The sequence below is a fragment of the Streptomyces sp. NPDC045956 genome (assembly GCF_056430705.1).
The window spans coordinates 173,583-229,563 of record NZ_JBWKKZ010000012.1 but is presented as its reverse complement, the minus strand read 5'-3'; the positions used below and the strand labels follow the sequence as shown (position 1 = coordinate 229,563).

Below are 55,981 nucleotides of genomic sequence, written 5' to 3'. Positions count from 1 at the left end.
CTGGAGGATACCGGCGATGATCTTCGACTTGTCCGAGTACGGACGGCCCTGCGGGTCGACACCGTAGGGAGCGGCGGCGTTCGGGGGGACGGTCATGGTGGTGCTCCTGGAAGACGTGGGACGGACCGGGGCGGGAGGCCCCGGCGGCCCAGGAGGGAACACCGCTGATCGCACGCTCGACGCACGGCGGCTCACGTCAGTGACGTGGCCGTCCCCCCCTGTGCGTGACGAAGCGTAGGAGACGGGCGGGGCGGTTGGGAAATATTATGATCCAACGTTCCCATTTCGTGATCCTCGCTCATGTGATGCCTGCCCGCGTGACCCCGGCTCACCCGGACTCCGCTCACACGACGTTGCGGACGACCGTCCAGGCCACCGCCGTGAGCAGGATCAGCGCCTGCGCCCACGGGGCGATCCGCGGCCGGTAGCGGCGGCCGCGCAGCCCCTCGACCGTCCAGCGGCCCCACAGCGCCAGCGCGAGGGGCGCGGCCAGCAGCAGGGCCCGGTTGTCCAGCCAGGCGGCGGCGAAGTGACCGTGCATCAGGTCGTACGTCATGCGGGTGCCGCCGCAGGCCGGGCAGAGCAGCCCGGTGACGAGGCGGAAGGGGCACTGGGGCAACAGGTGCCCGGACTCGTGCGGGTCGGTGCCCCACAGGTACGCGGCGCCCGCGACGCCCGCGGCGAGCACCGCAAGGGGTGCCGCCGCGGGGTGCCGGATCAGGCGCCGCGCCCCGGGTGGTGCGGGACGCGTCGCGTCAGCCACGCAGGATCCGCCCCTGGGCGTCCGTACGGTCGTTGCTGACCAGGTAGATGATGCCGTCGACCAGCGCCCAGAAGCCGAGTCCGCCGCAGGTGAGCAACTGGGCTATGCCCATGCCGACGTTGCCGACGTAGAAGCGGCCTATGCCGAAGGAACCGAGGAAGAGCTGGAGGATGCCGGCGACGATCTTCGACTTGTCCGAGTACGGGCGGCCGTAGGGGTCGTAGCCGAAGGGCACGTTGGGGTCGGGGGCGTAGTAGCCGGGCGGCGGCTGGTAGCCCGGTGCCTGGTAACCGCCGGGCGGCGGCTGCTGGCCGGGCTGCTGGTAGGCGCCCTGCGGGTAGCCGTAGGGGCCTGCCTGACCGGCCTGGCCGGCCTGGTCGGAGCCCTGGTTCGGGTAGCCGTAACCGGGCGGCTGGGACGGCTGCTGCGGCTGCTCGCTCACAGTGGTGTCACTCCTGGACGTCGCGGGAAACTGCCGGTCATATTGCAGGACCGGAACGGCAAAGAGAAGTCGGGACCCCCCGGGGCCGTCCGCCCGGGCGAGTGACCGCGCCGCCGCCCCGCCGCCGGTTGCGACCGGTTCGCGCCCCGCACACCTAATGTGACGTCATGTCAGATCATGAGTCGTACGAACTGCTCGGGTTCGACAACGTCCTGCTGCCCGTCGGGGACCTCGGTGCGGCCGTCGACTTCTACGAGCGGGCCGGCTTCCCGGTCGCCTTCCGGCTCGACGAGGCCGGGATCGCCCTACTGAAGGCCGGCGGCGAGACCCCGGGCATCCTGCTGCGGGCCGAGGAGGAGTTCGGGCGGCGGCCCCCGCTGTGGCCCGCCGCGCGGGTGTGGCTGGAGGTGTCGGACGCCCGCACCGCCGCCCAGGCGCTGCGGGACGCAGGGCTGGAGCCGCTCGACGAGCCCTTCTCCGTCGCCACCGGCTGGACCGTCGAGTTCGCCGACCCCTGGGGCAACGTCATCGGCCTCACGGACTACTCCAAACGGCCCGAGCTGGCCCGCCGCCCCTGAAGCCGCCCCACCCCCGAGGTCACCCCCGCCCCTCCCACGCCACCCCTCTCCGACCCCCGCTTGAACGTGTTCAAAAACAGGTCTAGAGTCATCCCCGTCAGCGTTTTGAACGCGTTCAAGAAGGGGTGGGGCATGGACCGCACCGTCATCGCCTACGTCATCTACCTGCTGGTCAGCATCGGTCTGACCATCTGGGTGGCCCGCACGCTCAGCCGCAACGGCCGGGTCTTTCTCGCCGACGTGCTGCACGGCAACGAGAAGCTCGCCGACGCCGTCAACCACCTCCTGGTGGTCGGCTTCTACCTCGTCAACCTCGGTTTCGTCGCCCTCTACCTGAGCGGCGACGAGACCATCGCCGACACCCGGGGCGTCTTCGAGGCCCTGTCGACGAAGCTCGGCGTGGTGCTGCTGGTGCTCGGCGTGATGCACCTCGGCAACGTGTACGTGCTCAACCGCATCCGGCGGCGCGGGGTGATGGAGCGGGAGCAGGTGCCGCCGGTCCCGCCGCAGGGCTGGGTGGCCCCGACGGCCGGGGCCTGAGCCGATGGCTCCCGCTCCCGGAACGGCCGGCGCCCCCGTGCGCCGGCTCACCGTCCTCTACGACGCCGAGTGCGCCCTGTGCACCCACGTGCGGGACTGGTTGCTGCGGCAGCCGCGGCTGGTGCCGCTGGAGCTGGTGCCGGCCGGGTCGGACCAGGCGCGTCGGCGCTTCCCCGGACTCGACCACGGCACCTCCCTGGAGGAGGTCACCGTGGTCGGCGACGCCGGGCAGGTGTACCGGGGCGCCGCCGCCTGGATCGTCGTCCTGTGGGCGCTGCGCGAGCACCGGCCGCTCGCCCACCGGCTGGGCACGCCCGCCGGGGCGAAGCTGGCCAGGGGTGCTGTGCTGGCCGCCGCCAAGTGGCGCCAGGCGGGCCGGTGGGGCGGCAACGGCTACCGCCGCGCCGACGGCTGGGTCTACGAGCCGGGCCACGGGTGGAGGTACGCGGGACCCGGCTGTGACGACGGCACCTGCGCCACTCGTTAGGCTCTGGTCCCGTGCCTGCGAAGAACGACGGCCCCGACGACGGTGCCCCCCTCAGCAAGTCCGAGCAGACCCGCGCGCTGATCCTGGAGACGGCCATGCGGCTGTTCCAGGAACGCGGCTACGACCGGACCACCATGCGGGCCATCGCCCAGGAGGCCGGGGTCTCCGTCGGCAACGCGTACTACTACTTCGCCGGCAAGGAGCACCTGATCCAGGGCTTCTACGACCGGATCGCCGCCGAGCACCAGGCGGCGGTCCGGGAGGTGCTGGCCAGGGAGAGCGACCTGGAGTCGCGGCTGGCGGGCGTGCTGAAGGTCTGGCTGGACATCGCCACGCCGTACCACGAGTTCGCGGTGCAGTTCTTCAAGAACGCGGCCGACCCGGACAGCCCGCTCAGCCCCTTCTCCCCGGAGTCGGAGCACGCGCGCGTGGAGGCCATCAGCGTGCACCGCTCGGTGCTGGCCGGGACGAGGACCAAGGTGCCCGCGGAACTGCGGGACATCCTCCCCGAGCTGATGTGGCTCTCCCAGATGGGCCTGGTCCTGTACTGGATCTTCGACCGGACCGAGGGGCGCGAGCGCAGCTACCGCCTCGCCGAGCGCGGCGCCCGGCTCACCGCGCGGGGTGTGGCCCTGGCCCGCTTCCGGGTGCTGCGCCCGCTGGTGCGCGAGGTGCACGAGCTGTTCACGGACTTCCTGCCCGGGATGACCAAGGCACTGCCGGACCCGGCGCGGAGGGCGGCGCCCCCGGAGGACGCCGCCGGGCCGGGACCCTCAGGCCCGCAGTGAGGCCAGCTCGATCACCGTGACGTCCGAGGGCGCCCCCACGCGCGTGGGCGGGCCCCAGGCGCCGGCGCCGCGGCTGACGTAGAGCTGGGTGTCGCCGTAGCGCTCCAGGCCCTCCAGGGTCGGGTTTGCGGCGCCCGCGATGAGGTTGCCGGGCCAGAGCTGGCCGCCGTGGGTGTGCCCGGAGAGCTGGAGGTCGACGCCGTGCTCGACGGCGTCGTGGATCTGCACCGGCTGGTGGGCGAGGAGCACGCACGCGCGGGCCCGGTCCCGGTCGCCGAGGGCCCGGGCGTAGTCGGGGCCCTGGCCCTCCTCCTCGCCCGCCACGTCGTTGACGCCGGCCAGGTCGAAGTGGGGCAGCTCGGTGCGGGCGTTCTCCAGCGGGAGCAGGCCGAGCCGCCGCACCTCGGCGACCCACTGCTCGGCGCCGGAGAAGTACTCGTGGTTGCCGGTGACGAAGTACGCGCCGTCCCTGGCCCGCAGCCGGGCCAGCGGGGCCGCCGCCGGACCGAGGTCCTTCACGCTGCCGTCGACCAGGTCGCCGACGACGGCGATCAGGTCGGGCTGCGTGCCGTTGATCGTGTCGACGACCTTCTGCGCGAAGCCCCGGCCGAGCACCGGGCCGAGGTGGATGTCGCTGACCACGGCGATGCGGTAGCCGTGCGCCGCGCGCGGGAGCTTGGCCAGCGGCACGGTGACCCGCTTCACCGTCGGGCCGTTCAGCACGCCGTACGTGCCGGCGCCGACCGTCCCCACGGCCGCCGCGGCGGCGGCGCCGGCGACGACGCGGGAGACGAAGAGACGGCGGGAGGGGAGGGCGAGCGGGCTCTCGGGCCGGCCGCCGGAGCCGGCGTCGGGCGCGGGCGTGGTGCCGGCCGGGCCGGCGTCCGGGGCGGCGCCCCGCCCGGAGGCGGGCGCGACCCCCTCGGTCACGGCCCCCTCGGTCGCGGCCCCCTCGCGCGGGGCCGTCCCCGCCGGTATCCGCTCGGCGTCCGCGTCCGGCGCCGCCTCCCCCGCGGCCGTCCGCCGGGCCGCCCGCCGCTCCAGGAACCGGCGCAGCAGCGGCCGGACGACCTCGCCCACCAGCAGCGCCAGCAGCAGGTACATCGACAGGGCCAGCCACAGGAAGCCCGGCCAGGCCAGGACGCGTTGCAGCCAGAAGGGGGCGCCCGCGCGCTCGGCGACCAGCGCGGCCACCGCCAGCACCCAGCCGCCGGCGATCACCACCGCGCCGACACGGCGCACCACGCCCGGGGCGCGGGTCGTGTCGCGGAACAGGCGCCGCCACATGTACCAGTTGGCCGTGACGAGGACGCTCACCACGGCCAGCGCGACGAGCGCGAAGACGACCACCATGCCGTCGATTCCCCTCAGTTGTGACGTCCTCGACGCCTATGACGTTCGGCGCAGTGCGCGCAGACCGCGCAACCCGATGACCCCGACGACCGTCCCCAATACGAAGGACACGACCGCGAGCAGCAGGTGCACCCAGAAGTACGCCGTCGGGTCGCCGTCCTCGAAGGCGAGCCCGCTGCCGTCCTTGACCAGGTTTTTGACGAAAGTGATCCAGATGATCCAGCTCCACACCCCGAAAGCGAGCAGGAACCAGGAGACGGGGCGGCTGAGCTTCATGGCTTCAGTATCGCCGCCCCGTGTCCGGAACCGTGCACGGGGTGGGGAGGGGACTAGGTCCGGGCCGGTCGCGGGCGGTACGTTCTCGCTCGTGCCCGCACCCAAGAAGACCGTCCGGCGCGCCCTGACGGTTGCCTCCGCCGCCCTGACCTCTCTCGCCGCCCTCACCCCCGGCGCACTGGCCGCCCCGGATCCCTCGGCGAGCCCGTCGGCCACCCCGCCCGCGTCGATGTCGACCGTGGGCGGCGCGCGGCTCGGGAAGCCCGGCACGCAGGTCGCACTGGCGGGCGGGGTGCCGGTGCTGCCGAAGGACCTCACCGCCCGCTCCTGGATCGTGGCCGACGCCGAGTCCGGCGACGTGCTCGCCGCACACAACGCGCACTGGCGGCTGGCCCCGGCGAGCACCCTGAAGATGCTGTTCGCGGACACGCTGCTGCCGAAGTGGCCCAAGTCGACCCGGCACAAGGTCGTCCCTTCCGACCTGGTGGACGTCGGTGCCGGGTCGAGCATGGTCGGCATCAAGGAGGAGGAGACCTACACCGTCCACGACCTGTGGCTCGGCGTCTTCCTGCGCTCGGGCAACGACGCCGTGCACGTGCTGTCCGCGATGAACGGCGGCGTCGAGAGCACCGTGGCGGAGATGAACGCCCACGCCGAGGAACTCCAGGCCCTCGACACGAACGTCGTCACCCCCGACGGCTACGACGCCCCGGAGCAGGTCTCCTCCGCGTACGACCTGACCCTGTTCGCCCGCTCCGGGCTGCAGAAGAAGGACTTCCGCGAGTACGCGTCGACGGTCAGCGCCAAGTTCCCGGGCGAGACGAAGAAGGACAAGAAGGGCAAGACGTCCCGCGAGCCCTTCGAGATCCAGAACACCAACAGGCTGCTGTCCGGCGACTCGGACCTGGACGTCTACCCGGGCATCGCGGGCGTGAAGAACGGCAACACCACCAACGCGGGCTCCACCTTCACCGGCGTGGCCGAGCAGGGCGGCAAGGTGCTGCTGGTCACGGTCATGAACCCGGCGAAGGACGAGCACAACGAGGTCTACAAGGAGACCGCCCGCCTGTTCGACTGGGGCTTCAAGGCGGCCGGCAAGGTGGAACCGGTCGGTGAGCTGGTGCCGCCGAGGAGCGCCGCGCAGCCGAGCCCCGAGCCGGGCGACGCAGCCGTCGGGGAGGCCGGCGGCACCGGGAAGGGCGCGGCGGGCACCAAGCCGGTGGCGGGTGCGCCGACCGCCGACGGCTCCAGCGGGGTCGGCGTCGCGGCCGGCATCGCCGGCGGGCTGCTGGTGCTGCTCGCGGGCGGCGTGTTCCTGATCAACCGGAAATGGCCGCTGCCGGACCTGGTCCGTCGCCGGACCCGCCCGTGACGTCCTGGTCCCCGTCCTCCTGGCCGAGTTCCTGCTCCTTGCTGCCCGTCGCCGTCCAGGAGGCGCAGAACAGCACGAGCTTGCAGGTGAAGTTGATCCACAGCAGCAGGGCGACGGGGACGCCGAAGGCGCCGTACATGCTCTTCCCGGCGACGCCCTGCATGTAGCCGCTCAGCAGCAGCTTCAGCAGTTCGAAGCCGATCGCGCCGATCAGCGCGGCCACCACCAGGCGGCGGCGCTCCGGCTTGGCGCCGGGGAGCAGGGTCAGGACGTACAGCAGCAGGAGGAAGTCGGCGAGTACGGCGACGGCGAACGCGGCGATGTAGAGCAGCACCCCGCCGAAGCCGCCCTCGGGGATGCCGAGCCGGCTGATGATCCAGCCGACGAGGGCCGAGGCGACGGTGGAGATGCCCACGGTGACCAGGAGGGCACCGCCGAGACCGACGAGGACGCCCCCGTCCTTGACCCGGTGCATGACCGGGTTCTCCTCCTCGTCGGGCAGCTCCCAGACGGCGCGCAGGCAGCCCCGGGTGGCGTCGACCCAGCCGATGCCGGTGAACAGCAGCAGGGCGCCGGAGATGAGACCGACGGTGCCGGCGTTGTCGATCAGGCCCTGGATGTCCAGCTGCTCGGAGATGCCGGGGATCTGCTCGGCGATCTTGTCCTGGAGCTTGTCCTGCTGCTCCTTGCCGAGCGTGGCGGCGGCGACGGCCGCGGCGAGGCTGAGCAGCGGGAAGAGCGCGAGGAAGCTGGTGAAGGTCATGGCGGCGGCCAGCCGCGTCCACTTCACGCGGTCCAGCCGCTCGTAGGAGCGCCAGGCGTGCGTGGTCATCAGCCGTGCCACCCACGGGCCCACGACGGGGAGCTTCTTCAGCCAGTCCATGATCCGACCCTGCCCCCGGTTCCCTCGTTCCATGATCCCGCTGCGCCGCCGGTCGCGGGACCGGTGCGGAACACCAGGGTCCTTGTGCCCCAGAAACGCAGAAGCGTGGCAAGGAACATGCCGACGACCGCCCCGGAGACGGTGTCGGCCCGCTGCGAGGTGAGGCCGAGGCCGTAGTGGCTGATCGCCAGGCAGAGCAGCTGGACGGCCGCGCCGGCGGCGTTCACGGCGAAGAACACGGCGTACGGGCGCAGTCCGCGCGGGCGGCGGTGGCGGTAGGGGCCGAGCGCGTTGCCCGCGTACGCGACCGAGCAGCCGGCGAGGAAGGACAGGGTCTTGGCGGTGAGCGGATCGAGGCCGGCCGGGCCGCGCAGCAGCGTGAAGAGGCCGAGGTCGACGGCGTAGGCGAGGAGACCGGCGGCGGCGAAGCCGGCCAGTTCGCGTCGGGTGCCCGGGGTGCGGGCGGTCACCAGTCGGCCACCGCCAGGCCGTACATCGCGATCCAGGCCGCCCCGATCAGCGCGAGCGCGCGGTCGCGCAGGACGACGTCCTCGGGCTCGCCGGCGGTGCCGCGGTCAGCGAAGACGGCGTAGCGCAGGACGGCGAGGATGAAGGCGACCATGGACAGCTGGCGCCAGGGCAGGACGCTGGTGTGCGGGACGCCGCCCTCCTCCATGGCCCACAGGCAGTAGCCGAGGACGGCGACGCCGGCCGCGAGCTGCCAGACGAAGCGGAGGTAGCCGGTGGTGTACTCGGTGAGCAGCGCCCGTGTGGCGCCCGCCTTCCCGGCCATCTGGACGGCTTCGGAGTAGCGCTTGGCGGAGACCATGAAGAGCGCGCCGAAGCCGGTGGTGATGAGGAACCACCGCGACAGGGGGATGCCGAGCGCCAGGCCGCCGATCATGGCCCGCATCAGGAAGCCGGTGGTGACGACGGCGAGGTCGACGACGAGGACGTGCTTGAGGGCGACGCAGTACGCCAGCTGCATCGCGAGGTAGGCGGTCAGCAGGGCGGCGACGGCCGGCGGGCACAGCCAGGCCGCGGCGAGGGGCGCGAGGACGCCGAGGGCGCCCCCGACGGCGTAGGCGACCGGTACCGGGACCTGTCCGGCGGCGACCGGGCGGTGCCGCTTGACGGGGTGGGCGCGGTCGGCCTCGGCGTCCCGGGCGTCGTTGACGAGGTAGACGGCGGCGGCGCAGGCGGTGAAGAGGACGAAGACCAGGGCGAGCCGGCCCAGCGTGTGCCGGGAGAACAGCTCGCCGGCGGCGGCGGGGGCGGCGACGACCAGGACGTTCTTGATCCACTGGCGGGGGCGCGCCGTCCTGAGCAGGCCGGGCAGCAGCCCCTTGCGGCCGGGTGGGGCGGGGTCGGGCCGCTGTTCGGGGGCGCGTTGCCGCAGGACCGCCGTCTCAGTCACGGGTGCCTCCGCGCATCCAGTCGGCGCCGAGCCGGGCGGTGAGCGCGCCGAGGGCCGCGCCCGCCGCCACGTCGGAGGGGTAGTGGACGCCGGCGACCAGCCGGGAGACGCAGACGGCGGCGGCGACGGGCCGGACGGCGCCGATGCCCAGCGCGCCGAAGGCGACGGCGGCCGCCGCGGCCGAGGCGGCGTGGGAGCTGGGGAAGGAGTGCCGGCCGGCGGTGCGCACCAGCGGCACCACGTGGGTGGGGCGCGGGCGGCGCACGACCCGCTTGACCCCCATGCTGACGAGGTGAGCGCCCGCGGTGAGCGCCGCTGCGCGCAGCCAGGCGCCGCGTCGCGCGCCGTCCACGGCGGCTCCGGCGAGGCCCGCCGCGAGCCACAGCGCTCCGTGCTCCCCGGCCCAGGACAGGGCACGCGCGGCACCGGCCACGCGCGGGTCCGTGCCGCAGGCTCTGAGCGCCGTCACGATCCGGTGGTCCATGTCGTCGAGGTCGTCCATGTGTCCTCACTGTTCACGCCGACGCCGTGGGAAGTCCGGCATGATGGAGCGACATACCATTAATCACCCGTTTCGGGTATGAACAGGATGTTCTAGAACTGATCGCCCTCATGGGGGCGATACGGTCACCGGCATGTCTGCCGACACCGTTCCCGCCGCCGAAGAGGGCCCCGACACCATGTGGGGACCGGTCACCGGCTGGGGCCGCACCGCGCCCACCGCCGCCCGGCTGATCCGCCCCCGGACGTACCAGGAGGCCGCCGACGCCGTACGGGACTGCGGGGCCCGCGGCGGCATCGCGCGGGGCCTGGGACGGGCGTACGGGGACGCCGCGCAGAACGCGGGCGGCGCCGTGCTGGACATGACGGGCCTGGACCGCATCCACGCCGTCGACGTCGCCGGCGGCACCGTGCTGTGCGACGCGGGCGTCTCCCTGCACCGGCTGATGGAGGTCCTGCTGCCGCTCGGCTGGTTCGTACCGGTGACGCCCGGCACCCGCTACGTGACGGTCGGCGGGGCGATCGGCGCGGACATCCACGGCAAGAACCACCACGTGTCGGGGTCCTTCGCCCGGCACGTGCCGGCGTTCGAGCTGCTCACCGCCGACGGCCGGGTCCGCACCGTGGAGCAGGGCACGCCCCTGTTCGACGCCACCGCCGGCGGGATGGGCCTGACCGGCGTGATCCTCACCGCCACCGTGCGGCTCCAGCCGGTCGGGACCTCCCTGATGTCGGTCGACACCGAGCGCGCCGGCGACCTCGACGACCTGATGGCCCGCCTCACGGCCACCGACCACCGCTACCGCTACTCGGTCGCCTGGATCGACCTCCTCGCCCGCGGCGCGGCGACCGGCCGGGCGGTGCTCACCCGCGGCGACCACGCCCCGCTGGACGCGCTGCCCGAGCACGGGCGGGCCCGGCGGGCGCCGCTGGCCTTCCGCACCTCCCGCCTGCCGGCCGCTCCCGACCTCGTCCCCGACGGCCTGCTGAGCCGGACGACGGTGGGCCTGTTCAACGAGCTGTGGTACCGCCGGGCCCCCCGCCGGCGCACCGGCCAGCTCCAGCGGATCTCCACGTTCTTCCACCCCCTGGACGGCGTCCCGCACTGGAACCGGGTCTACGGCCGCGGCGGTTTCGTGCAGTACCAGTTCGTCGTCGGCCACGGGCGGGAGGACGCCCTGCGCCGGATCGTGCGGCGTATCTCGGAGCACCGCTGCCCGTCGTTCCTCGCCGTCCTCAAACGGTTCGGGGACGCCGATCCGGGGTGGCTGTCCTTCCCCGTGCCCGGCTGGACCCTCGCCCTGGACGTCCCGGCGGGGCTGCCGGGACTCGGTGCCTTCCTCGACGAACTCGACGAGGAGGTCGCCCAGGCCGGCGGCCGGGTCTACCTCGCCAAGGACTCCCGGCTGCGGCCCGAACTGCTCGACGCGATGTACCCGCGGCTGGACGACTTCCGCGCCCTGCGGGCCGAGCTGGACCCGCGCGGCGTTTTCGTCTCCGACCTGGCCCGCCGCCTCCACCTCTAGGCAATCAGGAGCTGTGATGAAGGACGCCTTCGGCATCCCCCAGTCCCTTCTCGTCCTCGGCGGTACGTCCGAGATCGCGCTCGCCACCGCGCGCCGTCTCGTGGCCCGCCGCACCCGCACGGTCTGGCTGGCCGGCCGCCCCTCCCCCGCCCTGGACGGGGCGGCCGAGCAGCTGCGCGGCCTGGGCGCCGAGGTGCGCACCGTCGCCTTCGACGCGCTCGATCCCGAGTCCCACGAGGCGGCGCTCGGCAAGGTCTTCGCCGAGGGCGACGTCGACCTGGTGCTGCTCGCCTTCGGCATCCTGGGCGACCAGGCGCACGACGAGCGCGAGCCGCTGAACGCCGTGCGGGTGGCGCAGACCAACTACACCGGGGCGGTCTCGGCCGGGCTGGTCAGCGCCCGTGCCCTCCAGGCCCAGGGCCACGGCTCCCTGGTGGTGCTCTCCTCCGTGGCCGGTGAGCGGGCCCGCCGCGCCAACTTCATCTACGGCTCCAGCAAGGCCGGCCTGGACGCCTTCGCCCAGGGCCTCGGCGACGCGCTGCACGGCACCGGTGTGCACGTCATGGTCGTGCGCCCCGGGTTCGTGCGGTCGCGGATGACCGCGGGGCTGGAGGAGGCGCCGCTGGCCACGACGCCCGAGGCGGTCGCCACGGCGATCGAGCTGGGGCTGCGGCGGCGCTCGGAGACGGTGTGGGTGCCCGGCGCGCTGCGGGTGGTGATGTCGGCGCTGCGGCACCTGCCGCGGGCGGTGTTCCGGCGGCTGCCGGTCTGAGCGGGGCTAGCGGGCGGGCAGGGAGCCGCTCTCCACGCGCCCCGTCTGCGGGGGGACCGTGGCGCTGCCGAAGGGGAACTCCCGCAGCTTGCGCCACACCCCGTCGGCGCCCTGCTCGTAGAGCGCGAAGCCGGTGCAGGGCCACTGGGCCTCGTAGTCGGCCAGCTCCTCGTAGGCGCGGTCCATCGCCGCCTCCTCGATGCCGTGCGCCACGGTGACGTGCGGGTGGTACGGGAACTGGAGTTCGCGGGGGATCGGTCCGGAGGTGTCCCGGACGCGCTTCTGGAGCCAGGAGCAGGCCGCGGCGCCCTCGACCACCTGGACGTAGACCACCGGCGACAGCGGGCGGAAGGTCCCGGTGCCGGACAGCCGCATCGGGAAGGGTCGGCCGCGCGCCGCGACCTCCGCGAGATGGACCTCGATCGCGGGCAGCGCGGCGCCGTCGACCTCGGTCGGCGGCAGCAGGGTGACGTGCGTGGGGATACCGTGAGCAGCGGCGTCGCCGAAGCCCGCGCGCAGCTGCTGGAGCTGGCTGCCGTGAGGCTCCGGGACCGCGATCGACACGCCGATCGTTACGGTCCCCACGTCGTCTCCTGTCGTTCCGTGTCACTGGTGGTGTGTCGCGGTGTCGGACACCCGGCTATCGACTGTACGGCCACGGCCGTGCCCTGGGCAGGCGCAACCGGAGTGATGTGCAGCGCTGTGACGGCGTACCGGGGCGCACGGGTGTACTGGGACCCGTACTGGGGTGCGAGGCCGTGCTCAGTGCTTGCTCGGTGCTCGATCAGTGCTTGGCGGGCAGGAAGCCCACCATGTCGTAGGTCCGGGCGAGGGTCTCCGCGGCGACGGCGCGCGCCTTCTCCGCGCCCTTGGCCAGGATCGAGTCCAGCGTCTCCGGGTCGTCCAGGTACTGCTGGGTGCGCTCCCGGAAGGGGGTCACGAACTCGACCATGACCTCGGCGAGGTCCGTCTTGAGCGCGCCGTAGCCCTTGCCCGCGTACTTCTCCTCCAGCTCGGCGACGCCCGCGCCGGTGAGCACCGAGTAGATGGAGAGCAGGTTGCTGACGCCCGGCTTCTCCACCGGGTCGAAGCGGATCACGGTGTCCGTGTCGGTGACCGCGCTCCTGACCTTCTTCGCGGTGGCCTTGGGCTCGTCCAGGAGGTTGATCAGGCCCTTCGGCGTCGACGCCGACTTGCTCATCTTGATCGACGGGTCCTGGAGGTCGTAGATCTTCGCCGTCTCCTTGAGGATGTACGGGGAGGGGACGGTGAAGGCCTCGCCGAAGCGGCCGTTGAAGCGCTCGGCCAGGTCGCGGGTCAGCTCGATGTGCTGGCGCTGGTCCTCGCCGACCGGGACCTCGTTCGCCTGGTAGAGCAGGATGTCCGCGACCTGGAGGACGGGGTACGTGAACAGGCCGACGGAGGCGCGCTCGGCGCCCTGCTTGGCGGACTTGTCCTTGAACTGGGTCATGCGGCTCGCCTCGCCGAAGCCGGTGAGGCAGTTCATGACCCAGGCGAGCTGGGCGTGCTCGGGGACGTGGCTCTGGACGAAGAGCGTGCAGCGGTCCGGGTCCAGACCGGCGGCCAGCAACTGGGCGACGGCGAGCCGGGTGTTGGCGCGCAGCTCCTTCGGGTCCTGCGGCACCGTGATCGCGTGCAGGTCGACGACCATGTAGAACGCGTCGTGGGTCTCCTGGAGCGCCACCCACTGGCGGACGGCGCCGAGGTAGTTGCCGAGGTGGAACGAGCCTGCGGTGGGCTGGATTCCGGAGAGCACGCGGGGTCGGTCAGTCGCCATGCACACCATTCTCTCAGGTTCCACCCGCGGCTCGTTCCCCTGGTCGGAGCCGTCAGCCGAGGTCGATCTCCGGGTACAGCGGGAAGCCCGCCACCAGGTCGGTCGCCCGGCGGGAGATCTCGTCGGCGGTCTTCGCGTCGAGGACGTGGGAGGCCTTGGAGGGGGCGCCGGACTTGGTGGTGCCGGCCTCGGCGGCGGTCAGGACACGGTCGATCAGGCCCGCGACCTCGTCCATCTCCGCCGTGCCGAGGCCCCGCGTGGTGAGCGCCGGGGTGCCGATGCGGATGCCGGAGGTGTACCAGGCGCCGTTCGGGTCGGCCGGGATCGCGTTGCGGTTGGTGACGATGCCGGAGTCGAGGAGGGCGGCCTCGGCCTGGCGGCCGGTGAGGCCGTAGGAGGAGGCCACGTCGATCAGGTTCAGGTGGTTGTCGGTGCCGCCGGTGACCAGGGTGGCGCCGCGCTTCATCAGGCCCTCGGCGAGGGCGCGGGCGTTGTCGACGATGCGCTGGGCGTAGTCCTGGAACGCGGGCCGGCGGGCCTCGGCGAGGGCGACGGCCTTGGCGGCCATGACGTGCGGGAGCGGGCCGCCGAGGACCATCGGGCAGCCGCGGTCGACCTGGTCCTTGAGGGAGTCGTCGCACAGGACCATGCCGCCGCGCGGGCCGCGCAGCGACTTGTGGGTGGTCGTCGTCACGATCTGGGCGTGCGGGACCGGGTCGAAGTCACCGGTGAGGACCTTGCCCGCGACGAGACCGGCGAAGTGCGCCATGTCGACCATGAGGGTCGCGCCGACCTCGTCGGCGATCTCGCGCATGATCCGGAAGTTCACCAGCCGGGGGTAGGCGGAGTACCCGGCGACGATGATCAGCGGCTTGAACTCGCGGGCCGAGGCGCGCAGGGCCTCGTAGTCGATGAGGCCGGTCGCCGGGTCGGTGCCGTAGGAGCGCTGGTCGAACATCTTGCCGGAGATGTTGGGGCGGAAGCCGTGGGTGAGGTGGCCGCCGGCGTCCAGGGACATGCCGAGCATGCGCTGGTTGCCGAAGGCGCGGCGCAGCTCGGCCCAGTCGGCGTCGGTCAGGTCGTTGACCTGTCGGGCACCGGTCTTCTCCAGGAAGGGCACCTCGACGCGGGCACCGAGGACGGCCCAGAAGGCGACGAGGTTGGCGTCGATGCCGGAGTGCGGCTGGACGTAGGCGTGCCGGGCGCCGAAGAGCTCGCGAGCGTGCTCGGCGGCCAGCGACTCGACGGTGTCGACATTGCGGCAGCCGGCGTAGAAGCGGCGGCCGACGGTGCCCTCGGCGTACTTGTCGCTGAACCAGTTGCCCATGGTCAGCAGGGTGGCCGGGGAGGCGTAGTTCTCCGAGGCGATCAGCTTGAGCATCTCGCGCTGGTCGGCGACCTCCTGGCCGATCGCGTCGGCCACGCGCGGCTCGACGGCGCGGATGACGTCGAGGGCGGCTCGGTAGGCGGTGGACTCGGGGGTGCGCTCTGCGGACACGGGGGCCTCCGGACGTTGTGTTCAGCGTTCACGGTACGGACGGCCCAGGCGCACGGCACTCGTTGCTCGGGCCGCTCCCCGATGGTTGGTCCATCCCAGCGCGCCAGTCACGGCCCGGGGGCAAGACTACCGGAAGGCGTCCGCCGGGGTGCCGTGCGCATCCGCACCGGGCCGGTGACCCGGCGGCAGGCTGCCCGGCGGCCACCTGCCCCGGACTCCTACGGCAGCGCCCGGCACAGCGCGTCCAGCGCCCCCGCCCAGGCGTGGTCGGGCGGGGTGCCGTAGCCGACCACGAGGGCGTCCAGCGGGGGGACGGCCGCCTCGGGATGCCGGAAGGTGGACATGCCGTGCACCGCCAGCCCGTGCCAGGCGGCGGCCCGGACGACCTGCTGCTCGGTGCCCGGCGGCAGCCGGAGGACGGCGTGCAGTCCCGCGGCGATGCCGGTGACCCGCACCTCGGGGGCGCGCTCGGCGAGGGCGGCGACCAGGGCGTCGCGGCGGCGCCGGTAGCGCAGCCGGGCGGCCCGCACGTGCCGGTCGTAGTCCCCGGAGCCGATGAACTCCGCGAGGGTCAGCTGGTCGAGGACGCCCGGGGTGCGCCCGGCCATGGCGTCCATGGTCTCCTCGACGAGCGACGCGGGCAGCACCAGCCAGCCCAGGCGCAGGGCGGGGGCGAGGGACTTGCTGGCGGTGCCCAGGTAGACGACGCGGTCGGGGTCCAGTCCCTGGAGGGCGCCGACGGGCTGGCGGTCGTAGCGGAGTTCGCCGTCGTAGTCGTCCTCCAGGACCAGGCCGCCGGTGGCGCGGGCCCAGTCGGTCAGTGCCGTGCGGCGCTCCGGGAGCAGCGGCATGCCCAGCGGGAACTGGTGGGAGGGCGTCAGCAGCACGGCCCGGGCGGTGAGCCGTTCGTCCGGCAGGCGGGTGCCGCGGTCGTCGAAGGGCAGCGGCGGCACGGCGAAGCCCGCGCGCCCGAGCAGCCGGCGGTGGTGGGGCAGGCCGTAGGACTCCACCGCGAGGGAGCGTGCTCCCCGGCGGTGCAGCACGTCGGCGAGGACACCGAGTCCGCCGAGGAAGCCGGAGCAGACGACGATCCGGTCGGGGTCGGCGCGCACGCCCCGGGCGCGGGAGAGGTAGCCGGCGAGCGCGGTGCGCAGCTCGACACGGCCGCGGGGGTCGCCGTAGCCGAGGGCCCGGTCGGGTGCGGCGGTCAGGGCGCGGCGGGCCGCCCGCAGCCACTGGGTGCGGGGGAACGAGGCGAGTTCGGGGGTGCCGGGGACGAGGTCGTAGGCGGGCGGGGCGGGCTCCCGGCGGTGCGGGGCGGGGCGGGCCGGGCGGTGGCGGGGTGCGGCCGGTGTCCGTTCGGCGACCCGGGTGCCGGAACCCTGGCGGGCGGTGAGCCAGCCCTCGGCGACCAGGTCGGCGTAGACCTCGGCCACGGTGTTGCGGGCCACGCCCAGGTCGGCGGCGAGGGAGCGGGAGGAGGGCAGCCGGGTGCCGGGGGCCAGCCTGCCCCCGCGGACGGCCTCGCGCAGGGCGTCGGTGAGGCCGCGGCGCAGCCCGGGCCCGGAGCGGTCGAGGTGCAGGTCGACGCCGAAAGTGGCCCACGGTTTCCCCATGGGAATGGACCATACTCCTGGGCTGCCCCGCTTCTAGTCTCGAAGCATGACGACGAACGCGATGAACACGACGGACACGACGCAGACGACGAACCCGGCGGGCACGGCCGCCGCTGCCGACTCCTTCGCTCCCGAGCAGGCGCCCCGGCTGGAGTGGGCCAAGCACGCCCCCGAGGTCTGGAAGGCGATGCTGCGGCTGGACAAGGCCGCGGGCCAGGGTCTCGACCCCAAGGTGAAGGAACTGGTGAAGATCCGCGCCTCCCAGCTCAACCACTGCGCGTTCTGCCTCGACATGCACACCAAGGACGCGCTGGCGGCCGGCGAGAGCGTGGAGCGGATCGTGCAGCTCGCCGCCTGGGAGGAGTCGCGGCACTTCTACACGGAGCGGGAGCTGGCCGCGATCGAGCTGACCGAGGCGGTCACCGTGCTCACGGACGGGTTCGTGCCGGACGACGTGTACGAGCGGGCCGCGAAGTTCTTCGACGAGACGGAGATGGCCCACCTGATCGCCGCGATCACGGTGATCAACGCCTGGAACCGGTTCGGCGTGAGCTGCCGGCTGACGCCGGGGCACTACACGCCGGGCCAGTACGCGTGACGGCCCGCACCACCTTCCTGGCCGACGGCGTCCGTTCCGCACTGCGGGAACTGGGCGCCGCCGCCAAGCGGGGCCTGGGCGACCCGGCCCTCGCCGAGCTGGTGCAGATCCGCGCCTCGCAGCTCAACCGCTGCGCGTTCTGTCTGGACCTGCACCTCGGCATCGCCCGGAAGCAGGGGGTGGATGAACGGCAGCTCGGTCTGCTGGACGCCTGGGAGGAGGCCGGGGAGGTCTTCGACGCCCGGGAGCGGGCCGCGCTGGCGCTCACCGAGGCGGTGACCGTGCTGACGGACGGCTTCGTGCCGGACGAGGTGTACGAGGAGGCCTCCCGGCACTTCGACACCACCGCGCTGGCCCACCTGCTGGGGCTGATCGCCGCGATCAACAGCTGGAACCGGCTGATGGTCGGCCGGCGCATCCCGCCCGGCAGCGACGACTGGTGAGCGGCCCCGGCCCCGGGTCCGCCGCGGGGGCGGGCCCGGGGCCGGGTCGTCCGGGTGCCGGCCGGGGCCGGGCGTGGGCGGCCGTCAGGGGAGCCAGCGCTTCCAGACGGACTCGTGGCCGTCCACCCACTTCCTCGCCGCCTCGTCGGGCCGCATCTTCTGCTCGGCGATCATCAGGGAGACCTGGTTCTGGTCCTCGGTGGTCCACCTGAACCTCTTCAGGAACTCCGCCGCCTTGCCGCCGTCCTTCGCGAAGTCGGCGTTGAGGTACTTCTGCAACGGGGTCACCGGGTAGGCGCAGTCGACCTTCGCCGGGTCGGCGTCGCAGCCCTCCTCGTACGGGGGCAGCTTCACCTCCGTCATCGGCACCTTCTCGAACAGCCACTGGGGGGTGTACCAGTAGGTCAGGAAGGGCTTCTTCTCCTTGGCGAACTGCTGGATCTGGGTGATCTGGGCGGCCTCGGAGCCGGCGAAGACGACCTGGTAGTCCAGGTCCAGGTTGTCCACCAGGGCCTTGTCGTTGGTGACGTAGGACGGGGAGCCGTCCAGCAGCTGGCCCTTGCCGCCGCTCTCCGCGGTGCGCATGAGGTCGGCGTACTTGTCGAGGTTCTTCCAGTCCGTGACGTCCGGGTGCTCCTTCGCGAAGTACGTCGGGACGAACCAGCCGATGTGCCCGGTGACGCCGAGGTCGCCGCCGGGGGCGATGGTCCGCTTGTCCCGGACGTAGCGCTGTTCCTGCTCGGGGTGGCCCCAGTCCTCCAGGATGGCGTCGACGCGGCCCTGGCTGAGCGCGTCCCAGGCGGGGACCTCGTCGACCTGGACGGTGTCGACGCGGTAGCCGAGTTCGTGCTCCAGCAGGTACTGGGCGACGGCCACGTTGGCTTGGGCGCCGACCCAGGACTGCACGGACAGGGTGACCGTCCTCGCGCCCTGCGCGTTCGCGAACGGGGACGCCTGCTGCGTCATGTCGGCGGCGCCGCAGCCGGTGGCCAGTACCAGCACGGCGGCGGCGGCCGTGATCCGCTTGCGGGACATCTCAGGCCCCCTTCTTCGTACGTCGTTCGGACGGCTGGGTGACCCGGTCGAGCATCAGGCCGAGGCAGACGATCGCCGCGCCGGCCACCAGTCCGGTCGCCAGGTCGCCCTGGGCCAGACCGAAGACGACCTGGTAGCCGAGGGCCCCGCCGCCGACCAGGCCGCCGATGATGACGACGGCGAGGACCAGGACGACGCCCTGGTTGACGGCGAGCAGCAGCGACCGGCGGGCCAGCGGGAGCTGCACCTGCCGCAGCTGCTGTCCGCTGGTGGCGCCGAGCGAGCGGGCCGACTCCATGGCGGCCGGGTCGACCTGGCGCAGCCCCTGGGCGGTGATGCGGACGACGGCCGGGAGGGCGTAGACGACCGCGGCGGCCACGGCGGGCGCGCGCCCGACGCCGAAGAGGGCCACGACCGGGATCAGGTAGACGAACTGCGGCATGGTCTGGAAGACGTCCAGTACGGGTCGCAGCAGGCGTTCGAAGCGGTCGCTGCGGGCGGCGGCGATGCCCGCGGCGAAACCGACGACCAGCGTCACGGCGACGGCCGCGAGGACCTGGGAGAGCGTGTCCAGGGACGGTTCCCACACGCCGAGCACGCCGATCGCGGCCATGGCGAGGACCGCGGTGAGCGCCGTGCGCCAGGTGCCGATCAGCCAGGCCAGGGCGGCGACGGCCAGCAGGACGGACCACCAGGGCAGCCACTGGAGGCCGTCCCGGAGCGGGTTGAGGACCCAGCTGGTGAAGTGCGCGGCCCAGTCGGCGGTGCCGCCGACGACGGGCACCCCTGAGTACAGGTGGGCGGTCATCCAGTCGACGGCCCGGTTGACGGGCTCGGCGATGTCCACCTCCCAGGCCTCGGGCCAGTCCAGGAACCCGGCGATCCGTCCGGCGACCGCCACGGCCGCGGCGGCGACGAGGACGTACAGCCAGGTCAGCGGGGACGTGCCGGTCCCGCCGAGCCGCTCTCCCGCCGCGCCGGTCACGCGGTCCAGGACGACGGCGAGCAGCACGATCGGGATGCCCGCCGCGAGGGCGGCGCCGACGTCGACCGAGGCCAGCGCCTGGTAGACGCGGTCGCCGAGGCCGCCGGCGCCGATGACGGACGCGATGACCGCCATGGAGAGCGCCATCATGATCGTCTGGTTGACGCCGAGGAGGAGGTCCTTGCGGGCCAGCGGGATGCGGGCGGTCAGCAGCCGCTGGCGGGCGGTGGTGCCGAGGGACTCGACGGCCTCCAGGACCTCCTTGTCGGCGCCGCGCAGGCCGAGCGAGGTGAGCCGGGCCATGGGCGGCGCGGCGTAGACGACGGTGGCGAGGACCGCGGCGGGCACGCCGATGCCGAAGACCAGGACGACGGGGAGGAGGTAGGCGAAGGCGGGCAGCACCTGCATGGTGTCGAGCACCGGGCGCAGCAGGCGGTCCATCCGGTCGGACAGGCCGGCGGCGAGCCCGAGCAGGGCGCCGACGGCGACCGACGCGAGGACGGCGACGACCATCAGGGCCAGGGTCTGCATGGTCGGCACCCACATGCCGAGCAGGCCGCAGGCCAGGAACGCGGCGGCGGTGCCCAGCGCGAGGCGCAGGCCGGCCGCGCGCCAGGCGACCAGGGCGCCGATCGCGGTGACCCCGGCCCAGCCGACGGCGAGGAGGGCGAGGTACACGGCGCGTACGGCGATGACGACGACGTTGCTGACGTGGCCGAGGAAGTGGAGGAACAGCGGGTGGCTGTCGCGGTGGTCGATGATCCAGTCGCTGGCCTCGCCGAGCGGTCCGGAGACGTCGACGGTGAGGGCGTCCGGCCAGGTGGCGCCGCCCCACCGGGCGACGGCGAGGGGGACGAGGACGGCGGCGGCGACCGCGAGGACCATCAGCTTGCGGACGGCCGGGCGACCGAGGACGCCGGGGAGCGCGGGGCGGGCGGCGGGGGCGGTGGCCGTTGCCATCAGACCGCCTCCTTGCGCTGATCCGCCTCCCCGACGGGGTCCGGGCCGGGGGCATCAGCCTCCCCGGGGCGTTCCGTGCCGGCCACGACGCCGAGCAGCGCGTCCGCGTCGACCACGCCGAGGCAGCGTCCGGCGTCCATGACGCGGGCCGGGGTGCCGGCCCGGGCGACGGCCTCGATGGCCTCCGACACGGTGGCGTCGGGCCGGAGCGCCGGTCCGTTGCCGGCCTCGTCGGCGGAGGCGGCGGGGCGCACGGCCGTCCGGACGGTGAGCACCTGCTCGCGCGGGACGTCGCGGACGAACGCGCGGACGTAGTCGTCGGCGGGTGAGCCGACGATCTCCTCGGGGGTGCCGAGCTGCACCACGCGGCCGTCGCGCATCAGGGCGATGCGGTCGCCCAGCTTGAGCGCTTCCTGGAGGTCGTGGGTGATGAAGACCATCGTGCGGCCCTCCTCGCGGTGCAGCCGGACGACCTCCTCCTGCATGTCCCGCCGGATCAGCGGGTCGAGCGCGCTGAACGGCTCGTCGAAGAGCAGCACCTCGGGGTCGACGGCGAGGGCGCGGGCCAGTCCGACGCGCTGCCGCTGACCGCCGGAGAGCTGGCCGGGGCGGCGGTGCTCCAGGCCCTCCAGGCCGACCTTGGCGACGACGGCGGCGGCGCGCTCGCGGCGTTCGGCGCGCCCCACGCCCTGGACCTCCAGGCCGTAGGCCACGTTGTCGAGGACCGTGCGGTGCGGGAGCAGGCCGAAGTGCTGGAAGACCATCGCGGCGCGGTGGCGGCGCAGGGCGCGCAGCCGGGACCGGTCCATGGCGCGGACGTCCTCGCCGTCGATGGCGATGGAGCCCGCGGTCGGCTCGATCAGCCGGGTCAGACAGCGCACCAGGGTGGACTTGCCGGAGCCGGACAGGCCCATGACGACGAAGACCTCGCCCTTGCGCACGTCGAAGGAGACGTCCGCCACGGCGGCCGTGCAGCCGGTGCGGGTACGCAGCTCGGCCGGGCTCAGGGCGGCCAGTTCCGGGTCGGCGGGGACGCGGGCGGCCTTGGGGCCGAAGACCTTCCACAGGCCCTCGACGGCGAAGACCGGGGGACGCTCGGCGGCGGTGTCGTTGACGGTCGTGGTCATCGGTGGTCACCACCGATCAGCTCGACGGCGCGCTCCCCGACCATGAGCACGCCGATCATCGGGTTCACGGCGGGCATGGTCGGGAACACGGAGGCGTCGGCGATCCGCAGGCCGGTCAGTCCGCGCACGCGCAGCTCGGGGTCGACGACGGCCTGCTCGTCGGTGGCGGCGCCCATCCGGCAGGTGCCCGCCGGGTGGTAGACGGTGTGGGCGACCTTGCGGGCGTACTCGCTCAGCTCCTTGTCGCCGGTGACGTCCGGGCCGGGGCAGACCTCGCGCCTCAGCCAGCCGGCCAGCGGTTCGGACGCGGCGACCTCGCGGGCGATGCGGATGCCGTCGACGAGGGTGCGGCCGTCGTGGTCGTCCTCGTCGGTGAAGTAGCGGAAGTCCAGGGCCGGTTTGGCCTCGGGGTCGGCGCTGGTGAGGTAGAGGCGGCCGCGGCTCTTCGGCTTGGGGATGTTCGGTGTCATCGAGACGCCGTGCGCCGGGCGTTCGTAGCCGAGGCGCTCCGGGTGGTCCGTGAACGGGATCTGGTAGAAGTGGAACATCAGGTCGGGGCCCGCGTGTTCGGGATCGCGGCGCACGAACAGGCCGGCGTCGGAGTCCATCGCGGAGTTGTCCGGGAGGGGGCCGTGGGTCTCCCACACGATCACCGACTCGGGGTGGTCGAGCAGGTTCTCGCCGACGCCGGGCAGGTCGAGCGCCACGGGTATGCCGAGCGCCTCCAGGTCGGCCCGCGGGCCGATGCCGGAGTGCAGCAGCAGGCGCGGCGAGTCGACCGCGCCGGCGCAGAGCACGACCTCGTTGCGGGCCCGGACGAGGATCTCCTCGCCGTCCTTGGTGCGCACGTGGACGCCTTCGGCGCGGGTGCCGTCCAGCTCCAGCCGGTACGCCCAGGTCTCCAGCATGAGGGTGAGGTTGGGGCGCTCGTCCATCACCGGGTGCAGGTACGCCACCGAGGCCGAGGACCGCTTGTTGTCCTCGGGGTGGTAGGCGAGGTCGAAGAAGCCGACGCCCTCGGTGAACGGCTTCTTGTTGAAGCCCTCGATCCTCGGGACCTCCAGCGCCTTCTGCGCGGCGTCGACGAAGTCGCGGGCGATGGCGTTGCGGTCCTTCTCGTCGACCGGGACGATGTTGTTCTTCAGCCGCGCGTAGTACGCCTCCATCGGCACCGCGCCCCAGCCCTCGGCGCCGGCGGCCTCCCACTCGTCCCAGTCGGACGGCAGCGGCTTGAAGGCGATGAGGGTGTTGTGCGAGGAGCAGCCGCCGAGCACCCGGGCGCGGCTGTGCCGGATGTGCGAGTTGCCGCGTGGCTGCTCGGTGGTCGGGTAGTCGTAGTCCAGCTCGCCGCCGAGCAGGCCCATCCAGCGGCGCAGGGTCAGCACGTCGTCGCGGCCGACGTCGCTGGGGCCGCCCTCGATGACGGCGACGGTGGTGTCCGGGTTCTCGGTGAGGCGGGAGGCGATCACCGAGCCCGCCGTGCCGCCGCCGATGACGACGTAGTCGTAGACGTGGGTGGTCTCTGGCATGGAGGTACTCCAGTGGGGGCGAGCGGATGGTGCGGGGACGCGGAGAGGGGTACGGGGACGGGGACGCTGCGCGGGGAGCGGGTGCGGTCAGCCGGCGAACCAGCGGACGGGCTCGGGGGCGAGGTTCTGGTAGACGTGCTTGCTCTCGCGGTACTCGGCGAGGCCCGCGGGGCCCAGTTCGCGGCCGACTCCGCTCTTGCCGAAGCCGCCCCACTCGGCCTGCGGCAGGTAGGGGTGGAAGTCGTTGATCCAGACGGTGCCGTGCCGCAGCCGGCCGGCGACCCGGCGGGCCCGTCCCGCGTCGGCGGTCCAGACGGCACCGGCCAGACCGTACTCGGTGTCGTTGGCGAGGGCTACCGCCTCGTCCTCCGTGCGGAAGGTCTCGACGGTGAGGACCGGCCCGAAGACCTCCTCCCGTACGACCCGCATCCCGCGGTGGCAGTGGTCGAGGACGGTCGGCTCGTAGAAGTAGCCGCTCTCCGGCCGCTGGGGTGAGGGCGCGGGACGCTTGCCGCCGCAGCGCAGTTCGGCGCCCTCGGCGAGGGCGGAGGCGACGAACTCCTCGGTCCTGGCGCGCTGCTGCTCGGAGACGAGCGGTCCGCACTCGACGCCTTCCTCGGTGCCGCGGCCGAGGCGGATGCGTTCGGCGCGGCGGGCGAGTTCGGTGACGAAGCGTTCGCGGACCGACTCCTCGACGATCAGGCGGCCGCCCGCCGAGCAGACCTGCCCGCTGTGGATGAAGGCGGCGTTGAGGGCCTGGTCGACGGCGGTGTCGAAGCCCTCCTCGGTCGCGCAGGCGTCGGCGAAGACGACGTTGGGGTTCTTGCCGCCCAGTTCGAGGGCGACCTTCTTGACGGTGACGGCGGCGGCCCGGGCGACCTTGGTGCCGCTGACCAGGCCGCCGGTGAAGGAGACCAGGTCGACGCCGGGGTGCTCGGCGAGTCGGGCGCCGACCGTGTGGCCGGGGCCGGTGACGATGTTCGCCACGCCCGCGGGGAGGCCGGCCTCGACCAGCAGGTCGATCAGGGCGACGGTGGTGAGCGGGGTGATCTCGCTGGGCTTGATCACGAACGTGTTGCCGGCGGCGAGCGCCGGGGCGATCTTCCAGCTGGCCTGGAGCAGGGGGTAGTTCCAGGGCGTGATCATCGCGCAGACGCCGACCGGTTCGTGCACGACGACGCTGTGGATGTCGGGTGAGCCGGCGTCGACGACCCGGCCGGGGGCCTCGCCGGCGACCAGGTCCGCGAAGTAGCGGAAGGCGTCGGCGACGCAGTCGATGTCGACCCGCCCCTCCTCCACCGTCTTGCCCGCGTCGCGGCTCTCCAGCAGGCCGAGCCGCTCGCGGTCGCGGACCAGGAGGTCGGCCGCGCGGCGCAGCAGGGCGGCGCGGGCGGCGACCGGGGTGTGCGGCCACTCCCCCTCGTCGAAGGCGCGCCGGGCGGCGGCCACCGCGAGGTCGGCGTCCTGCTCGTCGCCCTCCGCGACCACGGCGAAGGGCAGGCCGTCCGCGGGGTCGAGGATCTCGCGGGTGCCGCCCGAGACGGCCGCCCGCCACCGGCCGTCGGCGTGGATCGTCTCGCGTGCCTGAAGTTCCGTACTGTCCGCCATGATCGATGAATGCCTTCCGTTCCTGTTCAGCGCCCGTGAGTCACACGCGTGTCGTCCACGGGACCGGGGGCTCATGCCCTTTGGCCCCCGATGCATGCGGATCGGGGGCCGGAAGTGCGCCGGGTCACTGAACAATCGGGCAGAACGGAATACATCACCCGCGCGACGGGCGGTCGGGGTCCGGTGGCCCGCTACTGCTCACCGGTGGCCGGCGCGCAGGCGGCGGACGGCGGGCAGAAGTGGCCGAGCGCCGTCCGCAGGAGCTCGCGCTCGTCCTCCCGGCCGTCCGCGTCGGCTCCGTAGGCGGCGATGGCGTACACCTCGCCGTCGGCGGCCACGAAACGCTCGTCCACGACGTGCCAGGGTCCGATGTCGGGCTCCCTCCTGATGGAGTCGACGAGGTACTCCAGCCGCGAGCCGGTGAAGTCGCCGTCGTCCAGTGTCTCCAGGGAGAGCCTGCGGAAACCGTCCCCCTTGGGTGTGGCGTCGGAGAGGAACAGCTCGAACGACGCGGCGGGCGAGGACTCCGCCACCTGGTAGACCTGAAGCCGCCGCTCGCCGTCGGAGCTGCGGTAGTTGACCACGCCCATGCCGTACTCCGAGGGCAGCTCCTCGCGCACCCAGCCCGCGGGCCGGGCGAGGGTGAACCCCTCCTCGTCGACGTGCACCTCGTAGCCGTCGGGCGGCTCGGTGACCGCTCCCGAGGGCTCCCCGGGCGATGCTGTCTCGCCGGGCTCCCCGGTCCCTGCGGTCTCGCCGGTCTCTCCGGTCCGCAGGGCGGTGGGCTCGGGGGCCGGGGAATCCACGCCCCCGGAGGCGCTCGCCGACTCCGCCGGCCGGCCGCCGCGGTCGTCCGTGCCGTCGTCCCCCGGGACCACCAGCGTCAGCACGAGGGCCACCACCGCTCCCGCCGCGGCGGCTCCGCCCAGCACGGACCACACAAGGCGGCGGCTGGGCCCGCCGGTGCCGGCCGGGGCCCGGGGCGACGGGTAGCCGGGCGGTGGCGTACCCGGGTGCGGCAGCTCCGGCGCGGACCAGGGGCCGGGGACGGGCGGCGGTACCGGCGGCGGTACCGGCATCGAGCCGCCGGGCCCGCCGGTGGGGCCCGGCGGCTGGGGCGCTCGGGGTGGCCGAGGCTCCTGGGGTGAACGGGGTGCCTGGGGTGCGGGCGTCCGGGGCGCCTCGGGCGCGGGCACCGGCCGGGGTGGTGGCGGCGGGGTGGCGGGTGTCGCGCTCCCCGCCGCGTCCTCCCAGCGCTGGGCGGCCTCGTTCCAGTACCGCTGCTGTCCCCCGCTCATCGGTTCACATCCCCAGCAGCCCGGCCACCGTCCCGAAGGACGCGAACAGCGACAGGGCGGTCTGCGTGTCCTCGAGCGCGGTCCGCAGCCGCTGGAGGCGGCCCTCGGGGGTCGCGCCGGTCCGGGTGATCTCCTCCTCGGTGTCCGCGAGGGCGGTGTCCAGCTCGGCGGTCCGCTCGGTCCGCTGGACGCGGGCCAGGTCGGCGCGCAGCTCCCGTACCGCCTTCAGCAGCTCCTCGGCCGCCTCGTCGCGCGCCGCCGCGGTGCCGTAGTTGCCCGTCACGTTCGCGTTGTCGCCGACGGCGAACGTGGCCCCCTGCGCGTTGCCGATGTGGACGTTCGGCTCATGTGCCGCCATGGTTTCCGGATCCCTTCTGCGGCGCGGGGCCGCCCGACGTGGACGAGACGTGTGCCTTGTCGCCGACGGCGAAGGTCGCCCCCTCCGCGTTGCCGATGTAGGTGCTGCCGTTGCTGAGGTTCACGATCTTCTGGACGAACTCGCCGGTCTCGTAACCGGCGTCGGCCAGGGCCAGCCGCACCCCGTGCCCGACCCGGTCCTGGATGCTCCGGAGGTAGCGGCTGACGTCCATCTCCTGGAAGGTCGACCCGGTGGGCGTCGAGGCCAGCTCCCGTACGGAGACCGCGGGCCCGGCGGGAAGCGCGCCGGTGTGGCCGCCGGTCAGCAGCCGCCAGCCGTACACCGCGCCGCGGCCGAGGGTGACCAGGGAGCGGCCCACCGACCCGGGCACGAGGACGACGGCGCCGGCCGCCTTGCCCAGCACGTTGTTGTTGCGGAACCGGTGGGTGGCGCGGTCGGCGTCCTTGAAGTCCGCGCGCACCGGCGTCAGCACGTGCGGGGCGATCTCCAGCATCAGCATCCGGCCCTGCGTGTGCAGGCGCACGAAGACCGTGACGACCAGCTCCTCCTCCCAGCCGCCGACCCGGATGCGCAGGAAGTGCCGCCGCTTCTCGGCGCCCTCCTCCACGGCGCTCGTCCGGTGCTGCTCGAACAGCTCCCAGCCGTACGGGGCCTGCTCGCGGTCGAGCAGTCCCTCCACCGGGAGGAAGACGCACTCGTCGATCTCCAGCCGGCGCAACCGGTCGCGCACCTGGGCGCCCGCGAACTCGGAGGGCAGACGCAGCTGTTCGATCATGGGCCGGACGCGGTCCAGGATCGCGCGGTTGCTGAGCGGCTGCTGCTTCTTCTCGTCGTCCGGCTTCAGCTCGACGGCCAGGACCCAGGTGTCGTACGCCGCTCCCGCCCCGCAGAAGGGGTGCTTCTCGTTGTACATGACCAGCGGCGCGTGCTGTTCCAGCCGGATGCGCCGCATCACCCGTTGGAAGCGGGCGCCGTCGCCCTTCTCCGCCGGGTCACCGGCCGCGTCCGGGAAGCGTCCCGGGGACAGCTCGGCAGCGAGCGCGCGGGCGAACTGGTTGCGCTGCGCGGCCACGCAGAGCCCGATGAGCACCAGGACGGCGATCCCGAACCAGGCCTGCCACACCTCGATCAGGTCGCCCCCGACGGACGGGGTCAGCAGGTCCGTGGCCTCCTGCCAGTCGCCGCCGCCCGAGTCGTAGGGGCCGTACGACGACGATCCGTAGGAGGAGTCGTCCTCGCCGCCGCCGAACGCGAAGGCGACGAGCACGAACAGGAAGAAGGCGAATTGCAGCCGGCCCCACCAGCGGGCCACGAAGGCCGCGAGCCGCCGGTACAGGGGCGGCTGCTCGGCGCGGCCGCGGAGCCAGGGGGCCAGGGCGAGCAGCACGCTGGGCCACACGAAGAAGGCGAGCAGCCAGCCGCTGAGGGGCAGACCCACCACCCACAGCCCGATGACGGCCGCCGACCACAGCAGCTCGTGCCGGCGGGCCCGCAGGGCGTGGGCGAGGACCCGGGCCGCGTCGAAGCCGAGGGACGGCGCGACGATCCGCTGCTCGTCGAGGTACAGCTCCTCGATGACGCGGTCCCGGTAGGCGGGGTCGAGGTAGGCACCCGCGCACAGCAGCCGGGTGGCCTCGCTGGCGTACGGCGGGACGGGTGCGGGTTCAGGCGGTGTGGCCGCGTCGCCCGGCTGTGGTTGCTGCGGCACGTAGGCGGTGCTCACGCCGATCCCCCGATGCGCGTGAAGTCCGTCGTCGTCGACGGACGAATTGACGAGGCATCAGCATAGGGGAGCTGCCGGGCCCGCACGTCCCGAACGGGGACAGGGGACCCGGGAAACACGTCGGCCCCCGGACCGCCGCGAGGCGGTGCCGGGGGCCGGTGCGGCGGATCAGATGAGGCCGAGACCGCGGACCGCGTCGCGCTCCTCCGACAGCTCCTGGACGGAGGCGTCGATGCGGGCGCGGGAGAAGTCGTTGATCTCCAGGCCCTGGACGATCTCGTACTTGCCGTCCTTGCAGGTGACCGGGAAGGAGGAGATGAGGCCCTCGGGGACGCCGTAGGAGCCGTCGGACGGGATGCCCATGGACGCCCAGTCGCCGTCGGCGGTGCCGTTGACCCAGGTGTGGACGTGGTCGATGGCGGCGTTGGCGGCGGACGCGGCCGACGAGGCGCCGCGGGCCTCGATGATGGCGGCGCCGCGCTTGGCGACGGTCGGGATGAAGTCCTCGGCCAGCCACTTCTCGTCGCTCACGACCTCGGCGGCGTTCTTGCCGGCGATGGTGGCGTTGAAGATGTCCGGGTACTGGGTGGCGGAGTGGTTGCCCCAGATGGTCAGGCGCTTGATGTCGGTGACCGACGAGCCCGTCTTCTTCGCGAGCTGGGTCAGCGCGCGGTTGTGGTCCAGGCGGGTCATCGCGGTGAAGCGCTCGGCCGGTACGTCCGGGGCGGCGGCCTGGGCGATCAGGGCGTTGGTGTTGGCCGGGTTGCCGACGACGAGGACCTTGATGTCGTCCGCGGCGTGGTCGTTGATGGCCTTGCCCTGCGGCTTGAAGATGCCGCCGTTGGCCTCCAGGAGGTCACCGCGCTCCATGCCCTTGCTGCGCGGGCGGGCGCCCACGAGGAGGGCGACGTTGGCGCCGTCGAAGGCGACGTTCGGGTCGTCGGTGATCTCGATGCCCTGGAGCAGCGGGAACGCGCAGTCGTCCAGCTCCATCGCGGTGCCCGCGGCGGCGTTGAGCGCCGGGGTGATCTCCAGGAGGCGGAGCTTGACCGGCACGTCCGCGCCGAGCAGCTGGCCGGAGGCGATGCGGAAGAGCAGGGCGTAACCGATCTGGCCGGCCGCGCCGGTGACGGTGACGTTCACGGGAGTGCGGGTCATGGCGTTCTCCGTATGACAGCTGGCGGTGGGGCGTCCCTGCCCCGGGCGTTTGATCGATCTCTTGGTATCAAGAGATCCATGCAGCCGTCAGGCTATCGCGCCCGCGGTGCGCGGGACGTCCGGGCCGGTGTGGCCCGGCCCACAGGCGCCACCGGGTCACCCGGGCGCCCGCGGACCGGGATGCCGGGGGCCCGGGGGGGGCGGGGGCGGCGGAGAAGTGCCGAGGGTCCGGGGTGCGAGGGCCCGGGGGGCGGAGGTGCCGAGGGCCCGGGTGCCGCGGCGCGGTGCGGGCGGGGACATGAGTGAGGCGGCCGCCTGTCCGGGAGAGGAGGGACGAAGGCGACCGCCGTTCGGGGGTGCCGTTGCCGGACTCCCGTGGGGGTACTTTTCGCGTGCCCGACTCGGCGCGAGCCATGCGTGTCCGGAGCGGATTTTCTTTTCGGGCCCGTCGGAAGCCGCCGGCCGGGCCGGCCGTGAGACACCGTTCCGGCCCGTCGGAAGCCACCGTCCGGGCCAGCCGTGAGCCGCCGTCCAGGCCCGTCGGGAGGCACCGTTCCGGCCCGCCGTGAGCCGCCGTCCGGGCCCGTCGGAAGCCGGCGTCCGCCTACTCCGTGCACCCCTTCTGGCCCGAGGCCAGCGTCACGCACGCCTCGGCGTCGGCCGGGGACTTCACCGCCACCATCGGCGTGTAGGCGACGCTGTCGCCGGCCTCGGTGACGGCGCCCGTCTGGGCGTTCCTGCCGTCCGCGCTCACCTGGACCTCGTCGCCCTGTGCGGCCTGGGTGACGCGGGCCCACGCGGTGCCGCAGGTCTTGCTGTAGCGGACCTCCACGGCGGCCGTGCCGACGGTGGCGGTCGCGGCGGTGGTCACCAGGTCGCCGCCGCAGCCCATGACCTCCGGGTCCTTGCCGGTGCAGGCGTCGCCGCCGCACTTCACGCCCGGCGGCAGCGCGGGGTCGCTGCTGACGGTCGGCGACGGGGAGGGCGCGGCGCCCTCGTCCTTCTTGCCACCGCCGTCGTTCAGCAGGAAGAAGGCGCCCGCGATCACGACGAGCACGCCGACGACACCGGCGACGAACGTCCCCGTCCGCTTGCTGCCGCCACCGGCGGACCCGTTCCGCGAGCGGGAGCCGCCGCGCGAGGGCTCGCCGTGCGCGCGGGGGGTCCCCCGGTGGCCCGGGGCGGGGGTGGCCGGCGGGGTCGCGGGTCCCGTCTCGCCACGGGTGCCCGCCGGGTGCGCGGGCCGCGCCGTGCGGTCACCGGTCGGGGCCGGTCCCCGGTACCCCGCCATGTTCCAGGAGTTGCCGTCGGTCGCGCCGCCGGAGGACGGGGCGGAGGGGAAGCCCGGCGCACCGCCGCCCCGCGCCGTGCCGACGGCGGAGTCGGGGCTGTCGGCGGCCGTCGGCTGCACGGGGACCGCCGGCGGCAGGGTGGGCGCGACACCGGCCGGCCCGGCGATCCCGGGCGTGGCCGTCGCTCCCCCGCCGTGGCGGCCGGAGCGGCTTCCCCTGCCGCTCCTGCCGCCGTTGCCCGACGCGGCCGCGGGCGTACCCAGCTCGCCGAGCGCGGCGCGCGCCTGCGAGATCCGGATGGCCTCCATGGTCATGTCGTGGCGCATCTCCGAGCGGCTCCAGGCACGCTCCGCCAGCTCCCACATGGTGGTCAGGTGGACGGGGTTGGTCCCCGTCACCTCGGCCAGGGCCACGATGGCGCCCTTCGGCGCCAGCAGCCGGCCGTTCAGATAACGCTCCCAGGACGTCTTGCTGTAGCCCGTGGCGTCGGCCACCGACGCGATGCCCAGCTCGCTGCGGTCCACGAGTCGACGCAGCTGGCTGGTGAACTCCTTGATCTGCGGATCGAGTTCATCAGGCAAGGCCTTCCAACGAGGCATTGCTTCCCCCTCTTCCCCCCGGTGACGTGCTGTTCGTTCCCCGTTGTCCTCGCGCGCGGCGTCCCGCGCGGAGTCCTCGTTCTGGCTACCCACAGGGATGCGCCCGGTCAGGAAGTCAGTTCCCGGGGTGGGGGCGCACAGGAGCACAGGGGCCGTGGGCATGCACCGTCGCACGCCCACCGGCCCGCGGTCCAGTGTCCCACCGGCGTCACCGTGCCCCGCACCGAACCCTCTTTTTCACGGCTCGCGTGACGGAGTAGCGGAACGGTCACTTCCGTGCCACAGCGGCCTGCCAGGCGTTGAACAGGGCGTTCCGCGTACAGGAGGGTTGGTCGCGGCGACGGCCCGTCCTTCCACGGGGGTGGAGGACGGGCCGTCGCGCCCCGTTCCTAGCTCACCGTGAAGTGCAGGGTGTCCTTCAGGAACGGGATCTCCAGCAGCGGGTTCGGCTGGGCCATCAGCGCCAGCAGGGCGATGGAGAGGCCGAGGACGCCGTAGGTGGCGATGTCGGTGAAGCGCGAGCGCACGGCGAGCATGCCGACGTCGGGCAGCAGCCAGCGGAGCACGGCGCCGCCGAGCAGCGCGACGCCGATCAGGACCAGACCCCAGCGGAACACGTCCAGCGCGCTGAGCAGCAGGCCGATCCCGACCAGGCCGACCACGAGCAGGATCGGCCACTGCCGGGCGGGCGCGGGCGCGTCGGCGGTGGCGGCCCGGCCGCCGCCCTCGGGGCGCGCGGTGTCCCGGGTGAAGAGGGGGAACCGGCGGGTGGACCGACGCGGCCTGCCGTCGGCGCCGGGCGCGCTGACGGGGTCCCGGACGGTCAGTTCCTCCTGCTGCTCGGGGGCCTCCGGCGCCTCCGCGCGCGTACGGTCCTCGGCACGTTCCTCGGCTTCGGCACGTTCCTCGGCTCCGGCGCGCTTCCGGCTCTCGGCGCGCTCCTGGTCCTCCGCGCGTGTGTCGTCAGCCGGCACTGCGCTCCGCCGCCTCGACCACGTTGACGAGCAGCTGGGCGCGGGTCATGGGGCCGACGCCGCCCGGGTTCGGGGAGATCCAGGCCGCGACCTCGGCCACGCCGGGGTGGACGTCGCCCATGATCTTGCCCTCGGCGTTGCGGGAGACGCCGACGTCGAGGACGGCGGCGCCCGGCTTCACGTCCTCGGGGCGGACCAGGTGCGGGGAGCCGGCGGCGGCGATGACGATGTCCGCGCGCTTGAGGTGGGCGGCCAGGTCGCGGGTGCCGGTGTGGCACTGGGTCACGGTGGCGTTCTCGCTGCGCCGGGTGAGCAGCAGCGGCATCGGGCGGCCGATGGTGACACCGCGGCCGACCACCACGACCTCGGCGCCCTTGATCTCCACGCCGTAGCGGCGCAGCAGGGTGAGGATGCCGTTCGGGGTGCAGGGCAGGGGGGCCGGCTCGTTCAGCACGAGACGGCCGAGGTTCATCGGGTGCAGGCCGTCCGCGTCCTTGTCCGGGTCCATCAGCTCCAGGATGCGGTTCTCGTCGATGCCCCGGGGCAGCGGGAGCTGGACGATGTAGCCGGTGCAGGCCGGGTCCTCGTTCAGCTCGCGGACGACCGCCTCGATCTCCTCCTGCGTCGCCGTGGCGGGCAGCTCGCGCTGGATGGAGGCGATGCCGACCTGGGCGCAGTCGCGGTGCTTGCCGGCTACGTACTTCTGGCTGCCGGGGTCCTCCCCGACGAGGATCGTGCCGAGGCCGGGCGTGACGCCCTTCTCCTTCAGCGCCGCCACGCGGGCGGTCAGTTCGGACTTGATCGCGGCTGCGGTGGCCTTGCCATCGAGAATCTGGGCGGTCATGCCCCCATCCTCGCGGATGACCGGCCCCCGGTTCCAATCCGGTCATGATCCGGACGGTCAGCGGAGGCCGCCCGGACACCGGCCGGGCAGCGGATCGACGACAAAGCTCCGTCAAATTGCCAGCAAAGCGACATCATCGAACACTTCGCGCGCGTCCGCCCGTGATCGACGTGGTTGCACTTGCACAACACCTCGTTGCCGGGCTGGACAAGCGCGAGACCGGTCACGAACGATTGGGGTGCACAGTGCCGCGGGGCCGTACCGGGGGGACGAACCGCAACGACGTACCTCCTCCGAGCCGGGCCGCGCGCCGTCCCCGCACGTGACAGCGACGGAGGAAGTCCCGCCATGAGTTTCGGCGACCCGAACAACCCCTACGGTGCGCCGCAGGGCCAGCAGCAGCCCCAGGGCCAGCCGGGCTACGGCCACCCCCAGCAGCCGCCCCAGGGCCAGCCCGGCTACGGCTATCCCCAGCAGCAGGGCCAGCCCGGCTACGGCTACCCGTCGGCGCCGCCCGTGCAGCAGCCCTACGGCGGCGGCGCCCCCACCACGATGCCCGGCACCGTCGGTGCCGCCCGGGTCATGCTCTGGGTGATCGTCGGCTTCCAGGTGATCGGCACGGCCCTCTTCGCCTTCTCGGCCGTCGCCGTCGACCAGGCCAAGGACGACCCGGCCTTCGAGGGGCTGGCCGACTACCCGACCGGCGCGCTGTGGGGCATCGCGGTGCTCGCGCTGGTCTGGGGCGTCTGGGCGGCCGTCCTGGCGGTGAAGTTCGCCTCCGGCGGCAGCGGCCTGCGCGTGACCGCGCTGGTCTTCGGCATCCTGACCGCGATCCTCGCCGTCTACCCGTTCACCATTTTCGGCATCATCCATCTGGTGCTCGGCATCCTGATCGCGGTCTTCGTCGGCAATGCGAACGGCGCCGCCTGGTTCAAGCGCCCGCGCTACTGACGCGCCGCGGAACGCTTTCTCGCCAAACACGTCACAGGGCCGTGTCTCACCCGTACGAGGGGGGCACGGCCCTGGTGCGTCGCAATAGTCTGGCCCGGGTAGCCGTCAGGCACGGGGAGACGCACCTTGTACAGCATCATCGTGGTACCTCCGCCGACCACGGAGGACGAACGCACCCGCACCCAGCTCCGGCTCGCCCCCGGCGAACGGCTCGTCTTCGGGCGGGCCGTGCCCGAGGGCGGCCTGCTGATCGGGCACGACGGGGTGTCCCGCAGAGCGGGTGAGATCACCGCGCACGGCACCTTCTGGACCGTGAGCAACCTCTCGGCCCACCAGACGTACGTGGTGGAGAACCCGGAGGGTGCCGGAGAGCACATCAAGGTCGCGCCGGGCCGGCTGGACGCCCCGGTGCCCTTCGAGTTCTCCCGGATCGTGCTGCCCGCCGCGGGCGACCTGCTGCCGGTCGAGGTGTGGGCGCCGCGCCACGACTACCTGCGCGCCGAGGACGGCACCGACGGCGAGCCGACCGCCCCGGCCTTCTCCGTCGACCGCACCAAGCGGTACTTCGCCGTGCTGGCCGCCCTGTGCGAGCCACGGCTGCGCGGGGCGCCGCACGCGCCGCTGCCGACCGTCGAGCAGGTCGTCGAGCGGCTGCGGCCCGGCTGGCCGGCCGCCTCGCGCACGACCGTCCAGTGGAACATCGACTACCTGGCGGTGAAGCTGCGCCTGAAGCCGGGGCCGGAGACGGCGGAGGCGGGCGCGCGGCTCAACGGCAAGAAGGAGTCGCTGGTCTCCATGGCGCTCCGCTTCGACCTCGTACGGGAGGACGACCTCGTGGTCCTCGCCCCACCGCCCCGCCGGGTGCCGCGGTGACCGAGCCGTACGCCGTCGCCGTCCCGAAGGGGTACCGGGTCGGCGGCTGGGAGGTGCGGGCGCCGATCGCGACCGGCGCCTTCGGCAGCGTGTACGAGGCCCGCCGCGTCGACGGCGAGGGCGGCGCCGTCGGAGGGCTGCCGCGCACGGCCGCCCTGAAGTTCCTGCCCACCGGGACGGGCACCCCGCGCCAGCTCACGCACCTGCGCGAACTCGTCGAGCGCGAGGTCGAGTTGCACCGCAGGCTGCGCAGGCCACGGCTGGTGCGGATGTACGAGACGCTGGTCGTCGACGACCCGGCCCGCCCCGCCCTCGACGGTGCCACCGTCCTGGTGCTGGAGAAGGCGGAGGGGTCCCTGGCCGCCCTGCTGTCCGCGCGGCCGCGTCCGTCCGGGGGCGCCGCGCTGGTCGCCCAGGTCTGCGAGGGCCTCGCCCAGCTGCACGGCGCCGGGTGGGTGCACGGCGACCTGAAACCGGCCAACGTGCTGCTCATGGCGGACGGTTCGGTCCGGCTCGCCGACTTCAACATGGCCGCCGAGCTGGAGGGCACCCACGCCTACACGCCCGCCTTCTCCACCCCGGACTACACGCCGCCCGAACTGCTCTGGTCCGAGATCGGTGAACGCGGCCGCCGGGTCCGCCCCTCGGCCGACGTGTGGGCCTTCGGCGTCCTCGCCCACCTCGTGCTCAGCGGCTCCTTCCCCCTGCCCGGCGGCACCCCCGCGGCCCGCCGCGACGCCGGCGCCGCCTACGCCCGCGGCACCGAGGAGCTGCGGCTGTCGCCCGAGCTGCCCGAGGAGTGGCGGGAGATCGTGCGGGCCTGCCTGACCCGTACGCACGCCGGACGCATCGGCACGGACGCCCTGGCCCGACGGGTCGCGGCGGCCTCCGGAATCCGCATCGCACGCTCCGTGCCACGCCGCGCCCGCACCCGGCGGGTGGCCCTCGCCCTGACCGCCGCCGTGACCGCCGCCGCGCTCGGGTACGGCCTCGCCGTCCGCGACGACGACGAGGGCGGCGGCCCGGGGCCCGGGGCGCAGGGCACCGGCGCCACCGCGACGAACGTCTCCGCCGCCTCCTACGGTGCGGACGAGCTGCGCACCGACCGGGGCGTGCCGCCCGCCTACCGCCTGCTGATCGTCGAGACCGCGCACGATTGCGATCGCAAGGACGTCAGCTCGCCCCTGATCGCCGCCATGCTGAAGGTGGAGAGCGACTTCGACCCGGCCCTCTCCGACCCCGCCCGGGACGAGTACGGCATCGCCCGCTGGACCCCGAAGGTGCTGCGCTGGTGGATGAACGAGGACGGCACCCCCGGCACCACCGTCCCCGAGCCGCCGTTCCCGCCCGCCGAGTCCATCCCGGCGATGGGCCGCTACCTGTGCTGGATCGCGCCGCGCCTCGACGTCCGCCTGCCGGGAGACCGCCGGGTGCTGATCGCGGTCGCCTACCGGACGTCGTACGACAAGGTGAACGACGCGGGCGGTGTTCCCCCGAAGTACCGCGACTACGCCGACCGCGTCGCCCACCACCTCAAGGAGTACACCCCGCGGGGCGGTCACTGACCCTGGGAGTTGCCAGGTACCGCGCGGCGGGCGGCACGGGCACGGTGTGAGCACACCGCTTCGGCGGTACGACACCGACGTTCATGGGGGAACCACAGTGAACATCACCAAATCCGCCGCGCTGCTCGTCGCGGCCTCGGCCCTGGTCGCCGGCTCCACGGCCGCGGCCACCGCCGCCGACCCGGCCGGCACCCGGGTGACCGCGCTCCAGCAGGCGGCCGAACAGGTGCTGGCCGACCGGCCCGAACCGCTGCGGGTGACCGCCGACGCGGTCAAGTACGAGGGCCTGACCGTCACCCGGGCACCCCGGACCATGGGCGCCCAGGACCTGGCCTGCGACTACGGCCACCTGTGCATGGTCGTCAAGGGCACCAAGTTCGACTTCTACAAGTGCCAGACGTGGAACGTCACCAACTGGACCGGTGACGGGCCCTTCACCAACAACCAAACGCGCGGCACGGTCGCCAAGTTCTTCAACCGGGACGGAAGCGTCCGCTGGACCTCGACGGCCTACCAGGCGGGCACCGCGACATGGGACCCGATCTGGTCGCTGCGCCCCTGCTGATCCACTCCGCCCGCCGACCGGCGGACGAAGGCCCCCGGCCCCTCCCTGGAGGGGCCGGGGGCCTTGCGCTGCCCGCGGGGGGCGGGCGCGGCGGGTCAGTGGAAGAAGTGCCGCGTCCCGGTGAAGTACATCGTCACGCCGGCCTTCTTCGCCGCCTCGACGACCAGTTCGTCGCGGACCGAGCCGCCGGGCTGGACCACGGCCTTCACGCCGGCCGCGGTGAGGATCTCCAGGCCGTCCGGGAAGGGGAAGAAGGCGTCGGAGGCGGCGTAGGCGCCCTCGGCGCGCTCGGCGCCCGCGCGCTCGACCGCCAGCTTGGCGGAGTCGACGCGGTTGACCTGGCCCATGCCGACGCCGACGGAGGCGCCGTCCTTGGCGAGGAGGATCGCGTTGGACTTGACGGCGCGGCACGCCTTCCAGGCGAAGGCGAGGTCGGCCAGGTCGGACGGGGGGAGGGCCTCGCCGGTCGCCAGGGTCCAGGTGGCCGGGTCGTCGCCGTCGGCCTGGAGGCGGTCGGTGACCTGGAGGAGGGCGCCGCCGTCGATCGGCTTGACCTCGACCGGGGCGGCGGGCGCCTCGGGGGCGCGCAGCACGCGGATGTTCTTCTTCTTGGCGAGGGCCTCCAGGGCGCCGTCCTCGTAGTCCGGCGCGACGATGACCTCGGTGAAGATCTCCGCGACCTGCTCGGCCATCTCCTTGGAGACCGGGCGGTTGACCGCGATCACGCCGCCGAACGCGGAGAGCGGGTCGCAGGCGTGCGCCTTGCGGTGTGCCTCGGCGACGTCCGCGCCGACCGCGATGCCGCACGGGTTGGCGTGCTTGATGATCGCGACGCAGGGCTCGTCGTGGTCGTACGCGGCACGGCGGGCGGCGTCCGTGTCCGTGTAGTTGTTGTAAGACATCTCCTTGCCGTGCAGCTGCTCGGCGCGGGCGAGGCCGCCGCCCCCGGGGGACGTGTAGAGGGCGGCCGGCTGGTGCGGGTTCTCGCCGTAGCGCAGGGTGTGGGCGCGGTCGTACGTGGCGCCCAGGAAGTCGGGGAACTGCGAGTCGTCGACCGGGGCGTACTCGGAGGCGAACCAGGAGGCGACGGCCACGTCGTAGGCGGCGGTGTGCTGGAAGGCCTCGGCGGCCAGCCGCTTGCGGGCGGCGAGGTCGAACCCGCCGTCCTTGACCGCGGAGAGCACGTCGGCGTACCGGGCGGGGCTGGTGACGACCGCGACGGAGGGGTGGTTCTTGGCGGCGGCGCGGACCATGGAGGGGCCGCCGATGTCGATCTGCTCCACGCACTCGTCGGGGGTGGCGCCCGAGGCGACGGTCTCGCGGAACGGGTAGAGGTTGACCACGACCAGGTCGAACGGCTCCACGCCCAGCTCGCCGAGCTGCTGCCGGTGGCTGTCCAGGCGCAGGTCGGCGAGGATGCCGGCGTGCACCTTGGGGTGCAGGGTCTTGACGCGGCCGTCCAGGCACTCGGGGAAGCCGGTCAGCTCCTCGACCTTGGTGACGGGGACGCCGGCGGCGGCGATACGGCCGGCCGTGGAGCCGGTGGAGACGAGTTCGACACCCGCCTCGTGGAGCCCGCGGGCGAGATCCTCCAGCCCGGTCTTGTCGTAGACGCTGACCAGCGCGCGACGGATGGCCCGCTTGTTGCTCTCGGCGGTCACTGGATAACTACCTTTCGTCCCTCGATGCGATAGCCGTTGCGGGCGAGCCGCCCCACGACATCGACGAGCAGCCTTCGCTCGACTTCCTTGATGCGCTCGTGCAGAGCGCTCTCGTCGTCCTCGTCCCGGATCTCCACCACGCCCTGCGCGATGATCGGCCCGGTGTCGACGCCGTCGTCGACGAAGTGGACGGTGCAGCCGGTGACCCTGGCGCCGTACGCGAGCGCGTCCCGCACGCCGTGGGCTCCCGGGAAGCTGGGGAGGAGGGCGGGGTGGGTGTTGACGAACCGCCCCCCGAAGCGGGCCAGGAACTCCTTGCCCACGATCTTCATGAACCCGGCCGAGACCACGAGGTCCGGCTCGTGCGCGGCGACCGCCTCGGCGAGCGCGGCGTCCCACTCCTCACGGGTCCCGTGGTCCTTGACCTTCCGTACGAAGGTCGGCAGCCCGGCGCGCTCGGCGCGGGCCAGCCCCTCGATGCCTTCGCGGTCCGCGCCGACGGCCACGATCTCGGCCCCGTAGGCCTCGACGCCGGTGGCGGCGATCTCGTCGAGGAGCGCCTGGAGGTTGGTGCCGGAACCGGAGACCAGCACGACGAGGCGCTTGGCTCGCTGGGCCACGGGCTTGGCGGCCACGGTGGGGGCCTTTCTCGGGGGAGCGGGTCGGGTGCGGTCGGTCTCGTACGGCCGTCGGCCGCGCTCTTCCGCCGGTCGGAGGCGACCGCCGGCTGTGCACGTTCATCGGTTTGTACAGTCGTACGAATGCTTCGCGCCCCGGGATACGGGGAAGTCTACGAAGCGGCCGACCGTCAGCAACGATACCGGCACACCGGGCGGCCCCCTCGGGACGGGGGCGTGGCCGGGAGGTAGCGTCTGCGTGGAGCCGGGCCGGGAACGCGACCCGCGTGTCAGGCGTTCACCAGTCGTACCGACCCGTTCGCCCGTTCCTTACCGTCACGATCGCCAAGGGGAAGACGCTCACTTGATGCCGGACCGCAGCCTGCGACTGCTCACCCTCCCCCAGCAGTCGGCGCAGCCAGGGGAGCGCAGCACCGTGTTGCTGCGGGAGCGCCCCTCCTCACCGCCCGACACCCCGTCGGAGGGGAGGAGCGGCGGCGGACAGGACGGCGCCGGCCAGCAGGACAACCCGTTCGCCCCGCCCCCGGAGGGCACGCCGGACCGTCCGTGGCAGCCGCGGCACCCGTCGGGGGACGACGGCTCCCAGGGCCCGTCCGGCGACCGGGGCGAGGGCGGCCGTTCCCCGTGGGGCCGGCAGTGGAGCGACCGGCAGCCCGGCCGCTCCTCCGGCAACTTCGGCGAGCGGCCCGGCGCCCCGGGCTCCGGTTCCGGTCCCGAGGGCTCGGGCGGCGGCACGGGCCCGCGCTGGGACCCCACGGACCCGATGCAGCGGCGTGCCCGGTATGCCCTGATGGGTGGCATGTGGGCGCTGTTCTTCGCGCTCTTCGACTGGCCGTACGTGGCGCTGCTGCTCGGCGCGCTGGCGCTCTACTGGGGTATCAGCGCCCTGCGCGCCAAGCCCCGCGCCGCCTCCGACCCGGACACGCCGGCCGCGCCCGCGGGCCCGTCCGGCGGCCCGCAGCGGACCGCCTCGATCAGTGGCCTGGTCACGGCCTCGCTGGCGATCCTGCTGGTCGCCGCGTCCTTCGGCGCCCAGCTGGTCTTCAACGACTACTACACCTGCCGGACCGACGCCCCGACCAACGAGGCGCGGCAGTCCTGCGAGACCCACCTCCCGGAGGAGTTCCGGGACCTGCTGGGCACGGAGGGCTGAGGCTCGCGGGCCGGCTCTCCGGCCCGCGGTCGAGGGAGGCGCCGGGGGTCCGGGGCCTCCTCAGGGGGTACGGGGCGACTGCGCGGGGGGATCGACCGGCAGGAGGTCGTAGGGGGCCTTGCCGGCATCGGCGCCGTCCCCGTCGTAGAGCCCGAAGGGCACGGCGTCCTCGTCCCCCTTCGCGCCGCCCGCGCCCCTGCCGCCGTCGCCGCTCTCCTCCGCCTGCTTGCGCCCGCGGCGACGCCACACCTCGGGCATCGGTCCCAGGCCCCATCGCCGGCCGCCACCCCCGTCCCCGTCCCCGTCCTCATCGACGTTCCCGCTGACGGGTTTCGGCTTCAGGCTCCAGCGACGCCCGCCGCCGCCCGCCTCGCCGGTGCCGGAGGCCGGTGCCTCGGACACCTTCGCCGCGGGGCCGTGCCGGCGCCACACGCGCACCACCGACGCCACCGGCACCGCCACCACCGCGATCCATCCCAGCGTCGCGCCGCCGGCCTGCCACCACACCGGCCCGAAGCGGGCGAGGCCGGCCCCACCGAGCGGACCGCCCGCGAGTGAGGCCAGCAGGGCGACGAGGGTCGCGCACAGGACGGCGGCCAGTACGGCCGCGGCGACGGTCCGCCGCCACGACCACACCCCGGTCCCCTCCTCGTACTCCGGCGCCGCGGGTGTCGCGGCCCGGGCCGTGAACCAGCCCACCACCGCCCCCGCCGCGAGCGGCACCGCCGCGGACGCCCAGTGCAGCGGGGTGCCGGGGCCCGCGTCCGGCACCGCCGCCAGCAGCGGGAACGGCGGCAGCAGCGGCGCTGGGGCGGACGAGAGGGGGCCGACGACATGCCCGGTGCCGAGCACGAACCCGGGGCCGAGGGCGTACACCGAAGCCCAGACGGCCGCGTTGGGCACCAGGGTCAGGCAGAGGAGCAGGACGGCGAACCGGCCCGACCAGCCCTCGGTCAGCCGCAGGAACGCCTCCTGGGCGCCGGCCGAGTGCCAGACCAGGGAGACCGCGAGCAGCAGCGCGCCGCCACCGACCAGCACGGCCGCACCCGCGCCCGCGGCCCGCGTCGCGGCGCCGAGGCGGGCGTCCGGCTCCACCATCAGCTCCCGCAGTTCCCGGGGCAGCACACGCAGCGCCCGCCCCACCGGCCCGCCGGGCCGGCCGAACGCCGTCCACACGCCCGCGCCCGCCGCGCCCATGGTGAGCAGCGGCAGGCACACCACCGCCCCCCACCAGGACGGCCGCAGCACTCCGTCCGTCGAGTAGAGGACTACGGGCGCGGCCACGGCGAGGTACCCGAGGACCACCCCTGACCAGGCGTTCCGCGCGGAGACGGGGGGCGGCCCGGCGTCCGGGGGCCCGCCCGGACGCCCTCCGGCCCCCACCCGCGGGCCCACGGCCACCCCCACACCGTCCCCGGGGTCCGTGGCGTCCCGGGCCGCCCGGTGCACCAGCCACACCGGCAGCAGGAGCAGCAGCAGCGGGGTGACGCCCATGGGCGCGGGGACGCCGGAGAGCGTGTCGAGGCGGACCAGGTCGACCCCGTGCGCCAGCACCCACAGCGCCGTGGCGACGTGCAGGGCACCGCCGGGACCGCTGTCGGGGTACGGCGAGCTGATCCAGAGCAGGGCGACGAGCGCGGCGCACGCGACCAGTCCCATGAACGCGGCGAGCGTGCCGCCCAGGAGGCCCGCGCCCAGTCCGGGCGAACGGTCACGCCAACGGGTGTGCAGCAGGGACAACGGGGCTCGGTGAGCGGTCGTCTGGGTCACGCCCGCCATGCTCCCAACGACACGCGCTTTACCGGCGTAACAGGCGAACGACCGTTGTGTCGCTCAATATATGTTTATGTACTTTTTCGTACGAAGGGGCGCCCTGTGACACGGAGCCCTGCGTCCCCGCTGCCTCCGCCCAAGGCACGCCGACGCCTGCGGGAGAACGCCGCGCTGACCCAGGCTCAGCTCGCGGAGCGGGTGGGCGTCACCCACGAGACGGTCCGCGCGTGGGAGAGCGGCCGCACGACTCCACGCGGCCGGAAACGGGAGGCTTACGCGAAGCTGCTGACCACCTTGGCCGAGGAGGCGGCGTCCCGGCAGGCGGAACCGGTGCCCGTCGTCGTGGCGGTCGGCACCGGACCGGGTGCCCCCGCGGACCAGGCCACCGACAGCCTCGTCCTCCCCGCGAAGCCGCTGGACGGACGGGAATCGGGGGCGGCGGAAGCGTCGGGGGAAGCGCCGGCTTCGGGAGACGGGGCCGGGACGGTGGCGGGTGCCGAGCCTGGCGCGGGCCTCTTGTCCGGGCCGGGGCCGGGACTCGGGCCGGTCGACATGACGCCTGCTCAGGCTTTCGACGCGCTGTACGAGTTCAGCGCTCCCGCCCTGGTGCGGCAGGCCTACCTGCTGACCGGCCGTCGCGAGCTGGCGCGTGAGTCGGTGGAGCGTGCCTTCCAGTCCGCCTGGGAGCGATGGCCGGAGGTGGCCCGTGATCGCGACCCGGTGGGCTGGGTGAGGGCGACGGCGTACGAGTACGCGCTGTCGCCGTGGCAGCGGTTCCGGCTGCGTCACCGGCACCCGGAGCCCCCGCCCGCCGACCCCGGTGACCGCACCCTGCTCAACACCCTGCTGCGGCTCCCCCCGCCGCGCCGCCGCACGCTGGTGCTCTACGACGGTGTGGGGCTCGGCCTGCCCGAGACGGCCGCGGAGACGGAGGCGAGCACACCCACGGCGGCGAACCGGCTGCTGCACGCCCGCGAGGCCCTCGCCGACCGGTTGCCCGAGCTGGCCGACCCGCAGGTGCTGCACCGGCGGCTGGCCGAGGTGGCGTCCGCCGAGCGGCTGCGGGCCGCCGGGCCGCCGACGGTGCGCAGGGGCAGCGAACGCCGGGCGCGGATCCTGACCAGGGCCGCGATCGCGTTCACGGTCGCCCTCATCGGCACCACGGCCCTGACCCTGCGCACCGCGCCCACGCACTACGAGCCGCCCGTGTCCCCGGGCGAGACGGTGCGGGGAGTGCCGCCCCGGGTGGCGCCGGGGGCGCTGTCGGACGAGCAGCTGGAGCTGCGGCAGAAACTGCGGGACCAGCTTCAGCACGGGCCGGAGCGCCTGACGCCCCGCCTGGACTGACTGGCGGAGGACCGGATGGTGTGTGTTGGGGGGGAACCGAACGGCCCGCTCCCGGGTGCCGGGAGCGGGCCGTTCGGTGTGCCGGTGCGGCGGTCAGCCGGCCAGGATGGCCCGGGCGAGCTTCGCCGTCTCGGTCGGCGTCTTGCCGACCTTGACGCCGGCGGCCTCCAGGGCCTCCTTCTTCGCCTGGGCGGTGCCGGACGAACCGGAGACGATGGCGCCGGCGTGGCCCATGGTCTTGCCCTCGGGCGCGGTGAAGCCCGCGACGTAGCCGACGACCGGCTTGGTCACGTTCTTCGAGATGTACTCGGCCGCACGCTCCTCGGCGTCGCCACCGATCTCGCCGATCATGACGATCAGGTCGGTCTCGGGGTCGGCCTCGAACGCGGCGAGCGCGTCGATGTGCGTGGTGCCGATGATCGGGTCGCCACCGATGCCGACGGCGGTCGAGAAGCCGATGTCCCGCAGCTCGTACATCATCTGGTACGTCAGCGTGCCGGACTTCGACACCAGGCCGATGCGGCCCGGCTTGGTGATGTCGCCCGGGATGATGCCGACGTTGGACTGGCCCGGGGTGATGATGCCGGGGCAGTTCGGGCCGATGATCCGGGTCTTGTTGCCCTTCTTGCCGGCGTACGACCAGAAGGCGGCCGAGTCGTGCACGGCGATGCCCTCGGTGATCACGACGGCCAGGGGGATCTCGGCGTCGATGGCCTCGACGACGGCGTCCTTGGTGAACTTCTCCGGCACGAAGATGACGGAGACGTTGGCGCCGGTCTTCTCGATGGCCTCCTTGACGGTGCCGAAGACCGGTACCTCGGTGCCGTCGAAGTCCACGGAGGTGCCCGCCTTGCGCGGGTTCACGCCGCCCACGACCTCGGTGCCGTCACCGAGCATGAGCTTGGTGTGCTTCATGCCGGTGGCGCCGGTCATGCCCTGGACGATGACCTTGCTGTCCTTGTTGAGCCAGATAGCCATGGTGTGTTCTGTCCTCGTCCTGAGTGCTTACTTGGCGGCGTGGGCCAGCTCGGCGGCCTTGTCGGCCGCGCCGTCCATGGTGTCGACGCGCTGGACCAGCGGGTGGTTGGCGTCGGTGAGGATCTTGCGGCCCAGCTCGGCGTTGTTGCCGTCGAGGCGGACGACGAGCGGCTTCTCGACCTTCTCGCCGCGGTCCTCCAGGAGCTTCAGCGCCTGGACGATGCCGTTGGCGACCTCGTCGCAGGCGGTGATGCCGCCGAAGACGTTGACGAACACGGAGCGGACGTCCGGGTCGCCGAGGATGATCTCCAGGCCGTTCGCCATGACCTGGGCGGAGGCGCCGCCGCCGATGTCCAGGAAGTTGGCGGGCTTCACGTTGCCGTGCTTCTCACCGGCGTACGCGACGACGTCCAGGGTGCTCATGACGAGACCCGCGCCGTTGCCGATGATGCCGACCTCGCCGTCGAGCTTGACGTAGTTGAGGTTCTTCTCCTTGGCGGCGGCCTCGAGCGGGTTGGCCGCGGCCTTGTCGTGGAGGGCCTCGAAGTCGGGGTGACGGAACTCGGCGTTGTCGTCCAGCGACACCTTGCCGTCGAGGGCGATGACGTCGCCGGAGACGACCTTGGCCAGCGGGTTGACCTCGACCAGGAGGGCGTCCTCCTTGATGAAGGTGTCCCACAGCTTGACCAGGATGTCGGCGACCTTGTCGGCGACCTCGGCCGGGAACTTCGCGGCCTCGACGATCTCGCGCGCCTTCTCCTGCGTCACGCCGTCGATCGCGTCGATCGGGGTCTTGGCGACGGCCTCCGGACGGGTGGCCGCCACCTCCTCGATCTCCATGCCGCCCTCGACGGAGGCGATGGAGAGGAAGGTGCGGTTGGCACGGTCGAGGAGGAAGGAGACGTAGTACTCCTCGACGATCTCGGGGGCGGTCTCGGCGATCATCACCTTGTGGACCGTGTGGCCCTTGATGTCCATGCCGAGGATGTCCGTCGCGCGGGCGACGGCCTCGTCCGCGGAGGCGGCCAGCTTCACGCCACCGGCCTTGCCACGACCACCGACCTTCACCTGCGCCTTGACGACGGACTTGCCGCCCAGACGCTCGGTGATCTCGCGCGCCGCCTCAGGCGTGTCGATGACTTCACCGGCCAGCACCGGTACATCGTGCTTGGCGAAGAGGTCCCTCGCCTGGTACTCGAACAGGTCCACGCGCTTCCGTCCCTATCAGTGATCTCGCGGTTCGTTGGATGCGTGGGCGTGCCGCGAAGGGCAACGTGACGTCCGCTGTGTCACAAGGGGGGCGCACACGGTGTCCGAGCGCGCGGCATGTCCGTCTCGCAGGTTATCGCCGCATGCGGAGGGTCTCTAAATCGTGGGTCACACCTGAGCGGTGATGCCTGTCACATGATGCCGCGCTCACTGGCACGGGGTGCCGGATGTGAGGCTCACCGGCCCGTACGACGGGGCGGACCTGGACGCGGGACGGCGGTCTCTCTGGAGCGGGGGGGCGTCGTCGGGGTGGTGCTGCGTGTCGTCGGGGTGGTGCTCCGCGCCGTTGGAGTGGTGCGGGAGCCGTCGGGGTGGTGCGGGCGCCGTCCGGGTGGTGCGGGCGCCGTCCGGGTGGTGCGGGCCTCACCGGGCTGGGGTCGGCGCGGTGAGGCCCGCGGAACGCCCCCGTAGGGACCGCAGGGGTGCGGCCCTGTGGAGGTGCGGGCGGCCGGTCCCCACCCCAATGGGAACCGCTCCACCCGATCCGCGGGGTTGCGGCCGGACGGCGACCGACGGATTTCGGCCGGACCGTCCAGGCCCCTGTGCCCCGCGAAGCTCGTGCTCCACCCGATGTCCGGGTGGGCGGATGTCAGACCCCGTACGCGACGGCGCCCGCGGGCCGGCCGACGGACGGCGCGCGCCGGGGGCGTTGCCCTCCTGCGGGTATCCGACGACGTCCGTCCGGAGCAGCGACGGTTCTCCGGTGGGCGGCAGGGGGCAGTGGGCCGGTGACCCGTAGGCGTTGGGCGGTGGGGTGGGCGGTGGGCCGTGGGGCCCTCGCTGACCGCCCGCCTCCGCAACGCACGCGGCGACGGGTCTGCGGCGGGGAGAGGCCCTGCCCTAGGCGGGCGAGACGGGGATGTCCCGGTACCGGTCGCGGGTCTCCGCCGCGTCGGCGCGCTCGAGGGCGCCGGGCACGAGCCGGAAGGGGATCCGGTGATACGGGGTGACCGCGTGCGCGTCGCCGTGGCGCGGCGTGCCGTGGTCGGCACCCGCCCCGGCGCCCAGTGTGCCGTCGGGGTCGCCGGTGGGCGCCCGGTGGACGGGAGCCTGTCCGGCGGGGGCCGACTGGACGCGCCGCGTGTCGACGCGGGCCGCGGTGGACGGCCCGTCGCCCACCTGGGCCGGCCCGTGGGCGGCGGTCGGGGCGCCGGCGGCTCCTTCGGCGGAGGCTCGGGCGCCCGCCTCGTCGGAGGCGCCGGCGTCGTCGGAGGCGTCCGGCTCCGGGGCGGAGGTCTCTCGGGCTGAGGGCTCCTGGGCCGGTCCGCCGGGCGGGACGGGACCGGCCGGGTCCGTCGGCTCGGGCAGCCCCGGCAGTAGGCCGGGCGAGCCCGATGGGTCGGACGGGTCCGGCAGGGAAGGCAGGTCCGGAAGGGAGGGCGAGTCCGGGAGGGAGGGTGTGGAGGGCGAGGCGGGTGCGGAAGGCAGGGTGGAGAGGGACGGAATCAGCAGCGCCTCCACCGCGTCCCCGACCGGCTCCAGGACTCGTTCCCGCACGGGCCGGACGACGTCTTCCGTCAGCGACTCCAGAACGCCGGCCCCCGGACGCCGGGTCGGAGTCGGAGCCTCGGTCCGCGTGTGGACCTGGGTGGGGAACTCGACGTCGATCACCCGGTGGACCGTGTCCCTCACCGACGGCGCCTCTTCGGCCGCCCGCGCCCGCTCCCCGCACAGCACCCCGAGCACGAACAAGCCGGCCACCAGCAGTCCCACGTGCAGCGCACGCCGCCCGGCCGCCGCGCGCACGACACGCGGGGCGGCACCGGACAGAACCGCTGACCAGCTCAAGGGGGAGATTCCTCCGTACGACGGAACGGGGCACGCGTGCCGGACACCTCACCGGACAGCGCGGGCATCGAACAGCGCATCGATACGACGCGCGATCCTCGCACGGAACTCCGGCCGGTACGCAAGCCCGTCGTCACCGATGGGCAGTCATGTCCCTTTTGTTGAGAGGGGAGGAGAAGACGGGAGGGGAGAGGAGAGGCATGGAGAGAAGAGGAGGGAGAGGAGACGGGACGTGTCTGGCGGGACGTCTCGCGTCGATCACTCGTCACCCGGCGTCCGGGATCGGCAACGGCCGCTTCTCGATCGCCGCCGCCATCACCTCGGGGAACAGATCGGGCGTGCAGGCGAAGGCCGGCGCGCCCAGCGCGGCGAGCGCCGCGGCGTGCTCCCGGTCGTAGGCGGGCGCCCCCTCGTCGGACAAGGCCAGCAGCGTCACGAACCGCACCCCGGCCGCCTGCATCGCCGCGACCCGCTTGAGCATCTCGTCGCGTATGCCCCCCTCGTAGAGATCGCTGATCAGCACCACCACCGTCTCCGTGGGCCGGGTGATCCGCGACTGGCAGTAGGCCAGCGCGCGGTTGATGTCCGTACCGCCGCCGAGTTGCGTGCCGAACAGGACGTCGACCGGGTCGTCGAGCTGATCGGTGAGGTCGGCGACCGCCGTGTCGAAGACGACGAGCCGGGTGTCGATCGACCGCATGGACGCCAGCACCGCGCCGAACACGGACGCGTACACCACGGACGCCGCCATCGAGCCCGACTGGTCGACGCAGAGGACGACCTCCTTCTTCACGGAGCGGGACGCCCGCCCGTGCCCGATGAGCCGCTCCGGCACGATCGTCCGGTACTCGGGCAGGTAGTGCTTGAGGTTGGCCGCTATCGTCCGGTTCCAGTCGATGTCGTGGTGGCGGGGGCGGGTGACGCGGGCGCTGCGGTCGAGGGCACCGGTGAGGGTCGCCCGGGTGCGCGTGGCGAGCCGCTCCTCCAGGTCCGCGACCACCTTGCGCACGACGGTCCGCGCCGTCTCCTTCGTCGTCTCCGGCATCGCCTTGTGGAGGGACAGCAGCGTGCCGACGAGGTGGACGTGGGCCTCCACGGCCTCCAGCATCTCCGGCTCCAGCAGGAGGGTGGCGAGTCCGAGCCGGTCGATCGCGTCGCGCTGCATCACCTGTACGACGGAGGACGGGAAGTAGGTGCGGATGTCCCCCAGCCAGCGCGCCACGGCCGGTGCGGAGGCCCCCAGTCCCGCCGAACGGTCCCGGCCCGCCCGCGGCTTGCCCTCCTTCCCGTAGAGCGCGGCCAGCGCCCCGTCCATCGCGGCATCCCGTCCGGTGAGGGTCCGACCGGTGCCGTCGGCCGGGTCACCCCCGAGCACCAGCCGCCACCGCCGCAGCCGTTCCCGCGCCGGGTCGCCCTGCACCGGTTCGGTCGTCATGCGTCCACCCCCACGAGGTCGTCGTCGTCGGCGTCCGGCGCCTCCGCCCCGTCCAGCCCCAGCAGCAGCCGGACCACCGGCAGGACGGCTTCGGCGCGTCCGGTGGCGAGCCCCGCGCCGAAACGGGGTGTGCCGGAGCCGGTCGTCGTCACGCTCCCCCGCGACTCCGGTCCGCGCCTGATCAGCTCGCCGAGGCTGCGGCGGACCCCCGGTTCGTAGGCCGAGAAGGTGCGGCGCAGCAACGGCAGCACGTCCGTGAACGTCTCCCCCGGGACGCCGGTCAGCCAGGCGTCCACGAGGGCGAGCAGCCGCTCGTCGTGCAGGAGGAGCATGCCGCCTCCCGAGCCGCCTCCGACGAAGCCCTCGATCCACGCGGCCGCGTCCGCCGGTGGCGTCCCCGGGGACAGCACCCGCGCCATGAGCCGCGCCGCCTCCTGCGGTGCCAGCGCGCCGTCGTCCAGCAGGAGCCGTACGGCCCGCCCCCGGACCACCCCGGGCACGCCGCCCCGCGCGGAGAGGGTGCGCAGCACGGTCTGCCAGCGGGACCTCAGGGCGCCGTGGTCCGCGGCGGGGGCGTCGCCGAGCAGTCCCACCGCCCCGTGCACGGCGTCCACGTGCCGGCGCATCTCCTCCGCCGCGTCGGCGTCGAGCCCGGTGCAGGCGGGGGGCAGGCCGACGAAGACCCGCTCGGCGAGACCCGCGGCGACCTCGGCCAGCGCTCCGGTGTCGGTGCCGCGCACGTCGCCGTAGCGCAGTGAGCGGACGAGGGCGGGCAGGGCCTGGGCGAGGTGGCCGACGTCCGTGTCCAGTGCCGCGCGGTCCGCGAGGATCCGCATCACCGGGCGGAGCGCGTCCGGCAGTTCGGCCAGCAGGCAGCGCTCGGCGAGGGCGGTGACGTCGGCGAGGCCCTGCGCGGTGACGGCGTCCGCCTCCGCCTTGGCGGTCGCCGCGGACCGTACGGTCGTGCCCCACACCCCGGCTTCGGCGACCCGCACCGACAGTTCCGGCTCCCACCGGAGCCGCCACGTCTCCCGGAACGTCCCCGTGCTGCCCCGCGAGGCGGCCGGCTCGCCCCAGCCGACGCCGAGCAACCGCAGCCGGTGCAGGAGCCGGCTGCGCCCCGCGTCGGTCTCCTTGCGCAGGTCGAGTTCCAGCTCCCGCTCCGACGCCTCCGGCTTCAGCCGCAGCCGTCGCCGGCTGCGGTCCAGGTCCCGCTGGAGCGGCACCGCGGGCGCCCCGGCGGGCACCTCCCCCAGCGCGTCCCCCACGACCAGCCGGTCGTGCACCAGCGCCAGCGGTACGTCCGAACCCTCGCACATCACCGCCCGCACGGCGTCCGTCGTCTCGCTCAGCCCGGGCAGCGGACGGCCGCGCATCACCGCGAGGGACTCGGCCAGCCGCACCGCCTCGATGACGTGCGCCGAGGAGACGCTCAGGTCCTCCTCCCGCAGCACCCCGGCCACCCTGGTCAGCCAGCGCTCCACGGGCCGGTCGGGCACTCCGAACAGGTGCCCGTACCAGCCCGGTGACTCGATTCCCGCCCCGTACCCACTGGACCGGGAGAGCCTGCGGTGGGTCCAGGGCACCCAGGTCATGTCGACCTTGGTCCTGGGCAGCCCCTTGAGCAGGGCGCGGTCGGCGGCGACGGTCACCCTGCGCCGGAGCGCCGGCACGTGCCAGGCCCCGCAGACCACGGCGATCGTTTGCTTGAACTCCCGCTGCGCCGCCCTGACCTGCAACCGCATGTAGGCCTCCCGCACGAGGTCCCGGTCGCGCCCGCCGCCCTCCCCCGTCCCCGATTCCGTCCCGGTCCCCGATTCCGCCTCCGTCTCCGTCTCCCGCAGTGCGCCCATGGCCTCCTCCAAGGCCCTGAACGGTGCCAGCGCGTCCCCGTCCCCGGCGCCCCGGTGCTCGACGACGTCCTCCCACCAGCGCTCGGGGTCGTCGTGACCGGCGGCCTCGGCGAGGGCGGCGAGCGGATCGACCCGGACGTCGGGGAGGGCCGCGGCGGCGTCGGGCCCCCGGCCGGTGGCGTGCTCCCCCCGGTCCGTACCGCCCGCCGGGTCCATCGGTCCTGTCGGCTCCGGCTCCTCCCCCGCGGTTCCGGGTTCCTGCTCCTGCTCCTGCTCCTGCTCCTGCTCCTGCTCCTGCTCCTGCCAGGCCAGCGTGTGCGTGGCCGGGAGGTCGATGAAGCGGGCGGGCACGTCGTGCTCCAGGGCCCAGCGGAGGGCCACCCACTCGGGGGAGAACTCGGCCAGGGGCCAGAAGGCCGAGCGGCCGGGCTCCTCCACGGCGTGGGCGAGGAGCGCGACCGGAGGGCGCATGTCCTCCTCGGCGGCCAACGGGATCAAGGGGTCGGCCTCCGGCGGACCCTCGATCAGCACCACTGCGGGCCGGGTCCGCTCCAGCGCCGCCCGGACCGCGCGCGCCGACCCCGGTCCGTGGTGGCGCACCCCGAGGAGCAGCACGTCACCACTGGCCCTGGCGGTCCCGGCACCGTCCGGCGGACCGCCGTCTCCCGTCGCCGTCACCCGGTCACCTCCCGGCACGCCCGGTAGAAGTCCTTCCAGCCGTCGCGCTCGCGGACGACCGTCTCCAGGTACTCCTGCCAGACGACGCGGTCGGCGGCCGGGTCGCGGACGACGGCGCCGAGGATGCCCGCGGCGACGTCTCCGGGCCGCAGCACCCCGTCACCGAAGTGGGCGGCCAGGGCGAGGCCGCCGGTGACCACGGAGATCGCCTCGGCCGTGGACAACGTGCCGCTGGGCGATTTCACCTTCGTACGCCCGTCGCCCGTCAGTCCGTCGCGCAGCTCGCGGAAGACGGTGACCACACGGCGGATCTCGTCGATGCCGTCGGGTGCCGAGGGCAGGTCGAGGGAGCGGCCGATCTGGTCGACGCGGCGCGCGACGATCTCGACCTCGGCCTCGGCGGTCTCCGGCAGCGGCAGCACCACCGTGTTGAAGCGGCGGCGCAGGGCGCTGGAGAGGTCGTTGACCCCGCGGTCCCGGTCGTTGGCGGTGGCGATGAGGTTGAAGCCGCGGACCGCCTGCACCTCCTGGCCCAGCTCCGGTATCGGCAGGGTCTTCTCCGACAGGATCGTGATCAGCGTGTCCTGCACGTCGGCCGGGATACGGGTCAGCTCCTCCACGCGGGCGGTCCTGCCCTCCGCCATGGCCCGCATCACCGGGCTCGGCACGAGGGCGTCGCGGCTCGGGCCGTGGGCGAGCAGCCGCGCGTAGTTCCAGCCGTAGCGGATGGCCTCCTCGGGTGTGCCGGCCGTGCCCTGCACCAGCAGGGTCGAGTCACCGCTGACGGCCGCGGCGAGGTGCTCGGACACCCAGGTCTTCGCCGTCCCGGGCACGCCGAGCAGGAGCAGGGCACGGTCGGTGGCGAGCGTGGTGACGGCGACCTCGACGATGCGGCGCGGACCCACGTACTTCGGTGTGATCACCGTGCCGTCGGGGAGGGTGCCGCCGAGCAGGTAGGTGGCGACGGCCCACGGCGACAGCTTCCAGCGGGCCGGACGCGGGCGGTCGTCCCGGGCGGCCAGCGCGGCCAGTTCGACCGCGAACGCGTCCTCGGCATGCGGCCGCAACGCCTCCGCGGCGGGCCCAGGCGCGTCCCGCCCGGGGTCGACGGACGTCGATTCTGCGGGCGTCGGTTCTGCGGACACGGGCATGGCTTGGTCCCCCTCCAGCTCGACCGGTTCGATCTCGCATCCACGGTGCACCACGCCACTGACAATCGCTCTGACCTGCACAGACGCAGACTCTCGACCGATTGTCAGTGGGGGGACCTACCTTCGATGGCATGACACAGCAGGGGGTGCGCTGGACCACTGACCAGGTGCTGGCACTGGCGCCTGACGCCGCGTCACGCGCAGCGGGGAGCAGACTCGCCGTGGCCGCGCCGTGGTCGGAGGCGGGAGGTTCCGGGGAAGGGGTGGTGTGGGGGCAGTGCCGGGGCGGCGGTGGCCGGCCGTACCGGACGGCGGTGGACATCGCGGACGCGTCCGGGCCGGGGTACCGGTGCGACTGCCCGAGCCGCAAGTTCCCGTGCAAGCACGCGATCGGACTGCTGCTGCTCTGGGCGGACGCGGTCGACGCGGTGCCGGTGGCGGAGGCGCCGGACTGGGTGGACCGGTGGATCGCGGGGCGGCGCGGGCGTGCGGAGGGGAAGGGGACGGAGAGTACGGCTGGGGCCGCGGCCGCACCCGGTGATCAGGAGGCCGCGCGGCGCCGGGCGGAGCAGCGCGCCGAGCGGATCACCGCGGGCGCGACGGAGCTGGAGCAGCGGCTGGCGGACCTGCTGCGGGGCGGCCTGGCCGGCGCCGAGCAGTGGGGGTACGAGCTGTGGGAGGAGACGGCGGCCCGCATGGTCGACGCCCAGGCGTCGGGGCTGGCCGCGCGGGTGCGGGAGCTGGGCGGCATACCGTCGTCGGGCGTCGGCTGGCCGGTCCGGCTGCTGGAGGAGTGCGCCCTCCTGCACCTGCTCGACCAGGGCTGGCTGCGCCGGCACCGGCTGCCGGAGAGCCTGGCCGCGACGGTCCGTTCACGCGTCGGTCTGCCGGCGTCCGCGGACGGCCCTCCGGTGCGCGACCGGTGGCTGGTCCTCGCACAGCACGACACCGCGGACAGCCGGCTGACGACGCGTCGCATCTGGCTTTACGGCGCGGAGACGGAGCGCACCGCGCTGCTCCTCTCCTACGGCGCGGCGGGCCGGGCACCGGAGTTGACGCTGCCCGTCGGGTCGGCCCTGGAGGCCGAGGTGTCGGCGTATCCGGGCGCCGGGCGGCAGCGCGTCGCCCTGCGGGAGCAGTTCACACCGCCCACGCCCGCGGACCTGCGCCCGCGGGGCGGGACCACGACCCGAGCGGTCGTCCGGTACGGCGAGGCACTCCGCGACGACCCGTGGCTGGACGCGGTACCGGTGACCCTGGAGCGGGTCGTCCCGGTGCCGGACGGAGACCGCTGGCAGCTGGCGGACGCCGACGGTGACACGGCACTGCCGTTGTCGGCGCCGACCGGGAGCCGCCCGGGCCTGTGGCGCCTGGTCGCCCTGTCGGGGGGTGCGCCCGTGCGGGTCTTCGGCGAGTTCGGCCACCGGGGCTTCACTCCGCTGACGGCCTGGCCGGCCGGCCCCGGCCCGGCGGTGCCGCTGTGCTGACCCGCCCCGCGACGTGAGGACGGAGCGGGACCGGAAGACACGAGCAGGAACGAGAAGACACCCGCAGGGACCCGAAGGCACCCGCAGGAACCCGAGAGCCCGGAAGGCACCGGGGAACACCCGCAGGAACCCGAAGGCACCGAAGGCACCCGGAATGAAAGCGGAAGGGATCTCATGACCAGGACACCCACACCCGCCGCGGAGCCCGCCGTCTCCCCCGGGCCCGGCACCTGGGAGGAGCTGGTCACGGCAGCGCTGCTCGGCACGGACCGGCGCACCCCTCCGGGCTGCCCGCCCGGTGCGCACGCACCGACGGCGCTGCTGGACGCGGCCGCCGCGGAGACCGTCCGCCGACGCGCCGGACTGCGCCCGGCACGCGCGGGCCACCGTCCGGAAGCGGCCCCCGCGGACGACCGTCCGCCGCTGCCGGCCGCGGCCGCCCGTAGGCTCGCGATGCTGCTCACCGACCGCCCCGGCACGGCGGGCGGCGGCCGCCGGGGTACCGCGCCCGACCTGATGGAGCTGCTCCCCCAATGGCTGGCGGCGGCGAACGCCCGCGGCTTCGCGCCGCCCCCCGAGGCACTCCCGGCCTTGCTGGACGCGGCCCGGGGCCGCACGGACCTGCGTCCCGCGGCGCTGGCGTTCGCGGGGACGCGCGGGCTGTGGCTGGCCCGGCAGAATCCGGACTGGCGGTTCGCCCTGCGCGCCACGCCGGGCGGAGGCACCGAACTGCCCGGCCCCGATGCCGTGGACGACGTGCGGCGGCTCTGGGAGGAGGGCCTCTTCGCCGAGCGGGTCGCCCTGCTGACGGCCCTGCGGTCCCGCGACCCCGCCGGTGCCCGGGAGCTGCTGGCCTCGACCTGGCCGACGGAACGGGCCGAGGACCGGCTGATGTTCCTCGACTCGCTGCGGTCGGGGCTGGCACCGGCGGACGAGCCGTTCCTCGAGGCGGCGCTGGCCGACCGGAGCCGCAACGTACGGGCGACGGCCGCGGAACTGCTGTCGGCGCTGCCGGACTCGGCGCTGGCCGCGCGGATGGCGGCGCGGGCCGTGACGTGCGTGTTCCTCGACCGGACCGTGGAGCCGCCGGCGGTCACGGTCGAGGCACCGCACGAGTGCGACCCGGGCATGGAGCGGGACGGCGTCGTGGCCAAACCGCCCTCGGGCCGGGGAGAACGGTCGTGGTGGTTGGGCCAGTTGGTGGAGGCGGCCCCGCTGGACGCCTGGACGTCCCGGTTCGGCGGCCGATCCCCCGAGGAGGTCGTCGCCCTGCCGGTGACGGACGACTGGCGGAGCGATCTGCACGCGGCGTGGTGCCGGGCCGCGGTGCGGCAGCGGAACGGCAGGTGGGCAAGGGCCCTGCTCGGCGCGCCCACGGCACCCGAGGCCGGGGGGCCGGGCGCGGTGTCCCTGGCCGAGCGGGCCAAGCTGCTCGGCACGCTGGGAGCCGGTGAACGGGCCGAGTGGGTCGCCGGGTTCATCGCGACACACGGGCTGTCGGAGGCGTTCCAGTTGCTCGGCATGTGCGGCGTGCCGTGGGCGCCGCCGCTGGGACGCGCCGTGGTCGACGCGCTCAACATCGCGCGCGACGCGGGGAGTTATCCGTGGAGCTTCAGCGGCGTCATGGGGCTGGCCGAGCGCTGCCTCGACCCGT

The 55,981-nt window shown here is 73.8% G+C and carries 51 protein-coding genes and 1 riboswitch (2 of these 52 only partly in view); of the genes, 17 read left to right on the top strand and 34 right to left on the bottom strand.

Going from position 1 to position 55,981, the window contains the following annotated elements; genetic code table 11:
• The 3 genes from AC07FV_RS28795 to AC07FV_RS28785 all read right to left on the bottom strand — a co-directional run.
• Positions 1-96: the beginning of a TM2 domain-containing protein gene (locus AC07FV_RS28795; RefSeq protein WP_356601983.1), read on the bottom strand. The gene continues 171 nt to the left of window position 1, outside the view; only the first 96 of its 267 coding nucleotides appear in the window; its start codon is at positions 94-96; its stop codon lies beyond the left edge, outside the window.
• 247 nt (positions 97-343) lie between these two features.
• On the bottom strand, positions 344-763 hold the full coding sequence (locus tag AC07FV_RS28790; RefSeq protein WP_479090278.1) for a DUF2752 domain-containing protein: 420 nt from the start codon (positions 761-763) through the stop codon (positions 344-346).
• Entirely contained in the window at positions 756-1,205 is a 450-nt protein-coding gene (locus AC07FV_RS28785; protein ID WP_356601979.1) for a TM2 domain-containing protein, read from the bottom strand. Before AC07FV_RS28785 ends, AC07FV_RS28790 begins: the two co-directional genes overlap by 8 nt.
• A gap of 167 nt (positions 1,206-1,372) precedes the next feature.
• Between AC07FV_RS28785 and AC07FV_RS28780 the strand changes: the two genes are divergently transcribed.
• From AC07FV_RS28780 to AC07FV_RS28765, 4 genes are all read left to right on the top strand, one after another.
• Entirely contained in the window at positions 1,373-1,783 is a 411-nt protein-coding gene (locus AC07FV_RS28780; protein WP_479090276.1) for a VOC family protein, read from the top strand.
• A gap of 132 nt (positions 1,784-1,915) precedes the next feature.
• On the top strand, positions 1,916-2,323 hold the full coding sequence (locus tag AC07FV_RS28775; protein WP_356601976.1) for a hypothetical protein: 408 nt from the start codon (positions 1,916-1,918) through the stop codon (positions 2,321-2,323).
• Between the two features lie 4 nt (positions 2,324-2,327).
• On the top strand, positions 2,328-2,810 hold the full coding sequence (locus tag AC07FV_RS28770) for a thiol-disulfide oxidoreductase DCC family protein (RefSeq protein WP_479090275.1): 483 nt from the start codon (positions 2,328-2,330) through the stop codon (positions 2,808-2,810).
• A gap of 11 nt (positions 2,811-2,821) precedes the next feature.
• The gene (locus tag AC07FV_RS28765) at positions 2,822-3,598 is read left to right on the top strand and encodes a TetR/AcrR family transcriptional regulator (RefSeq protein WP_479090274.1); all 777 of its coding nucleotides are present in this window, start codon (positions 2,822-2,824) and stop codon (positions 3,596-3,598) included.
• On the opposite strand, the gene AC07FV_RS28760 is transcribed toward AC07FV_RS28765, so the two are convergent.
• Together AC07FV_RS28760 and AC07FV_RS28755 are read right to left on the bottom strand one after the other, a co-directional pair.
• Positions 3,584-4,951, bottom strand: coding sequence for a metallophosphoesterase (locus AC07FV_RS28760; RefSeq protein ID WP_479090272.1), 1,368 nt, complete (start codon positions 4,949-4,951; stop codon positions 3,584-3,586). The genes AC07FV_RS28765 and AC07FV_RS28760 overlap by 15 nt on opposite strands.
• Before the next feature lie 36 nt (positions 4,952-4,987).
• Positions 4,988-5,227: an SCO4848 family membrane protein gene (locus tag AC07FV_RS28755; RefSeq protein ID WP_053135976.1), complete on the bottom strand. Its 240-nt coding sequence runs from the start codon at positions 5,225-5,227 to the stop codon at positions 4,988-4,990.
• Between the two features lie 91 nt (positions 5,228-5,318).
• Here AC07FV_RS28755 and AC07FV_RS28750 point away from each other — a divergent pair, with 91 nt between their 5' ends.
• Positions 5,319-6,599, top strand: coding sequence for a D-alanyl-D-alanine carboxypeptidase family protein (locus AC07FV_RS28750; protein WP_479090270.1), 1,281 nt, complete (start codon positions 5,319-5,321; stop codon positions 6,597-6,599).
• On the opposite strand, the gene AC07FV_RS28745 is transcribed toward AC07FV_RS28750, so the two are convergent.
• The 4 genes from AC07FV_RS28745 to AC07FV_RS28730 are packed head-to-tail and all read right to left on the bottom strand — an operon-like array spanning position 6,547 to position 9,401.
• Complete coding sequence (locus AC07FV_RS28745) at positions 6,547-7,482, bottom strand: YihY/virulence factor BrkB family protein (protein WP_479090269.1); 936 nt, start codon at positions 7,480-7,482, stop codon at positions 6,547-6,549. The genes AC07FV_RS28750 and AC07FV_RS28745 overlap by 53 nt on opposite strands.
• Positions 7,470-7,952 carry a GtrA family protein gene (locus AC07FV_RS28740; protein WP_479090267.1) on the bottom strand — a complete coding sequence of 161 codons (483 nt, stop codon included), beginning with the start codon at positions 7,950-7,952 and terminating at the stop codon, positions 7,470-7,472. The genes AC07FV_RS28745 and AC07FV_RS28740 overlap by 13 nt, the downstream gene beginning before the upstream one ends.
• Positions 7,949-8,899: a decaprenyl-phosphate phosphoribosyltransferase gene (locus AC07FV_RS28735; protein WP_479090266.1), complete on the bottom strand. Its 951-nt coding sequence runs from the start codon at positions 8,897-8,899 to the stop codon at positions 7,949-7,951. The genes AC07FV_RS28740 and AC07FV_RS28735 overlap by 4 nt, the downstream gene beginning before the upstream one ends.
• A complete protein-coding gene (locus AC07FV_RS28730) occupies positions 8,892-9,401 on the bottom strand; it encodes a phosphatase PAP2 family protein (protein WP_479090265.1) in 510 nt (169 codons plus the stop codon). Before AC07FV_RS28730 ends, AC07FV_RS28735 begins: the two co-directional genes overlap by 8 nt.
• Before the next feature lie 133 nt (positions 9,402-9,534).
• On the opposite strand from AC07FV_RS28730, the gene AC07FV_RS28725 reads away from it, so the two are divergent.
• Together AC07FV_RS28725 and AC07FV_RS28720 are read left to right on the top strand one after the other, a co-directional pair.
• Positions 9,535-10,926 carry an FAD-binding protein gene (locus tag AC07FV_RS28725; protein WP_479090263.1) on the top strand — a complete coding sequence of 464 codons (1,392 nt, stop codon included), beginning with the start codon at positions 9,535-9,537 and terminating at the stop codon, positions 10,924-10,926.
• A gap of 16 nt (positions 10,927-10,942) precedes the next feature.
• Positions 10,943-11,698 (top strand): decaprenylphospho-beta-D-erythro-pentofuranosid-2-ulose 2-reductase, encoded by a 756-nt coding sequence (locus AC07FV_RS28720; RefSeq protein WP_479023837.1) that lies wholly within the window; start codon positions 10,943-10,945, stop codon positions 11,696-11,698.
• Positions 11,699-11,704: 6 nt separating this feature from the next.
• Here the strand turns inward: AC07FV_RS28720 and AC07FV_RS28715 are convergent, their stop codons facing one another.
• The 4 genes from AC07FV_RS28715 to pdxR all read right to left on the bottom strand — a co-directional run bounded on the left by AC07FV_RS28715 (position 11,705) and on the right by pdxR (position 16,610).
• Complete coding sequence (locus AC07FV_RS28715; RefSeq protein ID WP_479090261.1) at positions 11,705-12,283, bottom strand: 2'-5' RNA ligase family protein; 579 nt, start codon at positions 12,281-12,283, stop codon at positions 11,705-11,707.
• A gap of 199 nt (positions 12,284-12,482) precedes the next feature.
• Positions 12,483-13,496 carry a tryptophan--tRNA ligase gene (gene trpS, locus AC07FV_RS28710; protein WP_383641248.1) on the bottom strand — a complete coding sequence of 338 codons (1,014 nt, stop codon included), beginning with the start codon at positions 13,494-13,496 and terminating at the stop codon, positions 12,483-12,485.
• A gap of 52 nt (positions 13,497-13,548) precedes the next feature.
• Complete coding sequence (locus AC07FV_RS28705; protein WP_383641251.1) at positions 13,549-14,994, bottom strand: glycine hydroxymethyltransferase; 1,446 nt, start codon at positions 14,992-14,994, stop codon at positions 13,549-13,551.
• Positions 14,995-15,029: 35 nt separating this feature from the next.
• Positions 15,030-15,115: riboswitch (ZMP/ZTP riboswitch) on the bottom strand.
• Positions 15,116-15,212: 97 nt separating this feature from the next.
• A complete protein-coding gene (pdxR, locus tag AC07FV_RS28700) occupies positions 15,213-16,610 on the bottom strand; it encodes a MocR-like pyridoxine biosynthesis transcription factor PdxR (RefSeq protein ID WP_479090260.1) in 1,398 nt (465 codons plus the stop codon).
• A 46-nt stretch (positions 16,611-16,656) separates the two neighbouring features.
• Here pdxR and AC07FV_RS28695 point away from each other — a divergent pair, with 46 nt between their 5' ends.
• Both AC07FV_RS28695 and AC07FV_RS28690 read left to right on the top strand, forming a co-directional pair.
• Complete coding sequence (locus AC07FV_RS28695) at positions 16,657-17,208, top strand: carboxymuconolactone decarboxylase family protein (RefSeq protein ID WP_479090259.1); 552 nt, start codon at positions 16,657-16,659, stop codon at positions 17,206-17,208.
• Positions 17,205-17,651, top strand: a complete 447-nt coding sequence (locus tag AC07FV_RS28690; protein ID WP_479090258.1) for a carboxymuconolactone decarboxylase family protein — start codon at positions 17,205-17,207, stop codon at positions 17,649-17,651. Before AC07FV_RS28695 ends, AC07FV_RS28690 begins: the two co-directional genes overlap by 4 nt.
• An 84-nt stretch (positions 17,652-17,735) precedes the next feature.
• Here AC07FV_RS28690 and AC07FV_RS28685 read toward each other — a convergent pair whose 3' ends face one another.
• The 12 genes from AC07FV_RS28685 to AC07FV_RS28630 all read right to left on the bottom strand — a co-directional run bounded on the left by AC07FV_RS28685 (position 17,736) and on the right by AC07FV_RS28630 (position 33,162).
• Complete coding sequence (locus AC07FV_RS28685; protein WP_479090256.1) at positions 17,736-18,686, bottom strand: ABC transporter substrate-binding protein; 951 nt, start codon at positions 18,684-18,686, stop codon at positions 17,736-17,738.
• Position 18,687: 1 nt separating this feature from the next.
• Positions 18,688-20,631, bottom strand: coding sequence for an ABC transporter permease (locus AC07FV_RS28680; RefSeq protein ID WP_479090255.1), 1,944 nt, complete (start codon positions 20,629-20,631; stop codon positions 18,688-18,690).
• Entirely contained in the window at positions 20,631-21,758 is a 1,128-nt protein-coding gene (locus AC07FV_RS28675) for a quaternary amine ABC transporter ATP-binding protein (RefSeq protein ID WP_479090253.1), read from the bottom strand. The genes AC07FV_RS28680 and AC07FV_RS28675 overlap by 1 nt, the downstream gene beginning before the upstream one ends.
• Complete coding sequence (locus tag AC07FV_RS28670; RefSeq protein WP_479090252.1) at positions 21,755-23,287, bottom strand: GMC family oxidoreductase; 1,533 nt, start codon at positions 23,285-23,287, stop codon at positions 21,755-21,757. Before AC07FV_RS28670 ends, AC07FV_RS28675 begins: the two co-directional genes overlap by 4 nt.
• 87 nt (positions 23,288-23,374) lie before the next feature.
• A complete protein-coding gene (locus AC07FV_RS28665) occupies positions 23,375-24,895 on the bottom strand; it encodes an aldehyde dehydrogenase family protein (protein ID WP_479090251.1) in 1,521 nt (506 codons plus the stop codon).
• 191 nt (positions 24,896-25,086) lie between these two features.
• On the bottom strand, positions 25,087-26,193 hold the full coding sequence (locus AC07FV_RS28660; RefSeq protein ID WP_479090249.1) for a hypothetical protein: 1,107 nt from the start codon (positions 26,191-26,193) through the stop codon (positions 25,087-25,089).
• A 4-nt stretch (positions 26,194-26,197) separates the two neighbouring features.
• A complete protein-coding gene (locus AC07FV_RS28655; RefSeq protein ID WP_479090247.1) occupies positions 26,198-26,551 on the bottom strand; it encodes a hypothetical protein in 354 nt (117 codons plus the stop codon).
• Positions 26,538-28,295 carry a hypothetical protein gene (locus AC07FV_RS28650; protein ID WP_479090245.1) on the bottom strand — a complete coding sequence of 586 codons (1,758 nt, stop codon included), beginning with the start codon at positions 28,293-28,295 and terminating at the stop codon, positions 26,538-26,540. The genes AC07FV_RS28655 and AC07FV_RS28650 overlap by 14 nt, the downstream gene beginning before the upstream one ends.
• Positions 28,296-28,463: 168 nt before the next feature.
• The gene (locus tag AC07FV_RS28645; protein WP_383641288.1) at positions 28,464-29,453 is read right to left on the bottom strand and encodes a malate dehydrogenase; all 990 of its coding nucleotides are present in this window, start codon (positions 29,451-29,453) and stop codon (positions 28,464-28,466) included.
• A 604-nt stretch (positions 29,454-30,057) separates the two neighbouring features.
• Positions 30,058-31,344 carry a helix-turn-helix domain-containing protein gene (locus AC07FV_RS28640; RefSeq protein ID WP_479090244.1) on the bottom strand — a complete coding sequence of 429 codons (1,287 nt, stop codon included), beginning with the start codon at positions 31,342-31,344 and terminating at the stop codon, positions 30,058-30,060.
• A 389-nt stretch (positions 31,345-31,733) separates the two neighbouring features.
• Positions 31,734-32,171, bottom strand: coding sequence for a DUF3017 domain-containing protein (locus AC07FV_RS28635; RefSeq protein ID WP_479090367.1), 438 nt, complete (start codon positions 32,169-32,171; stop codon positions 31,734-31,736).
• 136 nt (positions 32,172-32,307) lie between these two features.
• Positions 32,308-33,162, bottom strand: a complete 855-nt coding sequence (locus AC07FV_RS28630; protein ID WP_384695107.1) for a bifunctional methylenetetrahydrofolate dehydrogenase/methenyltetrahydrofolate cyclohydrolase — start codon at positions 33,160-33,162, stop codon at positions 32,308-32,310.
• Between the two features lie 348 nt (positions 33,163-33,510).
• On the opposite strand from AC07FV_RS28630, the gene AC07FV_RS28625 reads away from it, so the two are divergent.
• The 4 genes from AC07FV_RS28625 (at position 33,511) to AC07FV_RS28610 (ending at position 37,116) form a co-directional block, all read left to right on the top strand.
• The gene (locus AC07FV_RS28625; protein WP_383641294.1) at positions 33,511-34,113 is read left to right on the top strand and encodes a hypothetical protein; all 603 of its coding nucleotides are present in this window, start codon (positions 33,511-33,513) and stop codon (positions 34,111-34,113) included.
• 126 nt (positions 34,114-34,239) lie between these two features.
• A complete protein-coding gene (locus AC07FV_RS28620) occupies positions 34,240-34,986 on the top strand; it encodes an FHA domain-containing protein (protein ID WP_356601915.1) in 747 nt (248 codons plus the stop codon).
• Positions 34,983-36,551 (top strand): protein kinase domain-containing protein, encoded by a 1,569-nt coding sequence (locus tag AC07FV_RS28615; protein ID WP_479090242.1) that lies wholly within the window; start codon positions 34,983-34,985, stop codon positions 36,549-36,551. Before AC07FV_RS28620 ends, AC07FV_RS28615 begins: the two co-directional genes overlap by 4 nt.
• A gap of 97 nt (positions 36,552-36,648) precedes the next feature.
• Positions 36,649-37,116, top strand: a complete 468-nt coding sequence (locus AC07FV_RS28610) for a hypothetical protein (protein ID WP_479090240.1) — start codon at positions 36,649-36,651, stop codon at positions 37,114-37,116.
• Between the two features lie 95 nt (positions 37,117-37,211).
• Here the strand turns inward: AC07FV_RS28610 and purH are convergent, their stop codons facing one another.
• Positions 37,212-38,777, bottom strand: coding sequence for a bifunctional phosphoribosylaminoimidazolecarboxamide formyltransferase/IMP cyclohydrolase (gene purH / locus AC07FV_RS28605; protein ID WP_479090238.1), 1,566 nt, complete (start codon positions 38,775-38,777; stop codon positions 37,212-37,214).
• Complete coding sequence (purN, locus tag AC07FV_RS28600; RefSeq protein ID WP_384695082.1) at positions 38,774-39,412, bottom strand: phosphoribosylglycinamide formyltransferase; 639 nt, start codon at positions 39,410-39,412, stop codon at positions 38,774-38,776. Before purN ends, purH begins: the two co-directional genes overlap by 4 nt.
• A gap of 349 nt (positions 39,413-39,761) precedes the next feature.
• Between purN and AC07FV_RS28595 the strand changes: the two genes are divergently transcribed.
• Entirely contained in the window at positions 39,762-40,568 is an 807-nt protein-coding gene (locus AC07FV_RS28595) for a hypothetical protein (protein ID WP_479090236.1), read from the top strand.
• Between the two features lie 60 nt (positions 40,569-40,628).
• Here AC07FV_RS28595 and AC07FV_RS28590 read toward each other — a convergent pair whose 3' ends face one another.
• On the bottom strand, positions 40,629-42,347 hold the full coding sequence (locus AC07FV_RS28590) for a cell division protein PerM (protein ID WP_479090234.1): 1,719 nt from the start codon (positions 42,345-42,347) through the stop codon (positions 40,629-40,631).
• Positions 42,348-42,443: 96 nt separating this feature from the next.
• Here AC07FV_RS28590 and AC07FV_RS28585 point away from each other — a divergent pair, with 96 nt between their 5' ends.
• A complete protein-coding gene (locus AC07FV_RS28585; RefSeq protein ID WP_479090232.1) occupies positions 42,444-43,688 on the top strand; it encodes a helix-turn-helix domain-containing protein in 1,245 nt (414 codons plus the stop codon).
• Positions 43,689-43,781: 93 nt separating this feature from the next.
• Here the strand turns inward: AC07FV_RS28585 and sucD are convergent, their stop codons facing one another.
• The 6 genes from sucD to AC07FV_RS28555 form a co-directional block, all read right to left on the bottom strand.
• Entirely contained in the window at positions 43,782-44,666 is an 885-nt protein-coding gene (gene sucD / locus AC07FV_RS28580) for a succinate--CoA ligase subunit alpha (protein ID WP_356601891.1), read from the bottom strand.
• Between the two features lie 27 nt (positions 44,667-44,693).
• Entirely contained in the window at positions 44,694-45,875 is a 1,182-nt protein-coding gene (sucC, locus tag AC07FV_RS28575) for an ADP-forming succinate--CoA ligase subunit beta (RefSeq protein ID WP_479090230.1), read from the bottom strand.
• Between the two features lie 900 nt (positions 45,876-46,775).
• Entirely contained in the window at positions 46,776-47,723 is a 948-nt protein-coding gene (locus AC07FV_RS28570; protein WP_479090228.1) for a hypothetical protein, read from the bottom strand.
• Between the two features lie 265 nt (positions 47,724-47,988).
• On the bottom strand, positions 47,989-49,158 hold the full coding sequence (locus tag AC07FV_RS28565; RefSeq protein WP_479090227.1) for a VWA domain-containing protein: 1,170 nt from the start codon (positions 49,156-49,158) through the stop codon (positions 47,989-47,991).
• Complete coding sequence (locus tag AC07FV_RS28560) at positions 49,155-51,689, bottom strand: DUF5682 family protein (RefSeq protein WP_479090226.1); 2,535 nt, start codon at positions 51,687-51,689, stop codon at positions 49,155-49,157. Before AC07FV_RS28560 ends, AC07FV_RS28565 begins: the two co-directional genes overlap by 4 nt.
• Positions 51,686-52,840: an ATP-binding protein gene (locus tag AC07FV_RS28555; protein ID WP_479090365.1), complete on the bottom strand. Its 1,155-nt coding sequence runs from the start codon at positions 52,838-52,840 to the stop codon at positions 51,686-51,688. Before AC07FV_RS28555 ends, AC07FV_RS28560 begins: the two co-directional genes overlap by 4 nt.
• Before the next feature lie 131 nt (positions 52,841-52,971).
• Here AC07FV_RS28555 and AC07FV_RS28550 point away from each other — a divergent pair, with 131 nt between their 5' ends.
• A complete protein-coding gene (locus tag AC07FV_RS28550; protein ID WP_479090225.1) occupies positions 52,972-54,327 on the top strand; it encodes an SWIM zinc finger family protein in 1,356 nt (451 codons plus the stop codon).
• A 174-nt stretch (positions 54,328-54,501) separates the two neighbouring features.
• A protein-coding gene (locus AC07FV_RS28545; RefSeq protein WP_479090224.1) for a DUF5691 domain-containing protein crosses the window boundary here: on the top strand, positions 54,502-55,981 show its 5' portion. 155 nt of this gene lie beyond the right edge of the window; the window shows 1,480 of its 1,635 coding nt (coding positions 1-1,480); the start codon lies at positions 54,502-54,504; the stop codon falls past the right edge of the window.

Excerpts from the sequence above, each read along its gene's own strand:
- AC07FV_RS28680 (WP_479090255.1), bottom strand. The coding sequence starts at position 20,631 with ATGGCAACGGCCACCGCCCCCGCCGCCCGCCCCGCGCTCCCCGGCGTC.
- AC07FV_RS28595 (WP_479090236.1), top strand. The coding sequence starts at position 39,762 with ATGCCGGACCGCAGCCTGCGACTGCTCACCCTCCCCCAGCAGTCGGCG.
- AC07FV_RS28655 (WP_479090247.1), bottom strand. The coding sequence starts at position 26,551 with ATGGCGGCACATGAGCCGAACGTCCACATCGGCAACGCGCAGGGGGCC.
- AC07FV_RS28775 (WP_356601976.1), top strand. The coding sequence starts at position 1,916 with ATGGACCGCACCGTCATCGCCTACGTCATCTACCTGCTGGTCAGCATC.
- AC07FV_RS28625 (WP_383641294.1), top strand. The coding sequence starts at position 33,511 with ATGAGTTTCGGCGACCCGAACAACCCCTACGGTGCGCCGCAGGGCCAG.
- AC07FV_RS28675 (WP_479090253.1), bottom strand. The coding sequence starts at position 21,758 with ATGACCACGACCGTCAACGACACCGCCGCCGAGCGTCCCCCGGTCTTC.
- AC07FV_RS28725 (WP_479090263.1), top strand. The coding sequence starts at position 9,535 with ATGTCTGCCGACACCGTTCCCGCCGCCGAAGAGGGCCCCGACACCATG.
- AC07FV_RS28770 (WP_479090275.1), top strand. The coding sequence starts at position 2,328 with ATGGCTCCCGCTCCCGGAACGGCCGGCGCCCCCGTGCGCCGGCTCACC.
- AC07FV_RS28760 (WP_479090272.1), bottom strand. The coding sequence starts at position 4,951 with ATGGTGGTCGTCTTCGCGCTCGTCGCGCTGGCCGTGGTGAGCGTCCTC.
- trpS (WP_383641248.1), bottom strand. The coding sequence starts at position 13,496 with ATGGCGACTGACCGACCCCGCGTGCTCTCCGGAATCCAGCCCACCGCA.
- AC07FV_RS28685 (WP_479090256.1), bottom strand. The coding sequence starts at position 18,686 with ATGTCCCGCAAGCGGATCACGGCCGCCGCCGCCGTGCTGGTACTGGCC.
- AC07FV_RS28550 (WP_479090225.1), top strand. The coding sequence starts at position 52,972 with ATGACACAGCAGGGGGTGCGCTGGACCACTGACCAGGTGCTGGCACTG.
- AC07FV_RS28640 (WP_479090244.1), bottom strand. The coding sequence starts at position 31,344 with ATGCCTCGTTGGAAGGCCTTGCCTGATGAACTCGATCCGCAGATCAAG.
- AC07FV_RS28730 (WP_479090265.1), bottom strand. The coding sequence starts at position 9,401 with ATGGACGACCTCGACGACATGGACCACCGGATCGTGACGGCGCTCAGA.
- AC07FV_RS28670 (WP_479090252.1), bottom strand. The coding sequence starts at position 23,287 with ATGCCAGAGACCACCCACGTCTACGACTACGTCGTCATCGGCGGCGGC.
- AC07FV_RS28565 (WP_479090227.1), bottom strand. The coding sequence starts at position 49,158 with ATGACGACCGAACCGGTGCAGGGCGACCCGGCGCGGGAACGGCTGCGG.
- AC07FV_RS28665 (WP_479090251.1), bottom strand. The coding sequence starts at position 24,895 with ATGGCGGACAGTACGGAACTTCAGGCACGCGAGACGATCCACGCCGAC.
- AC07FV_RS28720 (WP_479023837.1), top strand. The coding sequence starts at position 10,943 with ATGAAGGACGCCTTCGGCATCCCCCAGTCCCTTCTCGTCCTCGGCGGT.
- AC07FV_RS28630 (WP_384695107.1), bottom strand. The coding sequence starts at position 33,162 with ATGACCGCCCAGATTCTCGATGGCAAGGCCACCGCAGCCGCGATCAAG.
- AC07FV_RS28745 (WP_479090269.1), bottom strand. The coding sequence starts at position 7,482 with ATGGACTGGCTGAAGAAGCTCCCCGTCGTGGGCCCGTGGGTGGCACGG.
- AC07FV_RS28695 (WP_479090259.1), top strand. The coding sequence starts at position 16,657 with ATGACGACGAACGCGATGAACACGACGGACACGACGCAGACGACGAAC.
- AC07FV_RS28755 (WP_053135976.1), bottom strand. The coding sequence starts at position 5,227 with ATGAAGCTCAGCCGCCCCGTCTCCTGGTTCCTGCTCGCTTTCGGGGTG.
- AC07FV_RS28780 (WP_479090276.1), top strand. The coding sequence starts at position 1,373 with ATGTCAGATCATGAGTCGTACGAACTGCTCGGGTTCGACAACGTCCTG.
- pdxR (WP_479090260.1), bottom strand. The coding sequence starts at position 16,610 with ATGGGGAAACCGTGGGCCACTTTCGGCGTCGACCTGCACCTCGACCGC.
- sucD (WP_356601891.1), bottom strand. The coding sequence starts at position 44,666 with ATGGCTATCTGGCTCAACAAGGACAGCAAGGTCATCGTCCAGGGCATG.
- AC07FV_RS28645 (WP_383641288.1), bottom strand. The coding sequence starts at position 29,453 with ATGACCCGCACTCCCGTGAACGTCACCGTCACCGGCGCGGCCGGCCAG.
- AC07FV_RS28590 (WP_479090234.1), bottom strand. The coding sequence starts at position 42,347 with ATGGCGGGCGTGACCCAGACGACCGCTCACCGAGCCCCGTTGTCCCTG.
- AC07FV_RS28660 (WP_479090249.1), bottom strand. The coding sequence starts at position 26,193 with ATGAGCGGGGGACAGCAGCGGTACTGGAACGAGGCCGCCCAGCGCTGG.
- AC07FV_RS28555 (WP_479090365.1), bottom strand. The coding sequence starts at position 52,840 with ATGCCCGTGTCCGCAGAACCGACGCCCGCAGAATCGACGTCCGTCGAC.